Source organism: Paenibacillus sp. J22P90, assembly GCF_059692195.1.
This window is the reverse complement of sequence record NZ_JCAUAY010000009.1, coordinates 113663-170172: the sequence shown is the minus strand read 5'-3', so window position 1 is coordinate 170172 and position 56510 is coordinate 113663. Positions and strand designations below refer to the sequence as shown.

Genomic DNA, 56510 nt, shown 5'->3' with positions numbered 1-56510 from the left:
TGATGATTAATCGATGTCTGAACGAATTAAAGTCCGCGCGAAAAAAAAGAATAAGCTACGTTGGCAACTGGCTGCCTGAACCTACTGTACAATTTAACGATAACAGTCCCATGGAAAGCGTAGAGCGTCATGATACGATTTCATATGCCTTCCTGATTCTTATGGATAAACTTACACCCATAGAGCGAGCCGTCTTTATTTTAAAAGAAGTGTTTGCCTATGAACATAGTGAAATTGGTGAGATGGTTAACAAGTCCGAAGTGAATTGCCGAAAGATTTTCAGTCGTGTTAAGAAAAAGGTAGAGGAGTCTTCTGCAAACGATACGATGCAACCCACACATTTGCTTGAAGAAAAGGAGCTGGTCAATCGATTTATATCGGCCATTTCGAATGGAAATGTTCAATCACTAGTGAGCATGCTTACAGACGATGTAATATTTATCGCTGACGGTGGAGGCAAAGTGTCCGCGGCCATCCATCCCATTTATAGCAAAGAACGTGTGCTTAAGATTTTAAGTGCTCTATCGTCAAGTCGATTTCCCGAAACACAAGCACAGCTTATCGAGGTTAATCAACAACCAGGCATTTTACTAACCAAAGACGGCCTATCGACAGGGGTTATTTGTTTTGATTGGGATGAGCAATCAATGATGCTTCAACGTATTTACTTTATTGCTAATCCAGATAAATTACAAAATGTATAAGAAAAAAGGAGACCCAGTACAATTACGGGTCTCTTTATCATTTCGGGAAACAGTTACCATTAGGCAGGAGGTTCATAGTGCAGTATCATTTAGAACAGGGTGATATCAAATGTTCATTTCTCCTATGATGCTGTACAATGCCAAAAATAATAAGCCATTTTACAGTAAGAATCATATAGCTGAATTAAAAATGGATGGTATACGTTGTATTCTTTCCAACATGGATAAATTGCATGTATATACGAGACATAATGATTTAATTACACATAAGTTTCCTGAGTTATTTAATTGTCCTGTTGCCGAAGGCACGATACTAGATGGTGAATTGGTTGTACTGGATGATCAAGGAAAGCCTGACTTTGAAGCGATGTCCGCGAGGTTTTTATCTAAGAAAAATAAGAAACCTGTGGTTTTTTGTGCTTTTGACATTTTGCGATACAAAGGAATTGACGTTACGGGTCTAAGCTTGTTGAAGCGTAAAGAGCTGTTGGAACAGGCTTTTACTGAAAATGAGAGCTATAAAAAGATTGACATGTTTGAGGGGAACGCCATTGACTATTATGAACAGATCCGTGGGAGAGGACTAGAGGGCATTATTATTAAATCTATTAAAGAGAATTCCACATATCATAGTAATCAACGCTCCATCCAATGGCAAAAGGTTATTAATTGGACGTATGCAGATGTGTATATTTCTGGCTTTAGGAAAAATAATTTTGCTTTGCTGGCTTCGATTGATGCAGCCGATGGATCCAAGCTTCCTGTTGGCATTGTTGAATCAGGTGTATCTCCTATCCACCAAAAAGCGATAGAAAGCGTGCAGAAACGCCTTGTCTTCAAGGAAGACAAGAATTTTGCTTATATGGAGCCGCGCATCATGGCAAGGGTTAAGACGAGAAGCTGGACCCAAAGCGGGAGACTGCGTTCACCGGAATTTTTGGAATTCGTTATCTAACAAGAAAAAGGCTGAATCACCAGGGGAAGACTGGGTGACTTCGGTCTTTTTTTACATAATCTACACGGATCCCGCGCAGAATAGTCATACAATCGAAACGACAGGATTATGGTGAGTACGTCCATGTTTTCCATAAAAACTTTGTTTTTCAAATCGAAACCCACATTCAAGCAGCCAAACCCGAAGGAAACTTCCTCCTTTAATTTTGTAGCGGATTTGACCCAAATGAACACACAGTTCAAAGAGACATTTCGCATGTTTCCAGATTTCGTAAGTAAAGAATTGACCAATCAAGTGACGTATGGCGTATTTTATCTCAATAATTTGGTTGACTCAGAACTTGTCCTCCAAGAAATTCTCAATCGATTAATCGCAATAGAAGCGCAGCCTTCCCCTGAGAAGCTGGTTCATTTACTCCCCATAGGTCAGCTGCTACATGACGATCAGTGGTACCATATGCAGCAGTATATCCTGCAAGGCTGGACGTATATCCACATCCATGGGTATCCGTGTGGCATTCTGGCTAACACCACGAAACGCAGAGAACGAGCCTTAACGAAGCCGGAAAATGAGAGTCAGATTCTAGGTCCACAAATTGCTTTTACGGAAAATATGGCAACCAATGTTGCGCTTATTCAACAATATTTGCCGAACCCTGATTTATGCGAAATTGCCATGAATATGGGGGAGAATACCCAATCAAGCATTCGTATCATTTATTTGAAAAATCGTGCCGATTTAGAAATGGTTACTCATATTTATAACTCGATTGATGCGTTACATCTTGAAGCGATATTGGATGCCACGATTTTAGCGCAATGGCTGGAAGATAATCCAGGTTCTTTTTTTCCGCAAATGATTACCACAGAAAGAGTGGATCGGGCAATATTTCCCCTTTTAGAGGGGAAGGTTGTGATTACAGTTAGCGGCAGTCCACAGGTCATCGTATGCCCAACTACTTTTTTTGATTTTTTCAAATCGATTGAAGATTATTACTTTAGATGGGCTACGGGGTTGTTTTTCCGGAGTTTGCGAATTGTAGGAATTGCCATCTCCTTATTTGCTACGGCCATATATGTGGCTGCACTTACTTACCATTACGAAATTATTCCACAGGCATTTCTTGTCCCCCTTGCCCAATCGCGTGCTAGAGTACCTTTTCCTCCACTCGTAGAAGCGCTAATGTTGGAAATGATCATTCAGCTCTTAAGTGAAGCGGGTGCAAGACTGCCGTCCAAGGTAGGTCAAACGATGGGTATCGTTGGTGGTATTGTCATCGGGCAGGCCGCGGTACAAGCCGGTTTCACCAGCAATATTTTAATCATCATCGTGGCATTAAGCGCCTTATCCTCATTCACAACACCGGTATTTGCTATGGCGAATGCAATTCGAATTGTTCGGTTTCCAATCATCCTATCCGCGGGTATCATGGGCGGCTTTGGTATCGCGTTAAGCATCGCTTTATTAATTTTACATTTGCTGCGACAATCCAGTCTGGGACAACCTTATTTTTACCCTCCGTATGCCATTGAAAATAAAAACAAACGAGACGGCCTCATAAGAGTCCCTTACAAACTGGCCCCGAAACGATCCGTGTTCGCTAATACGGGGGAGATTAACCCGAAGGGAAACAAGGATATCGATGAGTAAAACACAACAAACGTATATGTATAGTTCTTTTTTACTCATGTTTATTATTCATGATGCTCAAGTGGGGGTAGGGCTTCCTGGCTACCAAAGGGTTGTGTTTGGTTTGGCTGGTCAAGATGCTTGGATTGCGGCGCTGATTGCGGGTTTACTAACACAGGTCGTGGTCTGGCTGATGATTAGAACGTTGGCGAAATTCGAAAATAAGGATCTTTATGATATACATTTGCTGGTCTATGGAAAATGGATAGGCAATGTCGCGAATATGATCTATATCTTGTATTTCTTAGCTGCCACCATTATTGTGTTGCGCAATTACGTTGAAATGATTCAGGTCTGGTTATTTCCCAACGCCCCACAATGGCAGCTTTCATTATTGATTGCCAGTGTCGTGTATTATGGTGTAAGTGGGGGCTTACGCACGATTGTAGGCGCTTGTGTTATGTTTGTGCTTCTAACGGTTTGGCTTGTTGTTCTTCTTTACTTCCCTTTAATTTATGCGGAATGGACGGGTGTACTACCCATACTAGAAACAGATCTAAAGCATCTGAGTAAAGGGGTGCTTTCCATGTCTTTAACGATGGCGGGGTTTGAAATTATCTATTTTATTTATGCCTATGCCAAAGATAAGTCGAAAGTCCAACGTTATACCCAGATAGGTATTATGAGTGTCACCTTTGTATACACAGCCGTCATGTTTGTTTCTATCGTGTTCTTTAGTGGAGGTGAGCTCCTGAAGACGGATTGGGCTACTTTTACCATGCTGAAGATTATTAAATTTCCGTTCTTAGAACGGTTTGAGTATATCGGTGTTAGTTTGTGGCTGTTAGTGATTATTCCAAATCTGCTCATGTATAGCTGGGCCGCGACGAAAGGACTCAAACGTACATTTTCCTGGAAGCAAAAATACTGGTTGTACATATTCATGTGCGTAGTCTGGATCATTTGCTCTTTCATAGATTCCCGGATTCAGATGGATCATATCAATGACTTTTTTGCAAAATGGGCGGTCTATATTGTTTATGTGTATCCTGTAATTTTGTTCGGCATGGTCCATTTTCATTTGTGGAGACAGAAGAACAGGAGACAACCAGAGGTGATGACATGAAAAAAATCAATCTCATTTTCTTTGTGTTAATCGTATTCGTAATGGCTACCAGCTTACGTTTAGAGAAGAATGTGTTGGAGAAATTGGGCATGGCGATTGCCGTCGGGTATGACCATGGGGAAGGGAATAAAATTAATTCTACCTATGTGATCCATCAGATCGATCCAAATTCCAAATCCACGATCATGACCATCACCGCTGAGGGGCTTACAAGTAAAGGAGCTCGAGTGGCTGCCAACCGCAAATCGAATAAGAAGGTCGTGTCCGGTCAACTGCGGGTGGCGATATATGATACAAAACTTGCTCAAGCAGGACTTCTGCCAATAGTAGATACCTTATTTCGAGATGCTTCCATAGCCAGTACGGTTTACATGGCTGTCAGTAAAGACAGTACAGAAGAATTATTAAAGCATAAATATCCGCAGTTCCCAGATGTAGGAACCTTTATTGTAGACAATATCCACCAGAATATTATGGATGAACAGATGGCGTCAGGCACCCTTCATGAATTCCTTTCATCCTTGTATTCTACGGCAGATCCTATGGTACCGCTTCTGCAAAGAAAAGGCGATGTCGTAGAGCTGAAAGATGTGGCTGTATTCAGTGGTGATAAAATGGTCGGTACCATCGACCCGAATGAGGCTTTTTTCCTCAAGACGATACGGGATCGCTACAAAGCGGGGAATATTGAATTGTCCTTGGACACGAATCAAATGGGAGACATCGCGAAGAATGTCAAAGATAAAACCGTGCGAGTAGTCGTTGAGAAAATAGCCAGTGACAGTAAGAAAAAGTTGATCAGCCAAGACCCGCTTAAATTTCAGGTGGATATTAAATTAAAGGGCATGCTGACAGAAACGTCTGCACAGTTTGATCTCGGACAAGCTGAAGTTATTCAAGCTCTGCAAAAGCAAATGAATAAACAATCTGAAGCGCAAATTCAAACTTTATTACAGAAATTAACGGCTCTAAACTCGGACCCGGTCGGATTTGGAGAAGTTTACCGGAGTCAGGTGTACCACTCGAATCTCTCAAGTGATGTATGGCATGAGATGTATAAAACGGCAACGTATGATGTCAATGTGGATATGCGAATTGTGAGATTGGGGCAGATTCAATGAATATAAATGGTTGCCAATCAAACTGTAACCTGATAGTATACATTTATTCGAATATGAACCTTCGGGGCAGGGTGCAATTCCCTACCGGCGGTGAGGATACCCGTGTGTATCTAAGCCCGCGACTCCCGACCAGCGATGGTTGGGACTGACTTGGTGAAACTCCAAGGCCGACGGTATAGTCCGGATGAGAGAAGGTGAAGAGCAGCTTGTTAAATTTCGACAATTTAGCAGGTCTGTTTGCTAATGCCCCCGCCCACTTGGAGCGGGGGCATTATTTCTTCATGAAGGTTCAATTCAAAACATTCTTAGGAGGTTTTTGAATTGGAAAATGTCGTTAAGTTTGGCCGTAAGGAGGCGACTTCCCAATCATCACGAACGGGAGGCATAAGCGGGATTTGGTATGTAGCGCTAGGGGCCACCTTGTGGGGATTAGACCCGCTATTTCGTATCTTGTTATTGAAAAGCTTTACCTCGGCGCAAATTGTATTCATCGAGCATGTGCTGCTGGCCATTTACGCATTACCTGTACTGTGGAAGTTTCGCCGCACGTTAGCAGGTAAACTAAGCGTTGCCGTTATTGGCGCGCTGCTCTTCATCTCGTGGGGAGGCTCGGCGATTGCGACCATCTTATTCACTGCGGCTTTCTCTCATGGCAGCGCCAATGCGATCCTGCTTCTGCAGAAATTACAACCATTATTCGCCATCATATTGGCTCGTATTTTGCTTAAAGAGACTTTGCCATCCCAATTTTCCACCTATATCGTCGTGGCACTGCTAGGCACTTATTTATTAACCTTTGGCTTTGGTTTGCCGGGCATGGGCTTGAAGGATCTCGGTACGATAAGCTGCTTGTTTTCTATATTGGCTGCTGTTTTATGGGGCGGTTCAACGGTCATGGGGAAGTTCCTGCTTTCCCAAAACTTGAATTTCCCCATCGTCACATCGCTGCGTTTCTTGCTGGCACTTCCCTTACTGACGGTGATTCTACTGGTAAGTGGCGACCATTGGCAGCTGAACGGTTCAAGCAGTGAGCTGGCGATCATCGCGGTAAACCTGCTGTTCCAAGCCTTTTTCCCAGGATTGCTCAGCATGCTGTTGTACTATAAAGGTTTATCTTCTACCAAAGCGTTCTTCGCAACGCTAGCGGAACTTGCTTTTCCAGCAGTAGGTGTTTGTGTGAATTGGCTTGTATTTGGTCAAAAGTTAACGCTAGGCCAGCTAGTTGGCTTTATACTTATTTGGTTGACGCTGTGGTTGATGAGTAAGCAAAATAAGGTTAAAAATTTGCACTAGTCAAATAATGTAAGATGCATTAAGCTTGACTCATTGATAGTGATGAGGAGGCCACTTTAGGATGGAAATCAAATTATTTAAAGCGTTGTGGGGCATGGAAGGTTCATTAGAATCTCAGTTTGAACGAATTGCTGGAGCGGGGTATGTGGGGATCGAGGCACCGATGCCGACACTCGCCGATGAAGATAAGTTCCGGAAGTTGTTAGAAGAATATCAACTGGAGTATATAGCCATGGTATTTACCGCTGGGCCTGATCATATTGCTTCCTTTCGTGAGCAAGTGGCACGTGCGGTTACCTTTCAACCGACCAGCATTACCTCACATAGCGGTAAGGATTCCATGCCATTTGAAGAGCAAGTGGCCTTCTATCGGGAATCTGCTGAAATTGAGAAGCATTATGGGATCGCGATTGGACATGAGACTCACCGCGGGCGCACGTTGTTTAACCCTTGGGAAACCGGCAGACTGCTTGATGCGGTACCTGAGATCAAATTAACAGCAGATTATAGCCATTGGTGTTGTGTGACGGAGACTACGCTGGAGTCTCAAGAGGAGAACCTTCGCAAATCGTTCTCGCGTGTGCAACATATTCACGGCCGCGTAGGTTACGCACAAGGCCCGCAAGTACCAGATCCAAGAGCGCCAGAATACGCGCATGAATTGCAGCGGCATTTGAGCTGGTGGGATAGTATCGTGCAAGCGCATCAGGAGCAAGGTCGCACGACGCTTACTTTTACCCCAGAGTTTGGTCCACCGGGCTATTTGCATACGTTGCCTTTCACCAACCAGCCTGTTGCAGATTTATGGCAAGTTTGCCTTTGGATGGGAAAACATTTCGAGGGACAATATAAGAGTAACTAATCATCTTACTACTCTCAGTTGAAGGTATACATTATGTTAAAAAGAATTCAGAAAATGCCGGCATCTAGACTTATCGTTAGCGCCTATATCATTGGAATACTTCTCATTGCGGTCTTACTTAAACTACCCGTCAGTTTAGAAAAGGGCGCCACAATCTCCTTTGTGGACGCCCTCTTTACGTCCGTTAGCGCTGTTAGCGTGACGGGTCTGACGACGGTAGGCATCAATGATACGCTAAGTGGCTTTGGCACGGGTGTACTCATCGTTGCTTTTCAATTCGGTGGCATTGGCGTTATGACGCTGGGAAGCTTCTATTGGCTGTTGTTCAGACAGGAGATCGGACTGCTGCAGCGCAAAATGATTATGATTGACCAGAATCGCAACAATCTATCGGGATTGGTCCAGTTAATGCAGCTAGTACTGGGCTTTACGCTGATCCTTGAGGCAAGCAGCACACTTGCTTTTGGTTTGTACTTCTATTTTTCCGGGGAATACGGGTCCATTTGGAGCGCTTTGTACTTTGGCATGTTCCATACGATTTCGGCTTTTACAAATGCTGGTTTCGATCTGTTTGGCAACTCGCTTCTCGACTATTCCGAGGACTATTTCGTGCAGATCCTTACCATGTTTTTAATTGTGCTGGGTGGAATTGGATTTCCAGTTTTGGCTGAACTACGAGAGTATTTAGCGGGTGGACGAAAAAAGAACTTCCGATTCTCCCTATTTACCAAGTTGACGCTCGTCACGACTTCGGTGCTGCTGCTGTTCGGCACGATCAGCTTCTATTTGACAGAGCGGACACATGCGCTCGCAGGTATGAGCTGGCACGGGAAAATTCTCAGTTCACTCATGATATCCGTCACCTCTCGCAGCGCGGGCCTGACAACCATTGATATGACCACCATTACAGAGGCGAGCTTGTTGATGGTATCGATTCTGATGTTTATTGGGGCAAGCCCATCCAGTATGGGTGGCGGTGTTCGAACAACAACTGTAGCCGTAATTGTAATGGCACTTATTGCTTATTCGCGCGGCGAGAAGGAGCCGAAGGTATTTGGCCGGATGATTAGCCAAGAGGATTCGCTCAAAAGCTTTGTGTTTTTCCTTACTGGCATTGCACTGCTCCTGGGGGGGATTTTCATGCTGCTGGTCGCAGAGCCGAACCGTTATGGCGTATCCGCCATTCTGTTTGAGGTTGCCTCGGCATTCGGTACGTGCGGGTTATCTACCGGCATCACGGCAGATCTAGGCAGCGTTAGTAAAATCACACTTATCGTGCTCATGTTCATCGGACGTATCGGGCTGTTCCTTTTCTACTCGTTATTTACCAATGGGAAAAAGAAACCACTGATCCGGTACCCGGAAGAAAAGCTCATTATCGGGTGAGCAGCAAGTACTGTAAAGACATAATGGAAATTTTATGCATACCAAATGTTGTAGAATGTTATAATAAAACGAAGACGCAGCCTAGGAGCTTTCTGTGGCTGTTTTTCTTTTGAAATCTGGGGGATTTTGACTGCTGCAGTCGAATTCACAAATAATTTACCCAGGAAAGTGAAACGTGATTGAATTTCATGCGTATCAGATAAGGGAGTTCACTAAAACAGGTAAGCGAAGGGAGGTGACCTCGTTGACAATCAGTTTAGTCAAAGGTCAAAAGATCGATTTAACAAAAGGTAACGCAGGTCTTTCTAAAGTTGTGGTTGGGTTGGGTTGGGATCCTGCAGTTGTTGAGAAAAAGGGGTTCTTCGGCTCAAAGAAATCGGCAGTCGAAATTGATTGTGACGCTTCCGTGATTTTATTGGATGAAAAGGGAAAAATAACGAATCCGAAGCATGTGGTTTATTTTGCTAATCTACAAAGTCCTGACGGATCGGTTGTTCACTCCGGTGATAATCGTACGGGGGATGGCGATGGCGATGATGAGACAGTTTCCGTTAATTTAGGACAAGTTCCCGCTGATGTAAGCAAAATTGTGTTTGTTGTAAATATTTATGACTGTGTGAATAGAAAGCAAGATTTTGGACTTATTCAATCGGCTTACATCCGTGTGTTGAATGGTTCTAATCAACAAGAGTTGGTGAAGTTTAATCTAACTGACAACTATTCCGGTTTGTCCTCCCTTATTGTTGGTGAAATTTATCGACATAGCGGTGAATGGAAATTTAGCGCAATTGGTGAAGGCAGTACGGATACTACCATTGGGCAATTGGTTAAAAGATATCAATAAGCTCATAATTGTAAAGCCAAATCTAATATAAAGAGAGGTATTTTCCATGTCAATTTCATTATCTAAAGGTCAGAAAGTTGATTTGACAAAAACAAACCCAGGCTTGACGAAAGTAATCGTTGGTCTAGGTTGGGATACGAACAAATATGATGGCGGGAAAGATTTCGATTTGGATGCTTCCATTTTTGCAGCGAATGCTGCTGGTAAAGTAGCAAATGAATCTGATTTTATTTTCTACAACAATCGTCAAAACTCAAACGGTTCCATCGTACATAAAGGTGACAACCGCACGGGTGCAGGCGATGGCGATGATGAAGTGATCAGCGTTGATCTAAGTGCTGTACCTGCTGAAACAGAGAAAATTGCTTTCTGTATTACAATTCATGATGCAGAAGCAAGAGCGCAAAACTTTGGACAAGTCTCCAACGCATACGTACGTGTGCTTAACGAGGGTTCAGGCGCAGAATTGATTCGTTTCGATCTTGGCGAGGACTTCTCCATTGAAACAGGCGTTGTTATCGGTGAGCTTTACCGTCATAGCGGTGAGTGGAAATTTAGCGCAATCGGCAGCGGATATAAAGACGGTCTAGCAGGTTTGGCACGCGATTACGGTTTGCAAACTTCCTAAGATTTTAAGTGGTATTCAAATAGGGTGGTGCTTCCTTAAGCATCACCTTCCCTACTCTTCTGTATCAATTCGGGCTCGAGAAATGGTGTTACTTGACCAGCTTTGTTGCGTTATGAATTGGAAATCAATGATCCGAGGAAACAATTCGTATTTTCGGAGAATGATATAGATGGGGAAAAATCATGATGAGTAACAAATAAACACAGGGGGTCCGCTTTTATGTCTGGTTTTTTCCAAAGCTTCGTAGACAATTTTCTAAATTTCTTTAGCTGGGAGGTACTTTCAGGTACGCTCACAGATCCCGTAAACTGGGGGATTATTGGAACGCTCGTTATTCTAGAGGGATTACTCTCAGCAGATAATGCACTCGTTCTAGCCGTGATGGTCAAGCACTTACCGAAGGAACAGCAGAAGAAAGCGTTGTTCTACGGTCTACTTGGTGCTTACATATTTAGATTTATCGCGATTGGTGTAGGTACGTTCTTAGTTCAGATCACCTGGATTAAAGTGCTTGGTGGTGCGTATCTTCTCTGGATCGCATACAGCAACTTGTTCATGAAGAAGCATGGAGACGGCGATGGCGAAGTTCAGAACAAAGGTCTTTCCTTTTGGCGCACCGTGCTTGCAGTAGAAATCATGGATATCGCATTTAGTGTGGATAGCGTACTTGCAGCATTCGGTGTGAGTGACAAGGTGTGGGTATTATTCCTTGGCGGTATTTTAGGCGTCCTCATGATGAGAGGCGTGGCGCAAGTGTTCTTGAAACTCATTGACAAGATACCGGAATTGGAGAAAACTGCGTTTATTTTAATTATTGTGATCGGTCTTAAAATGATTGCAGGTGCATTCGGTTTCCACGTTTCTCACGTTATTTTCTTCTCCGTCATCATTGCTTTGTTCGGAGGAACAATTATTCTTAGTATGCTTCGCAAAAAGGACAAGTCTGGTTCTGTAAAAGGCTCATAAGATAAGTTATTTGGACAATCCCTCCGTCATGGAGGGATTTGTTTTAAAAAGAGGGAGGAATCGGCATGCGATATTTCAATTATTTAACCGCGGATGAAGAGCAAGCTTTATTTTACCTATCGCCGAATTCCTTCCATAATCATTCGCACAAAGACATTTTAGCTCATTCCGTTGGCGCGGCTCTGTACATGCCAGCGACCCGTCGTACGTTCGCTGAAGATATTGCTTTTGGTAAAATTGAAGGCCTTGTATCCGTTGTTCTTGATTTAGAGGATGCCGTTGGGGATAACGAAGTGCATGCTGCGGAGGAATCACTGATCGGACAAATGAATCAGATTGCCCATTGGATGGATGTTGGGATTGTGAGCAAAGATAATTTGCCGCTGATATTCATTCGGGTGAGAAGTGTTAATCAGCTGAACTATGTGCTGGAGAGGCTGGAGGATAATGTCGCTCTGTTAACGGGCATCGTGTTCCCGAAATTTACAGTGGAAAATGGCGAGGCCTATTTTCAAATTTTAGAAAATTACAATGATGAGAAATCGGAAACCGCACCGACTTTGTACGGATTACCGATTCTGGAATCTGCCTCGATTATTTATAAAGAAAGCCGCACTTCTACGTTATTAGCGATTAATGAAATTATTACGAAGTTTAAAGATTTGGTTTTGAACATCCGGATTGGTGCTACAGACTTTTCAAGCTTATTTGGGCTGAGAAGAAGTCAAGATAGAACCATCTACGACATTGCGCCTATTCGGGATTGTGTGGCCGATATTATTAATATATTTGGGCGCATGGAGGCTGGCAACGTAATCTCGGGACCCGTGTGGGAGTATTTCGGGGTGAAAGGGCTCATTCATGAAGTGATGCTGGATAAGGAAAATGGCATGATCGGCAAAACCATCATTCATCCCACTCATATTAAGCCGGTTCAATCGCTCTATGCAGTCACGCATGAAGAATATACGGATGCCACAAGTATTCTGATGAATCATCATGGGGATCTCGGGGTGCTGAAGAGTGCCTACGGCAACAAAATGAATGAATTTAAACCCCATTTCAATTGGGCGAAACGTATTCTTTTGCGATCACAAATATACGGGGTGCTGCATGAACAACAATCCTTTGATACATTATTCATCCGACCTGACCGAGCGTACGTATAAAATCGCTGGAGATTTGGAGCTTCTCGTCACCGTGACCTCCAATCCCCATGAAATCCCGCTGGATGCGTTATTCGCGATGGCAGCGAGAATTAATAAGAAACGATCCTTTTTGTTCGTGAGCAAGGTGCTCGGCAAGCATATCCCGGTGAATCCGTACACGTCATTGTTGAGCGGGACGACTTTAGCTTTATTATTGCAGCAAGCTTTGCAAGGGACGAAGTCCGAAGAGAAAGTGCTGCGCGCGATTGAGGGGCTCATTTACCCTGAGAAAGCAGAATCCGCCTATAAGGCGATCATGTCAGAGCGCATAGATCTTGAGCAGCCCAGCGTGTTTATCGGGTTTGCGGAAACAGCGACGGCCATTGGCCATGCGGTGTATGAGGCTTTTGGACAGGGAAGTCATTATTTGCATACGACACGGGAAATCATCGAGGAATCCCCTGTCATCTTGCAGTTCGAAGAAGAGCATTCGCATGCTACGGCGCACTACGGATACTCCGACGACCCGGCTCTACTTGCCGAGCCGGACATTCTCGTTCTTGTCGATGATGAGATTACGACTGGTAAAACGTCACTCAATATTATTCGTGATCTGCAAGGAAAATATCCAAAGAAAGTTTACTACGTGTTAGCCTTGCTCGATTGGCGTAAAGAGGAAGACATTCTGCAGTTTACTCAGCTGGAGCAGGAGTTGAACATTACGATCCATGTGATTTCATTGGTTCAAGGGAAAACGAAGGTGTTCGGTTCTAGTGAAAGTTTGTCACTTCAAGCACCTAACCCTCAGCGAGAGGAACGTACAGGGCTTCTGCAAATCGCCTATGTGAATCAGTTGTTCGCACACGCGCCATTTGCTGGGAACCGTCCCTATTTGCAGCATAGTGGAAGATTCGGTCTTACCCCACCCAATAACCGACAATTGGATCATTCGATCATGCAAACAGCTGAACGGCTGAAACGCCTTCGTACGGGGATTAAGACGCTCTGCGTGGGCACAGGGGAGTTTATGTATATCCCGATGCGCATTGCGGCTGAGATGGGTTCAGGGGTGTCTTACCAGTCGACGACACGCAGTCCGATACATGTCATTGAACAAGACGACTATGCGGTGAAATATGGACATGCATTCCCTTCGCCAGAGGATGAACAAGTCATGCACTTTTTCTATAACATCCCGTACGGCATGTATCAGGAGATCTTTTTGTTTATGGAAAGAGAAGCCTCGCCAGCTGCGATGGAACCGATTTTGCGTATCCTCCAGACAAAGGGGCTGCACACTTTACATATCGTCTTCTTTTCACCTCAGACCGTCGAGTGGGAGGAGGCTGAGGTATGGAAGCTTGGCGAACCAGACCAATAGGCGAGCCTCAACCGATGGGCAGCTATTCGCCGGCTGATGTGACTTTTTTGCTTAAAGATATCAGCGAGGTTCAGCTGGAAGTTGCACTAGATGCAAGGGAGCGGGCGATTCAGTCCGGCACCCACTATTCGGAAATGCTTCCGCAAGAGCATCTGCCATCTTCTGATTATTTGAACCTGTACCAAGAAACGCTGAAGCTTTCAGCTGAAAAAGTAGCCGTATCGGCAGGTGCTGTTGCCGAAATGATCCGCAGGAAGAAGGGGCCGAACACGGTTCTCGTTTCCTTAGCTCGAGCAGGGACGCCTGTCGGCATTTTGATTAAACGATATCTCCAGGACAGTCATGGCTTAGATCTTCCCCATTATAGTATTTCGATCATTCGTGGTAAGGGCATCGATGAAAACGCTCTTTTGTATATACTGCAGAAGCATCCTGATGCAAGACTGCAATTCATTGATGGCTGGACAGGCAAGGGAGCAATTCGTAAAGTGCTTACTGGGGCTTGCGGCAAAATGGCCAGAGATTACGGGATCATCCTGGACGATGATCTTGCCGTTCTAGCTGATCCGGGACATTGCACGGATATGTTCGGAACCCGTGAGGACTTTCTCATTCCGAGCGCATGTCTGAACTCAACGGTATCAGGGTTAATGAGCCGGACGGTCTTGCGCGACGATCTGATCGGCCCGCATGATTTCCATGGATCAAAATATTACAGAGAATGGCTAGATCACGATCAGTCTAATCATTTTATCGATACGATCGTGCCTTATTTCAAGAAAGTGACGGAGGAAGCTCAAGCGATTGCGCAGGAGCATTTGACCCATCCACCGGACATTTCTTGGCATGGCTTGCGGGATATCGAAGCGATTCAGACAGCGTACAACATGGCAGATATCAATCTGATTAAGCCAGGAGTTGGAGAAACGACTCGTGTACTGCTTAGGAGAGTCCCATGGCGCATCTTAGTAGATCGCATGGATAATCCACATATCCGGCATATCCTGCTGCTTGCAGAGGCACGTGGAGTACCAGTTGAGGTGTATCCTGGCCTCACATATTCGTGTTGCGGACTCATACAATCCGTGAAAGGGGATGCGGAATGATTTATGCCAGTGATTTAGATCAGACCTTAATTTACTCCCAGCCAGCTGATCGAGCTGCGCATTGGGGAGAGCGCCTTATGATCGCCGAGTTGATCGAAGGAAAAGTAAGATCGTATATGTCCTCACGTACCTATCAACGCTTGCAAGAGCTGATGAATGAACTTATTTTCATACCTGTTACAACCCGAACTATTGCACAATATGAGCGAATCCATCTGATTAGTCAAGTGTTGAAGCCCCAGTATGCGGTGACGAGCAATGGGGGAAATATGCTGATCGATGGCAAAGTGGATATGGAGTGGCGCGATCTCGTTAGAACCCGCGTTAGAGAGACAAGCGCTCCAGTAGAGGATGTACTGCCGCTAATGAACGAGGTGCTGCAGCAGGATTGGCTGCTCAGCTCAAGCTTCTGTGATGAGCTGTTTTACTCTCATATCGTCGACCGCGACCGTTTGCCTCTGCAAGCTATCGCCGATCTCAGCGTACAGCTGCAGGGGATGGGCTGGCGTACCTCCGTACAAGGCAGGAAGGTATACATCGTCCCAGAAGCTGTGAGCAAAGGTGCTGCAGTCGCACACCTGCGTCAGGTTCTTGGTGGACGAAAAGTTATTGCCTCCGGCGATTCGCTTCTGGATCAGAGCTTGCTAGACGTCGCAGATTATGCCATCGCCCCAGGGCACGGCGAGTTATTCCGTCAAGAGCAGGCAGGTCCGTCCAGGAAATACAGATTTACGGAGGAATCAGGTATTTTTGCAGCGGATGATATCACGTCATTCGTACATGCCACACATAAAGAGCACAAATCGTTGCTCGCAAAGGAGCCCACATGAAAAAAGTATGGTTTAACCGCTGGTTTTCTGTTGCTTATCATTATATGAATCATATCCGCAATAATGAGGATGGCGTTCAGTTCAAGATGTACGCGACGCACCCGAACCGCAGCCACATGGCGCTGAGATCAGCAGATTTTGCCGATACAGAGCCTGTGCTCGGGGATGATGATTATGTGGAGTTTGCGCTGGGCTTCTGCAAGCAGCATGGCATTGATGTGTTTATCCCAAGGCTGCATATGTACGCCATTGCCAAGCATATTGACGAATTTGAAAAAATCGGTACGAAGGTAACCGTTTGCCGTGACTTAGAGCTTCTGGAAAGCATCATGGAAAAGCAAAAGTTTTACGAGCGCATTCGCCCGCAGAATATCGTAGAGATTCCTAATTACCATGTAGTAAACACAGCGGAACAGTTTCTTGGGGCTCATGAGTCGCTAACAGCAGCCGGCCACGGGGTCTGTATGAAGCCAACCAATGGCGAAGGCGGCAATGGATTTCGGATTATTAGCAATAAACGGAATGCGCTAAACGACATGTTTGGACCTGTAATGCCTTATCTTACAAAAGAGCAAGCGTATCAGAACTTTTCGACCGTGGAACGTTTTGATGACGTCCTGGTTATGGAATTATTGACAGGCTATGAATATAGCATTGACTGTTTGGCTTCTGCCTCCGGTGAGCTGCTTGCTGCTGTCCCACGTCGCAAAGCGGATGGACGCTTGAGGCTGTTAGAGGAAGTTCCAGAGCTGATCGAGCTGGCCAATAAGGTCGCTGCCACGTACCGCATTCCTTTTAATTATAATATCCAAATCAAATACAATCGCGGTATTCCGAAGTTGTTGGAGATTAACCCAAGAATGTCAGGCGGCTTATCCGTTAGCTGTTTGTCGGGTATCAACTTCCCTTATCTAGCCGTCAAATCGCTTCTTGGCGAAAAGGTGGAAGTTCAAAAACCAAACTTCGGTATTTTAGCGAGTCACCTCGAACAATACGTTATTATGAATGTTGGTGAATAATAAGTGCTGCGCATCATATCTTTGATAATAGATGATCATTCGTATCAATCAGTCAAAGAGGGTGCGCAGTATGACCGTAGGCGGGATTATCTTATTTGGGATTGTTGTAACGTTAATTGTCATAGCAAGTGCAGAGAAAGCAGAATATGTGTCCAATTTTATCGATAAATAGTCATCTTTGAAGCCTGAAAAGGTTTCTTTTTTTTGCTTCGATTTGGTAGAATAGTAGATAGGTAGTTTCACAAGTGAAGGAGATTTAGCATGCTGCAATTAAGCGATAGTCAACTTGCAACAATGTGGAGTCAAGGAGATGCGAAAGCGTTTAATCGACTTCTGGAGCTGTATAAGGATAAAATTTATCGATTAGCTTTTCGTATGCTTCGTAACAAATCGGATTCCGAAGACGTTGTTCAGGAGACCTTCTTGCGGGCACATTTGAATTCACATCGATTTGATGCTACCAAAAACTTCTCTAGCTGGATCTTTAGCATTGGCAAGAATGTCACGATTGATTTAATGAGGAAGAAGAAAAAAGAGCTCTCCATGGATACGATTTCGTTTCCATCTCAAGATGAGCGTCCATTGATTGAGAAGCTGGTGAGTCACGAGAAAACCCCGGAGCTTCAACTTATCGAGCAGGAAACCTACACCCAAGTCGAATTAATGATTCAAGATTTACCTGATAAATACAAAGACCTCATCGTATACAAATATTATTTGGATATGTCCTTGGAGGACATCAGCCTAGAAGTGAATTTACCTGTTTCTACGATTAAAACAAGGCTGTTCCGCGGCCGGAATTATATTAAAAGAAAATGGGGATCCTTATTTTTCATGCTGCACAGCTTATCCACGATGATCATTTTATAAAAGTAAGCCGTTAAGGCTTATTTTTTTGCCTCTAACCCAATAATAAAGGAGCTTCACATGAGTAATCCTAAACTAGATACACCTAAAATGCCAAAAGAATTGCCCATCATCACGTTGGATGACAGGAAATTTGAGCCTGAAGATAGCTTCCATACCGGTTTGATTAGTGATTGCGTCATCGATAATCAATCTGCGTATAAGGTCGCGTTTGATAAAGTCATTTTTCGCAATGTAACCTTCACACGGATTTCAATGAAGGAAATTGAGTTGACGGATGTTATTTTTGACCGATGTGACTTATCCAATGTTGACTTTACGGAAGCGACGATCCATCGAACCGAATTCCGGAATTGCAAAATTATCGGTATGGACCTTTCAGAAGCGACGCTGCGAAACATCCTTTTTCAAGATTGCTTAGGAGACTTTGCGACGTTCCGGATGGCGAATCTCAAACAGATCACCTTCCATTCCTGCTCCTTGACCAGCTCCGATTTCTACGAAGCAGCATTGCAAAAGGTGCAATTCGAGGTCTGCCAGTTAGACCAAGCACAATTTACAGGCGTCAAGCTGGATGGGATTGACCTGAGCACGTGTGATTTTACAAGCCTTGGCGTAAGTATCGAGGATTTGCGCGGCTGTATCATTTCTCGAGAGCAAGCCTCCGTATTTGTAAGTCTTTTTGGGATAAAATTAAAAGAATAGAGGCCAGACGACGGAGGGGTAGACGATGAAATTTGGATTTGATATTGATGATACCCTCATTAATCTGAGAGAGCATGCTTTCCATATTTACAACCAAAAGCTGGGGCAAAATATTGGACTCGAGGTGTTCCAAGCACTGCCTACAATGGAAATTCACAGTGCGTTTGGTTTAACCAAAGAGGAAGGCGGTAAGCTCTGGCACAGCCTGCGCGATGAAATTTATTATTCAGACTGTGCCATCTTTCCGCATGCGCGCGAAGTCTTGAACGAGCTGGTGGCGCAAGGCCATGAGGTATACTACATTACGGCGAGAAATAAAGAACACACAGAACGAACGCGACAATGGCTGCTGGACAACGGATTCCCAGTGGCAGAGGGGCATTTCTACTGCGGGATGAGTGATTCCGAGAAAGTGCATATCATTGAGGCGCTAGAGCTGGATTATTATTTTGATGATAAACCAAAGGTCCTGGAGACATTGACTCAATTACCCGTTCGCATATGTGTGAAAGACAGATCTTATAATCGGCATTTGGATTTGCCGCGGATAACGTCTTGGGACGAGCTTGATGAGCTGTTGAAGGGTTCATAAAGGAAGGGAGAGCAGAGATTGCTCTCTCTTTTTTGCTGTAATTCTGACATTATTTACAAAAAACACAAAACCAGATGACAATCAGTGAACAAAACTCCTTTATGCTCAGGACGGTAAGAAAACTTTTGAATAGCTAAAGGAGATGAAATGATGTCCCAAGTTCACAAGATGTCCAAGTTAATCATGGCTTCAACGGTAGCTGCATTACTTCTAACAGGTGGTGTCCTCACCCCTCAGCAAGCTTCCGCAGCGAACGGTACACCTAACTACGAGGTAAAGTTCAATTTAAATCCAAGCATCGTAGTAGATTCAAGCCATAACCTGATCAGCAGTGTACGTACGCAATTCGGCACAGGGTCCTCCTCCAAAAGCTATCGTGTTCAATACATGGATACAGCAACAGGTGCGATGGATGCACAAGGCTGGAGTGATCGTATTCGTAAGAAAAGCAGCGACAGCACGCATCAACTGCAATTCAAAAAACGCTATCCCGTCACAAATGGCGATATTACAGGGGCCTTAACAACAGCAGCGAACGATGGCTTGAGTAGCTCCGCTTCAGGATTTACCTTTCAAGTTGACTGGACGTTCAGTAAACAGACATTAAGCGTCCAATACGAAAAAGATGTAACTGTGTCAGGGTATAGCGGCAGTGGTCTCAATATACCGAACTTAGCTACCTCACAATCTGTTTCTGTCTCCAACGCTCCAAGCCAGTTTAAAAACTGGACGAGTTCAGGATGGGGAACAACTCAATTAAATAACTCCGTTATTTATGGGCCTATTGATTTTAAAAGGTACGAGGGGACCTTTGATGATTACGATCTAGATATCGAAGTTTGGACCATTCTAAATGCTGCTAAAACGGGGACGGAAGACATCGTTGAAGCATCCTTTAAGGCAGACACCCTGAGTGAAGCGACAAGCGCAAGAACCGAACTGATGAATTTACTTACAACCAAAGGTTGGTTAGTGCAATCCGATGTTCTAAAAACGAGCTTAATCATGGAGCGCTATGCTCCCGTTGCGCCAACACCAGACACACAAGCACCTTCCGTACCAACTGGACTGACAGCAACAGCAGTGTCTAACTCACAAGTACAACTGGGGTGGACAGCAGCAACAGACAACGTGGCTGTTACAGGCTATGACGTCTATCGCAATGGGGTGAAGGTTGGCACTTCATCAACACCTTCGTACAGTGATTCTGGTCTAACGGCATCAACTGCATACAATTACACAGTCATTGCTAAAGATGCTGCAGGCAACGCTTCTGTGGCAAGTATAGTTGCTTCCGTCACGACACTTGCAAGCGGTGGCACAGGATCACTTTACTATAATGTAAATGGCAGTGTTGTCTCCTATCTGGAAGCTGAAACATATACAGCTAAAACAGGAACATTTACACAAGGAACCTGCTCTGCTTGCTCCGGGTCGGCGAACATGCTAACAGCAAATGGCTCGGGAGATAGCGATACAAGCTACCTCAAATACGACCTGGAAGTCACAAACGGAGGCTCTTTCTACATCTACTTGCTTTCACAAGGTCCAGATGGCAGCTCAGACAGCTTTAACGTGGCTGTTGATTCAGGTAGTAACTACCAAGTAACAACGGGCAGTGCAGGCAGCTGGGCTTGGAAAAAGCCAAGCAGCTCCATTTCCCTCTCAACAGGGTCGCACACGTTGTATATCAAAGTAAGAGAAGATGGTGCGATGGTCGATAAAATCGCATTAACTAAAACAAGCAGTACCCCAAGCGGACTTGGCGGCACAGCGCTGACACCATCCACGCACTAATTTTATTCGTATCCAATTAGCTCTCACACCATCCTCGTAATGGCGTTGAGGGCTTTTTTATTATTCTAAGCCTTTTATCAGCTCCAAATGGAAACCTTCCCCCTCCCAAGCGTGCCCCCTATTCCAACATCTACTCACTATGGACACTATCCCCAAGGCTCAGGAAGAAGATTAAAGAAGAGGCTCGCCATTTCCGCCCTTAATTGAATCTACCTTAACAGTTAAGCCACATCCTGGGCGGATCTGTTGGCAGTAGGAGCATTCATATAAAGGTAAGCGCCGAGTAGTAATCGTATAGGCATGGCGATGCTTACAGCGTGGGCAGCGAAAGCCTTTTGGCCATTTCGTCTGATAAAGAAAGTCAATGCATATAGCTTCCGATGAAAAGTATGCTTGAAATTGTTCGTAGGACAAGCTTGAAAAATCCATGTATCAACGCCCCCTGAAAATGAGAAAAGGAAACATTTGTTCTTATCCTATATTACCAAACGTATGATCTATTTTCAATAAATTAGAGGCATGTAGCGCATAAAGTACTGAGGGGAACAACTGCTCGATCGTCTTTTTCATACCATGTCCGCATAAGGTAGTACTAATGGGTACAGGCAGAGAAAGGGGGAACAGCATGCTGCAGAGACGACGATGGAGAAGTAGACCAACTGTGAAAACTAGCCGTAAAAAGGTGCTGTGGATCGGTCTGCTCATCTTTGTCTTGTTTTGCATTCAATTTTTTATTTTTATAGAACGAAATCTTCGACCGCCTTTGATGAATTTGGCCAAGGTACGAGTTAAACAGATTGCCACACAAGCGATTAATAGCGCGATAGCCGAACATGTTGCAGGTGGAACGAATGCTGAGCAATTAATTGATTGGAAAATGGATAAAAACAATAAAATCACAGGCTTCATGCTAAATTATAACGAGCATATGCGGATTACCTCGGAAGCGATTAAAACTGTTCAGGGTGAGCTTAACAATTTGCAAAGCATTTCCGATCATGTTCCGATAGGGCAGGCTATGAATAGTGCGATTCTCGCTTCTTTTGGACCCGATGTCCCTATAAGATTGCTTCCTGTTGGAAATGTGAAGGTGGATTTGAATACCCGTACGCAAAATGTTGGCATTAATATGGTTATGTTCGAAGTATACGTACACATTATTGCGGAAGTCTCAGTCATTATTCCGTTTGATACGGAAACTGAAATCGTGGAAACAGAAATTCCAATTTCCTATTCTCTTGTTGTTGGCGATGTACCTACATACTATTATGATAACAAAGGTAATCCAGTCGGCAGCTCTAAGGAAGGCAGCCCGCCAAGTATTACATTACCAACGATAAACAAAAACCCACCTTGACCAGGTGGGTTTCATTTATTTCTTTTTATTCCGATCCTCACGCTCCCATCTTCGCAAGGAAGGATAAGGATCGTAACTCCATTCGGTTGTGCCATTATCGCGATACAGTCCAAAATGGAGATGAGGCGGAAATTTGCCCGATGTGCCGGGTTTCCCATAGCCTGAGCTGCCAACCCAACCAAGGGTTTGTCCAGGTTTAACGATGTCGTTGATTTTGATGTTCTTTTGAAAACCTGATAGGTGGGCGTAATAATGATAAATATTGTTTAAGTCGCGAATGCCAATTCGCCAGCCGCCGTAGGGATTCCAGCCTTTAATCTCAACGATGCCATAGCAGGTGCTTCTTACAGGAACGCCATAGTGAGCGAATAGATCGGTACCTTCGTGGGTTCTGTGCCCACCCCAGCCGCGACTATCTCCCCAAGTGCTGCGATAAGAGTAATCGGCTGAAATAGGAAGCGGAAAGGCATGTTCGTTCGCTTCTAATGTCCCCAAAGTCTCATAGATAGCTGCAAATTGCCGAATGCGATCGACGCTTCGAGCATTTTGGTAATATTGCCATAGATTGATTTGTAAATTGTCTAGTTTTGTTCCGTTTTTGCTTAAAATGGCAGCCATTGTTGCTAGGACATCCAAATCATTGGTGCGGTCTGCGACGCCATCTCCTGATCCGTCACGTCCTAAGCCGTGGAAAAAGGCGACACTTTTCAAATTCGTGTCTTCCGGATCTGGATTGAGCAAGCCAGCCCAGGCGAGTTCAGAGAAGTAAATATTCGTCATGCCTTGATGAACATTTTTTCTTTTCCTGACGGCATTCATCGTTTTCTCATATTGATCTACGGCAGCTAGATAAGTCCAAGGGATTCCCGAGAGTAAGCTTATTCTTTCAAACAGCTCCTTCCGTTCCGCTTGTGTATATTTCATGGGTTGGGAACTTGGTGTGGGAGTAATTTGGTTATTTACCATAGCATGTGCGAGGTCAAGATGTGAAGAAAGTGCTGGTGTGACAGTCGATAGGAGGAGGCTAAGGACGAGAACCTTTGACCAAAATGCGCTGCTTTGCATCTCTATCATCCTTCCTGAAATGTTAGTTCTTAGGATGTACGGATGTTAACTTGTTTATCCTTCAACCTTTCGTTGCCCCGGGATATTTGCTATGATGCCAATAAGAGGTGGTATGTGTGGCTTTTAACCATAGGGAAGAGCATGTTGACGATCATATGCTGTTAGTTCAGGCTAATTTGGATGATATGAATCCGGAGTGGATGACCTATATCATGGATAAGCTGTTTGATGCAGGGGCAAATGATGTATATGTTGTACCGATTATTATGAAACGCGGGCGTCCTGGTATGATGTTGAATGTGCTTGTGGACGAGGAAAGGCTTTCTCTTATTGAGGAAATTATTTTTAGTGAATCAACGACACTAGGTATTCGATATGTACATGCTTCTTGCCACCGACTAGCGAGAGAGTTTGAACGAGTTGAGACACCTTGGGGACCCTTAACCGTAAAAGTTGGTTACCATGCGGGAAAATTAGTGCAATATGCACCTGAATTTAAGGAATGTGAGCTCGTCGCAAGGGAGCATAAAGTTCCACTGAAGATGGTGTATGAGGAAGTTAGGTTGTTATTTTTGCAGCAGAAAAGAGAAAAAAACGCTCTTCCACAATAATGGAAGGGCGTTTGTCGTGTATGTGACTATTGAGGCGTGCCAGAAGTGGCAGCTCCATGATGCGAGTGAGTGTGAGAATGATCGTGATGATGGTCGTGATCATGGCTATGTGAGTGATCGTGATGATGATCATGATCATGGCTGTGTGAGTGATCGTAATGATGGTCATGATCATGGCTGTGTGAATGGTCATGATGATGGTGATGATCATCGTGCGTGTGGGAATGTTCATGCTTGTGCTCATGAGCCAGATGCTCGTGACTAATTTGCCATTTGCCGATAAAAGGGTCAACTTTGCCGACTACCACACGCAGTACATTGGGCTGTTTCGGTAAGTCTCTCGTTCCTGCACCATAACCAATGCTGTCAACGACCATCGGCGGGAAGCTTTTGGAGAATTCATCTACAATCCCGGAAATAATGCCTGCACCTGTCGGTGTGGTCATCTCCAAGCTATAGTCCGTTGAAGCAATAGGTACGCCTCGCATCATTTCTAGTGTAGCTGGAGCGGGAACTGGATAGATCCCATGATCGATATGTATGGTTCCTGAGCCTAACGGTACTGGGGAGGCGTAAATACGCTCAATTTGCAAAGAGTCGATAGCTAATGCGACACCAACGATGTCAACGATGGAATCGATGGCACCGACTTCATGGAAATGTACTTTTTCAATAGGCGTACCGTGAATCTTAGCCTCAGCGATAGCAATTTTTTCGAAAATAGCTAAGCTAAGCGCCGTAACTCGTTCATTGAACTCTGCTTTTTGAATGACTTTGACGATTTCGGAATAATGTCTATGATCCTTAGGCGGATGCTCAGGATCGAGTATGACATCCAGTTTTAGAGCGGAGATACCGCGTTTGATAACGCGTTTCCATTCTAAGGTGTAGGGCTCTAGTTTGATTTTGGACAGCTCATCCTCAATATAAGCTCGATCTGCTCCCGCATCCACCAGAGCGCCTAATGTCATATCGCCGCTTATGCCTGAGAAGCAGTCCAAATATAGAATACGCATGGTTGTAGTTCACGCTCTTTTCGACATATTTTTATTGATGAGACCCGCATAATAGCCTGCCCCAAAGCCGTTATCAATGTTGACGACGGAAATGCCGGGGGAGCAGCTATTCAGCATGGAGAGCAGCGGTGCGACACCTGCAAGGTGCGCACCGTAACCGATACTCGTCGGCACAGCGACGATCGGTTTGGAGACGAGCCCGCCGACTACGCTGGCGAGCGCCCCTTCCATGCCGGCCACAACCACAATCGCGTTCGCACCGCGAATGAGCTCTAGCCGGCGGAAAAGCCGGTGAATGCCGGCGACACCCACGTCGAACACGCGTTCAACGTGGCTGCCTAGGCATTCCGCTGTAAGGGCAGCCTCCTCCGCCACAGGGAGGTCGGAGGTGCCTGCGCACACGACGGCGATGTAGCCGTCGTGGACTTTGAGCAGCGGGCGCTTAAACCAGGTGAGCGCCCGTGCGGTTTCGTGGTAGGTGACACCTGCCACGTTGGCCACAACATAAGCGGCTTTGGCCGCGTCGACGCGCGTGGCGAGCACGCGGTCGGTGTGCTCCATCAGCCGCTTGAAAATCGCCTCGATCTGCTCGGGCGTCTTGCCTTCCCCGAAAATGACCTCGGGGAAGCCCGTACGCTTCTCGCGATCGATGTCGAGCTGCGCAAATCCAAGATCAAGGTTGGCGGGACCTGAGCCGCCTTCCTTGATGATTTGCTTTTTGGCTTCTTCTATATCCAGATCACCGGTCTGAACGAGTTTTAGGATTTTCTCTAAGTCCATCATAAGGAAGCTTCTTTCACCTTATCTTTCGTTTCCTGAGACAGCACTTCATTCATGCTGCCCGTGCGGTAGCCTTGCAGGTCTAACGTGACATACGTAAAGCCAAGCTTGCTGAATTTTTCATAAATCGCATCGCGATGTTCAACGACTTTATGAATTTCATCTGGCATGACTTCAATCCGAGCAATTTTCTCATGGTGGCGCACACGAACTTGATATAGACCAAGCTGGGACAAGAAGTATTCGCCTTCGTCCAATTGGTCAATTTTCCACTTTTCAATTTGTGTCCCATATGGGATACGGGAAGACAAGCAAGCAAAGGAAGGCTTGTTCCATGTGCTTAGACCGAGTTCTTTGGAAAGCGCTCGGATCTCGTCTTTGGTTAAACCAGCTTCCTGCAGCGTACTGCGGACGCCTTGCTCATTCTTCGCTTGAAGACCTGGTCTATAGTCGCCTAGATCGTCAACATTGGAACCATCCAAGATATACGGATATCCCAGTTCTTTCGCGATATCTTGTAAATGGGAATAAAGCCCCGTCTTGCAGTGGTAACAACGGTCAGGATTATTGGCAACGAAATTCGCGTTCTCCAATTCCTTTACCTCTGTTTTGTGCAAGCGAACGCCAAATTGTTCGGCTAGTTGTGCTGCGGCATCGAACTCCCTCGTGGGAAATGTTTCAGACGCTGCGGTTACGGCAAGCACTTGATCACCAAGCTCTTGCTGTGCACGTTTGAGGACGAATGTACTGTCAACGCCTCCAGAGAAGGCAACAATGACACGGCCCATATTTCTTAAAATTTCACCAAGCTTGCGATCTTTCTCGCGCGTGACTTGCGTTATTTCTTTTATGCTCATGTTTCTATCCTCCCATACAGCCTTTATGTAGTAAGCTGAGCTGTTTTGGTCCATCTAAACAAGTGTATCACAACTGACCCCCAAAGTGGATTGTTTTGTCAGTCATTCATGTTATAATAACATCATTGAGAAACCAAATAAAAAGGCGGGAATTATAGTGCCTAGAAAAGTATTAGAGAGAAAACCAGACTGGTTAAAAATTAATCTCAAAACCGATGAGAATTTTAAAGAAATCAAGTCTATGATGCGTTCCAAAACGCTGCATACCGTTTGTGAAGAAGCCAAGTGTCCGAACATTCATGAATGCTGGGCGAATCGGACAGCGACTTTTATGATATTAGGCGATATTTGTACGCGTGCATGTCGGTTCTGTGCAGTTAAAACTGGTCTCCCGACTGAGCTTGATTTGGAAGAACCAGAACGCGTGGCAGACGCAGCACTACAAATGGGTCTTCGTCACTGTGTAGTTACGTCCGTAGCACGGGATGATTTAACAGATGGCGGCGCGATGATTTTCGCGGAAACGATCAAGGCGATTCGGCGCAAACTGCCACTTTGCACAGTTGAGGTGCTTATTCCTGACTTTTTAGGTCGAGAAGAGTCACTAGCTACCGTGCTGGAGGCAAAGCCTGACATTCTCAATCACAATATGGAGACGGTTGAGCGGATGTCAGATCGTGTCCGTTCCAAAGCGAAATATCGTCGCTCACTCGAGCTGCTGCAGCGTTCTAAACAGCTAGCCCCATCAATTCCAACGAAATCCAGTGTAATGATTGGCGTAGGGGAAGAGTGGGACGAGCTGCTTCAAACGATGGAAGACCTGCGTGAAGTCGGTTGTGATATTATGACGATCGGTCAATACTTGCAGCCGTCTACGACACATTTATCTGTATCCAAATATTATACACCTGAACAGTTTGCTCAGTTGAAGGAAGAAGGCATGAAACGCGGCTTCAAGCATGTGGAGTCAGGGCCTTTGGTACGCAGCTCCTATCACGCGCACGCACAGGTACAAGCGGCATCCAGCGTTTAACATTCATTGAACGGATCATCGAAAGGAGAGCTTCCTACCACCATGATTCATATTGCTAATAAAACCTATGAGCTTGTCACCGACCACAAAAATGGTTGGAATTTCGAAGTGTTCAAAGAACGCTTCAGCGAAGTCTTAGAGCGGTACGATTATATCGTGGGCGATTGGGGCTACAGTCAATTACGACTGAGAGGGTTCTTCAAAGAAATCCACCCGAAGGCGACGAAAGAAACGTCGATCGCAGCGTTGCAAGATTACTTGAATGAGTACTGCAACTTCGGCTGTGCGTATTTTATTATCGAGAAGGTTAACGCGCCAAAGCAGCAAACACCTGCTGACGTTATAAGCTCAACGACAGTTTAATCCGTAATGGCCATATAAAAACGCCATCTGAACTCCAACAATCGTGGAGAGCAGATGGCGTTTTGTCATTCCGTTTATTTTACTTCACTTCGAGGCCGACGAATGCTTCACGAACACGATTCCAGAAAGGAAACGGACGGAACCGAGCGAATTTCACTTTCACATTGGAAGCCACACGGCAGCGAATGGAGACAACATCCTCACGCTGCATATACAAATGGTCTAAGGACAGCAGCATATTTTGTTGGGCTTTCGGATAAATGTCACAGTGATGATGCTTCGGTAAAATCATGGATGAACCAAGCGTACGGTACACGCGATTGTTTATCGACGCGATCTCCGCAATTTGAATAGCTTCCAGCGATGGATGTACCATAGCGCCGCCCAAGCTCTTGTTGTAAGCTGTACTGCCTGCTGGGGAAGAAATACAAATGCCGTCACCGCGGAACATTTCGAACATTTCATCATTCACATCGAGTCTTGCAACCAGCGAAACTTCGATGCCTCTGATCGTAAATTCGTTCAGTGAGAGATGCGTTTCAACGCCTTTATCTGTCGTAATTTCGATCTCGACAACGGGGTAACGTACAACATGCAGCTCTTCAGGTGTTGCCACGCTGAACATAAGTGATGCAAGATGATCCAGCTCATCAGGCTTCCAATCCGCAAAAAAGCCAAGGTGTCCGGTATGGATACCCACGAATGCAATGTGATCTAACTTGTCGACATATTTATGAAAAGCTTGGAGCATCGTACCGTCTCCGCCAATAGACAGGACGATATCGGGATGTTCTTCATCCCTTGGCATGCCTTGCTTAGCGGCGAGAGAGTGGAACCGTTCGGTCAGCCCCTTGGAGATGTCATCGCCTCGTTCAATGACGTTATATTTCAATCTTTTTCCTCCTAAGAGTTTTCATATAAATTAGATGTATCCTGCATCAAAAAGATGAGCAGTAGGAATCGATTTCTTGGAGAATGGATTCAGGGGTATGCCGAAATTCCGCTGCCACCCGATAGCTATCGTTGCTGAAATGCGTAACCCTAATAATTTCACCATAGACAGTGATCGGCCCAGTGAAGCTCGGAAGAATAAAGCTAAACTCCAAAATCAATGGAAAGAAAAGCCGGTTGGATGTGACAAAGGATAAACCACCTGCACTGATATCTAGGAGTTGTCCGGTAAAAGCGACACCTTTCTGAACAGATAAGCTTCTTATACCAGCGATACGTAAGGTAAGCGGTGTACGCTGAGTCAGCTTTGCACGAGGGTATCGTCTATTTTGATGCAATAAAACTTCTTCTGGCAGTGATAGGGTCAGGTAACAGATCGTCTTCTTAAGTTCAAGCTGAAGCAAATCAACATAAGCGTAATATAAAAGTGCGCCATCTTTGAAAGAAAATTCAACGAAAGAAACATGATCGAGCTTGTCAAAGGGGTATAAACCCAATTGCTCCAGACACACCGTTATCGAATTTTCACTTATTTTGTCGATAGTAAAGTTATCTTCAAAGCAGAAAGGCTGTCCATCTTTTGATTCACCAACAATGATAATATGACAATCCTGATTTGGCGAAAAAGTAGCCAATTCTAGTACCTTATTCCAATCCATAGCATCACCAAGTCGTTAGATTTACATTCACATCTGCCTGTACATCTTATAAATTCTCTTCTCATCATAAGTTATCTAAGTCAATAAGAAAAGCCCCAAACGGGGCTTTATCGATGGTTATGCGATTTTATTGTTAAGACAAGGTGCTCGTAACGAGAGAGAGTTCAAACGAATGTGCGAAGTTGGACGAGATGGGGCGCACACGAATCGAAAAGTGAGGCCCATGGATAAGATGGGCTGGAATGGTCGCTTGGAAGCTTTGAGATTGCTCAATGAGCTCTCCAACGGGAGCCATCAGAACGATTTTTTGCTCCCATGTTTCGCCATTTTCCGCGTAATAAATGACTTCTACTGCCGTATCTTGCGGCCAGATGGGGCCAAAGTGAATTTGTGCGGATATCTCTTTCGTAGACGGTGGAATTTCAGCCAACGGAACCTCGGATGTAGATTTATTCGAATGATCATCAATGTGCATAATTCTGACCTGATGCCAGTTGTTGCGGATAAATTGTTTGTAATCCGCCACCTTCGTAGCCACATCGTATTGATTCGCGACAAAAAGTTGAGCGCGCTTGGCTGTTGGCAAATACGTAAGCTTCGTATAGTCCTGCACCATGCGGTGTGTGTTGTAGACAGGGCTGAGCGATTGAACGGATCGCTTCATACGTGCAATCCATTGATGAGGAATCTCGCCTTGATTGTAGTAAAGCGGAATAATCTCATTCTCCAACAGGTGATAAATCGCTTTCGTATTTTCTTTTTCCTGGGCGGCCCAGTCCGCGGTTCCAGCAGATCCGATCGCCCAACCATTCAAGCCGTTGTAGCCTTCTTCCCACCAGCCGTCCAGCACGCTGAAATTAAGGACACCGTTCAAGGCAGCCTTCTGGCCGCTGGTACCGCTAGCCTCAAGGGGTCTGCGAGGGTTATTTAACCAGACGTCGACACCTTGCACGAGGTACCTAGCCATGTTGATATCATAATTCTCGAGAATCACGATTTTACCGAGAAATTCTTTCAACTGGGAGATGCGGTAAATCTCTCGAATGAGATCTTGACCTGGGTAGTCAGCAGGGTGGGCCTTGCCGGCAAAAATAAACTGCACGGGCCTATTGGGATCATTGATTAATTGCTTCAGTCGATACAAATCATTGAAAATAAGATTAGCCCTTTTGTACGTGGCGAAGCGTCTAGCGAAGCCAATTGTAAGGGCTTTAGGATTTAAATAGTGTCGAACCTCTTCGATCCGTTCTTCGGATTCCCCATTGCGTCTGCGCTGCTCCATGAGACTGTTGCGAGCAAAACGCACCAAGTCCTCCTTCAGATGTTGATGTACTTTCCAAATGGATTCATCGGGAATGACCTCAATCTGTGCCCATTGATGCACATTAGACTGCTCCGTCCGCCATGTGCCAGGGAGGAAGCGATCGAGCAGCTCTTTCCACGCCGCTGCTGTCCATGTATCCAAGTGAACACCATTCGTGATGGAGCTAATGGGTACCTCGGTCGCATCGATATGGCCGTGAAATTCTTTGAACATTTCGCGGGAAACTTGACCATGCAATTTGCTAACACCATTACGCAGCCCAGCCGTATTCATCGCCAAATGTGTCATATTGAATTGTCCGGACTTATGATCTAGCCCTAACGAGATAATGTTTTGCTTTTGCTTAGGCAGCTCGCTAAACAGGTGGCCGAGATAATGTTCGACCATCCCGACGGAGAACGTATCATGACCCGCGGGAACAGGAGTATGGGTCGTGAATACGGTAGCCGAGCGAACAGTCTCTACTGCAACATGAAAAGGAAGGCCCAAATGAATCAGTTCCTTCAAACGCTCTAGCGTTAGGAAAGCCGCGTGACCTTCATTGATATGGTACACATTTGGATAAATACCCAGCGCTCTTAGTGCTTTAACGCCACCGATGCCCAATACCATTTCCTGGGCTATACGCATGTCTTGATCGCCGCCATAGAGCTGTGCGGTCAGCGCTTTATCCGCGTCCTGATTCGCTTCATGGTCGGTATCGAGTAAAAAGACCAAACTACGTCCTACCTTAGCTGCCCAAACGAGCAGGGTGATCGTGCGACCGGCAATGTTCAAAGTTACCGTGAGTTGTTGGTCATTTTGAATTACAGGTCGAATCGGCAATTGCTTAAAGTCAAAAGGATATAATTCACTTTGTTGACTGCCGCTAGCATCAATCTTTTGAGTGAAATAGCCTTTCTTGTAGAGGAGACCAACGCCCGCAAGAGGCAGCCCCAGATCACTGGATGATTTGATATGATCGCCCGCTAGAATGCCAAGCCCGCCAGAATAAATCGGGAGCGATTCATGAAAACCAAATTCAGCGGAGAAATAAGCAATTTGCACATAGCTTTTGTCAGTATAATTGTTTTGGAACCAAGCTGGTTCATTCATATACGTATCGAATCTCGCCATCACTTGAAGATAACGCTCCACAAATCCACGCTCCTGACTTAGTGCAGTGAGCTGTGCAGCATCGAGTTCTTGGAGCAATCGAACAGGATTATGACCGAGGGCTTTCCAACGAGCAGGGTCCATGCTTTCAAAAAGCTGCAGCGCATCATGGTTCCAACTGAACCATAAATTAAAAGCAAGCTCATTTAATCGCACAATCGCCTGCGGTAAACCATTCGCCTCTTGGGGGACGGCAGCTATCATATCTGAAAATTCTCTCCCTTTATAAACATGTTCGTAGTTACCCATATTATCTTGTTCCACCAACCTTTTCATACACCAGTTTAAGTAAGGAATATGCGAGGAAGAGACCCATGATGACAGCAAAAGCACCAACAAAGACCATCGCACTTATCGGAAAAATAAGCTTTACATAGCTCATAATGGGGGCGCTTGCCTCATAGTGTGGCGAGAATACGGCTTGTGGGCTGCGCAATCGCTGCATAGGCTCCCAAATCAGGAGAACAATAGCAGCAGAGAGAAATCCATGAAGAAGGCGGGCAAAAAGAAAAGGGAGGTATCGCATATTCGTATGGCTTAATAAGCTCACAATTTGAGCATGGACGGACATGCCGGCCCAAGAGAGGATGAAGGCGCCAATGGCGACTTTACTTGAAAGGGCAAGCTCGGCAGGTGCACCTCCGGCAGCTTTGGCACCAAGCGTGACTTCAAATAATCCATTCATGACAGCTTGTGAAAGCTCGTGTGGTAATCCAGTAATGGTTAAGAGGGAGGTAATCAACATATAGAACACATTCATGACCTGAGCCGATGTGAGAACATCAAGCACGACGGAGAAGAAGACAACAAGTCCACCTACAACGAACATTAAGCGGAGAGATTGCATAATAGATTGGCTTAATAATACACCGAGAGGTCTTCCATCCTGTAATCTTGCATGATGCATCGTCTCAAAAGCCTGCTTCCATATCTTCGCGGTGCTCTTCGGTGGTTGCGGCGTAGGCACACTCTTCTTGCCGTGAAACCGCATGATGAGGCCAATGAGGAACGAGCCTCCATAATGGGCAACGGCTAGTATCATGGCTAACGAAGCGTCATGAAAGAATCCGATCGAGACGGCTCCGATTAGAAATATCGGATCCGAGCTCGTCGTGAAGGCAACTAGACGTTCGCCTTCTTCCCTATTGACCAGCTTCTGTTCCCAGAGCTGCGCCGTTAGCTTTGCGCCGACAGGATAACCAGCCGCGAAGCCCATGGCCATGACGAACCCGCCGATACCGGGGATGCGGAAGACGGGACGCATCATGGGATCGAGCAGCGTTCCGAAGAAGTGAACGATCCCGAAGCCGAGCATAATTTCGGAGATGACGAAGAAAGGGAACAGTGCTGGGAAGAGCACATCCCACCAAATGGAAACGCCGCGGAGAGCGGATTGAAACCCTACATGCGGGAATAGAACTAGGCAGACAATAATGGCAATAATGACGAAGGACATGAGTAATGCAGGGGTGAAGTCTTGTTTAGGCATAAACGGTCGATACCTCCTCTTACTCAACTATATGAAAAAGCTTGGACATACATGCCGTCCCGAATTTCTATGTCCACGGTACTGTTCAGTCCTTGTTTTTATGGTAAAATAGAACTAGGTTAACTTAAATCCTATACAACGGGAGTGATTCAAATGACAGGTGTCATTGCCGGAATAGTTGTATGTTCGTTTGTGTTTGTCATTCGAGAAACGCTTATGCATGCAGGGGATGAGGATTTAGAGAACTATTGATTATGAATTGCGAGGTTTACTAGCATGTCAGAGAGCAAGAACAGAACCATTTTTGAGTTAATGGGGGGGGCGGAGACGGTAGGTCGTTTGGTAGAAGCTTTCTATCCGAGAGTACAGCAGCATCCGTTACTTTCGCCGCTCTTTCCCGCTAATATAGGACCCGTTATTGAGAAACAGAAGTTATTTTTGACCCAATTCTTCGGTGGCCCGACCTTGTACTCAGATGCCCATGGTCATCCGATGATGCGAGCACGGCATATGCCATTTCCGATCACAAGAGAGCATGCGGATGCATGGTTAGCTTGTATGACAGAAGCGATGGCTGATATCGGCATGCCTGAAGATCTTAAGGCTTTTCTCATTGAACGACTTAGAGGTTCTGCCTATCATTTCGTAAATACACCTGAGGAAGACTAGTCTGGTCTTCTCACTACATAACTTTGGGAAAAGGCGGGATTTTCAGTGGTCGAACCCTTATATGAAATTTCAGTGACTTGTACCTTCTGTACGAATTCCTTTAAAACGATGAAGGTTCGGCCAAGCTTCAAAAAAGCCAGCAAGTCAGACGCTGACTTCTGCCTTCACTACAAGGACATTAATCCTGATTACTATGTCGTACGGATTTGCCCTTTTTGCGGGTATGCCCATTCCGAAAATTTTTCGGATAAGTGGAGCCAAGCACAGCGGGAAACTTTTTATGAGAAGGTCTCGCAGAACTGGTCGATGCGCGATTTTTGCCGAGAACGAACATGGGATGATGCGCTGCTAAGCTACAAGCTGGCACTGCTAAGCGCACAGATCAAGAATGAGAAGTCACGCGTCGTTGCGGGACTGCTGCATCACTTGGCATGGCTTTACCGGTTCAAAGGGGACTGGGAACAGGAAGAGAGATTCCTCTCCTTTGCGTTGGATGCGTATGTCAATGTATTTGAGACCGAAGGCATGGATTTAAACAACGCGCGGCTGATGTATTTAATGGGCGAGCTGAACCGGAGGCTGAAACGGTTTCCAGAGGCGATTAAATGGTTCTCGCGTATCATTAATGACCGCAAGATTATGGACGCGGGGATGATTAGAGCGAGTCGCGAGCAATGGATTACTACCCGTGAAGATATGCTGGCGATGCGACTAGAATTGCCGGAAGAGATGAAACAAGCTACCTAAATAAAATGAACGCTTAGCCATGTTGTGGTATACACCAAATGGTTAAGCGTTCATTTTTTGTTCTTGTACGAGTGAATGCGCATACAGTGTGGGGCGGTTTTTGCCGGTATGCTTGGACTGATAAAGCGCGTCATCCGCTTCTGAAATAAGTGTTCTCAAATCGGTGTGTGAGGATGCCGCAGTCGAGATTCCGATCGAGATGGAGATGGGATATACTTCCAGTCCATTCTTTTTATATAGAAATAATTCCGCAATAGATGTACACAAGGTTTGGCCGTAGTGTAGGAGTCGGACAGGGTCTGTCTCTGAACTAAGCAGGATAAACTCTTCTCCTCCGTACCTGGCAAGGTAATCTTGCTCGTTAATGAGTTGGCGCAGAACGGAGCTTACTTCTTGGAGAAGTTGGTCTCCCTCCAAATGTCCAAAGCGATCATTGTAAAGCTTGAAATTATCGAGGTCAATCATCATGATGGAAACTTTCCGTTTATGTAGGGCACTGGTGGCGATTGGCATGAAGCTTCTTAAATTCGGCAGCTTGGTTAAACTATCTTGATTCGCTTGCAATTCAAGTTTGCGTTGTAACCGCCAATTGTTGTTCTCGTCATTCACCATTACGATGATCATGAAGAGCGTCGCGGAAGTGATAGCGAACATAAACAATTGATCTAGGGTGTAGGACCAAGAAAAGCTGTGGTTCATGAATCTATATGTGACTAACCGAAGCAAAAATACGAAACTACATATTTGGAGAGCGAGTCGAATAGGAATGTCCATAAAGCCATTACGAAATTCTTTGTTATGGAAAAAGGAGCTAATGAAGGCTGGGGCAACGAGGTCTTGTGCGATATTGAACCAAGCTTGACTTTCTTGTGCAAAGAGACTGGAGCCCGCAGGCAGTATGGTCGAGAAGAGGGCAACTGGCAAGCCATATCGCAATCCGGCCATGAAGATAGGTAAAGAGCGAAGATCGATGATGCCAAAGGTTTCCGGCAATGGAACCAGCATCATGATGATGCTGGCTAAGCCTGTTAACAAAGATGCAAATAGATGCTCGTGCGAATCGATCAACATCTTGCTATGCACTTTCAATGCCAAATAATTTAAGGTTACTAAGGTACATGCGCTTGTCAAAGGAATGAGGTACTCATTCATAAAGGTTCGTTTGCTCCTTGCAATGAACTACGAATTATGTTTGTTTCGTACCGCGGTGTCCGCTAGTAAATAATCCCGGTCTGTATCCACAAGCGTCAGCTTATTATGACAACAAGGGAAGACGAGCAGTTTCTTTTTGCCTTCATGTATGGAAGTGAGTTCATGAATTTTGAGCGGCAGTAAGACATTCGTTGTTAGACAGAAGGGACATTGAGCCACATAAATGTCCTTCATGATGATGTCATATGGCCAAGTATTAACAAAAGGGATCAAGGTTTACTTCGATTCCGATTCACTTTTGTCTGAAGAAGTATTCTTCGCAAGCTCTGCTAATTTCTGTAACAGAATATGTTGTGGCATATGCATGAGATGTTCTAAAGGTACTTTAAGCTGCTCAGCTAACTTGACAGCCGTTTCAGGAGATATTTGTAACGGTTTCATTATTGAGAAATCACCCATCCTGTTCCAATTTAGTCCGAAGGAACTATACATAATTGAATCATACTTTGTGAAGAGAAGCAATGAGCAAGATGCGGATAGTTGGCGATTGGCCAGCGGATATGATTTAATTAAAAGTGGAAAGGAAAGGTGATCGCATTGTTAACATTACCTCTTAATCAAACATGGAATCTTGAAACATTTTTCCCTGGAGGAAGTGATTCTCCTGCATTCGCTGCACACCTGAAGAAGCTTCAGGAATCCATTGCCTCTTTTCAAGAGCAAGTGCGTCATACGGCTTCCCCGCAAAGCGTGGAGGATACCGCAGCTCTGGCACAATTGATTGAATTGCTTCAGCACAACGTGATGCATATTCATGAGGCTGATTCCTTCGTGGGTTGTTTGCAAGCGGATAATCAGAAGGACAAAAAAGCGCCTGTACTCAGTGGACAAGTCAAAAGCTTATATGCAGAGCATTTATCCTCGCTCACTCATTTTGATCAGATTCTAACCGGGATTCCAGATCAAGTTTGGGCAGCTGTGCTGCAGCAAGAGCCTTTTCAGGCCATCGCCTTTTCATTGAATGAACGTCGTTCGCTTGCGAATGAAAAGCTGCCGCCGGCGCAAGAGGCACTAATTAATGATTTGGCCGTAGACGGCTATCATGGGTGGAGCGATTTGTATAATTCGACCGTAGGTCAATTCAGCATGGCTGTTGAAGTCGATGGCAAGCAGGTTGAACTATCCGCAGGCCAAGCTTTTAATAAGCTGCATACGGAAAATCGTGAGGAACGTTTAGACCTGTTCGAGAAATGGGAACAAGCTTGGACAGATAAAGAAGAGTATTGTGCAGAAGCATTAAATCATTTGGCTGGCTTCCGTCTTCAGGTGTATAAGGCTAGAGGCTGGAAAAGCATACATAAAGAACCGCTTGCCATCAATCGGATGGAAGAAAAAACATTGAACGTGATGTGGGACGTGATTGACCGTAATAAAGGTCTGTTCGTCGAGTATCTCAATCGAAAAGCAAAGCTGCTTGGCGTTGACAAGCTTGCATGGGTAGATGTCGATGCTCCGCTTGGCGATTCGTCCAAAAAGATTTCCTACGACGACGGGGCAAGTCTGATCGTTGAGCAATTCAAGCGCTTTAGTCCGAAGCTTGCGGCCTTCTCTGAAGACGCGTTCGAGAAGCGCTGGATCGAAGCCGAGGATCGCCCTGGGAAGCGTCCTGGCGGCTTCTGTACCTCTTTCCCGCTTGCGGGTGAGACGCGTATCTTCATGACGTATGGCGGGACGCTGAATAACGTCTCTACGCTCGCTCATGAGCTTGGTCATGGTTACCACCAGCATGTGATGACGGATATGCCGGCTCTTGCACAAGAGTATGCGATGAATGTGGCGGAAACAGCCTCTACGTTTGCTGAAATGATCGTCGCAGACGCTGTCGTGAAGAGTGCTTCGACAGATGAGGAGCGTATTGTTCTGCTCGAGGATAAAATTCAGCGGGCGATCGCGTTCTTCATGAACATTCATGCACGGTTTATTTTTGAAACGAACTTCTATGCAGAGCGCAGCCAAGGCTTGGTCAGTGTAGAGCGTCTTAATGAGCTTATGGTTGACGCACAAAAGCTTGCTTATAAGGATGCGTTAAGCAGCTATCATCCGCATTTCTGGGCGGCAAAGCTGCACTTCTATGCGACGGATGTTCCGTTTTACAACTTCCCGTATACTTTTGGCTACATGTTCAGTGCGGGCATTTATGCAAGAGCTGTGCAGGAAGGAGCTTCCTTCGAAGATAAGTACATCTCCTTGCTTAGAGATACGGGCAGCATGAACGTTGAAGAGCTAGCGCAGAAGCATCTCGGTGTAGATTTAACACAGCCGGATTTCTGGCAAAGCGCTGTCGATATGGCAGCACAAGACGTGAAGCAGTTCATGGAGTTGACGGAATCAAAGGTTCGCGCGTAGATTTGGTTCCCAACCAAAGTTCTCAAGGCAGTTAGCATAGTCAAAATTGCAAAAGTGCACTATTGAAGGGGTTTTCACTTGTTACATTGGAAATTGATGCGAAAAGGCATCAATTTAGAGGAATTTGAGTGGAGATTGTTGAAAATCGCTAAAAAGGATGCCTTTTTGCACGCATTTTACAGTTTTGAGGAAGAATGAGTGGAAAAGGTTGCCGATTTGCATTTTTCAAAGAGAAAGCATCTGTCAACTTTGACTTATTCCGAGCTAGCAACTCTCAATAAATGAACAGCCCCCTGAGGTACGACCTCAGAGGGGCTGTTTTTCGTTTAAAGCTTGAATATTTGAATCGTTTGCTGCAATTGGGTTACAACACGAGTCATTTCTTCCGCTTGCGTTACGATGCCTTGTACCGTTGAAATTTGCTCATTCATGGAAGCGGACACTTCTTGCGTGCCAGCCGCGGACTCTTCGGTAATCGCTGAAATATTTTCCATAGCGGCAGCAATCTGATTGGAGCTTTGCAGCATGCTCTCGCTTTCTTTCGCGAAGCGAGTAATCTCCTCAGAAATGAAGCCTACGCTGCCGACAATCTCAGCAAATACGATTTCGGTTTGATCGATGAGGACAGTTTGCTTCTTAACGACTTCCTCATTGACTTGAATGCTACGGATGGCATCTTGTATGCCTTGCTCAATGCTCTTGACGAAGCCGAATACTTCACGGGTAAGTGATGTGGATTCTTCAGCTAGCTTACGTACTTCTTGCGCAACGATGGCAAAGCCTCGACCGTGCTCACCAGCTCTTGCAGCCTCGATGGAAGCGTTAAGGGACAAAAGATTCGTTTGCTCAGCAATCTCGGAAATGGAGCGAGTTACGTTCGAAATGCCAGCTGCCTGACGTGCCAGCATGTCGATCGTATCCGACACTTGTTTAGTAACCTCTACATTTCGCTTCATACCAACGCCTTGGCTTTCAACCGATGTGCGGCCTTTCTCAACAAGGGTCATCATTTGATCGGAACGATTTTTCATTTCTTGAGCGGATCCCGCATAGTTCACGATTTTCACTTCAATATCTTTGGAGGTGATTGATACGCCAGAAACTTCTTCAGAGATTTGTCCCGCGCCTGCTGCTAGCTCATGAGCCGAAATGCTCACTTGCTCAAGCACGTTGCGGAAGCTTTCGTTTTTCACATAGATATCACGGCTTGTCTGAAAAACTTGCTTGGAAATAGAGCCTGTATCACGCAAAATTTCGCGAAGCTTATCAATCATTTTGTTAAAGGATTGGCCGAGTTGACCAAGAGAATCGTCGGATGTAATCGCGACTTTTTGAGAGAAGTCACCTTTGGAAATGTTAAGCGCAATTCGGGAAATACCATCGATGGGTTCTGTCAGCTGACCTTCAAACCAGCGGATAAAAGGATAACTGCCAGCTAGAATAATAACTAGGAATATAATACCAAGTAAGCGGTTCCAGTCTGTGGCAAAAGTTACAATCATCATGAAAAGTGAATTTAAGCCAATTAGTGCAAAACAACCAAGTTGTAGTTTCTTTCTAAACGATAAGGATGAAATTTGATCCAATCCAACCGACTCCTCTGCAAAATTTGTATACTTCTGGAGAAAAATACATGATGTATTTGAAGATTATATCATTGAACATGGAAACATTCTACAGTTTTTCGACAGCAATCGTTCGGCATTTACATGGGAAATGGAATTTATATCAAGATTAGATAAAGAATAAAGCGAATTATTCAAATATTGGAAATAAACTGTTGAATATTGTAAATTGACTAAGTATAATAGGTCTAGAGTCACAAATTTAACATAATTAGTAAATAAGTATAATTTTAAGGAGGAGTAATACGAAATTGGAACAGATGACACTCGGAAGACAGATTGAGGTAGTATTTCGCAAGCTTAAGGAAGAGCTTTCTAACGTAAACTCTGGTACAGTTTTTGTTCACATTCGCAACAATGAGATTGGTAAGTTTGGAATTAAGCATTTGCCCTTTGAAAGCTCGGAGGGAATACTGCCTGCAGCGTCGAACGGAGGGTTAACTGAACTGCAATTTCAATCCTTTCGCCAGATGGCGATTGACTCTCTTAAACGCAAGAAGAGCTGGACGCATGGGGAAATTTTGTTCGATTTTACCGTAAGGAAGAATGTTATTTCCATTAGTGTTAGTTTTGAGAGTAATTATAATATGGCTACATACGCAAGAACGATTTAGCACTCATACCCTTCTATAGTATAAAGAAGAACCCCGATCACCATTGTGATTGGGGTTCTTTTGTGAGCAAAATGCGACCCTTGCCGTAAGGGATGCACATCGGAGTTCCAAAGATCGGATCTGTCGTTACCTGACAATCCATTTCAAACACATCCCGCAGCAATTGTGCGTTTACGATGTCCTCAGGCTTTCCTTCTGCGTATACGGAGCCCTTCTTGATGCTGACAATGTGGTGAGCGTAACGGCAAGCTAGATTAATGTCATGCAGCACCATGACGATTGTGCGCTGTTCTCTCTCGTTCAACTCAAACAATAAGTCCAGCACCTCAATCTGATGGGTAAGATCGAGATAGGTAGTCGGTTCATCTAGGAGTAAAGTAGCCGTGTCTTGTGCTAAGGTCATGGCAATCCAAGCGCGCTGGCGTTGTCCTCCAGAGAGGGAGTCGACAGTGCGATCGGCAAATTCAAGCATATTGGTCAGCTCAAGTGCCTTCATCACTTTGTTTTCATCTTCCGCGGACCATTGCTGCAGCCAGCTTTGGTAAGGATAGCGTCCTTGTTTGACGAGCTGCCTGACGGTAAGTCCTTCTGGCGCGGTAGGTCCTTGCGGCAAGATCGCCATTCGTCTGGCGACTTCTTTGGTCGAGAGCTTAGCAATCTCGTGGCTGTCCAAAAGAATGCTGCCTGAGGTTGGTTTCATCAATCGGGCAAGGGAACGCAGCAATGTGGATTTGCCACAGCCGTTACTGCCGATAAATACGGTTATTTTTCCTTTAGGAATTTGCAGATTTAAGCTTTGGAAAATCGTTGTGTCGCCATATGTCAATTGAAGCGATTGGGCTTCGAGTGCTTGGTCTAAGGTTGTCATGAGCTCGTTCTCCTTTTCGTAGACATGGGTATGTTATCCGCGATTTCTACTGCGATATAGGACGTAGATGAAAATTGGCGCGCCGATGGCTGCTGTGAAGACACCAGCCGGAATATCAAGCGGCTTGAATAGGAAACGACCCGCTAAGTCTGCAAGCAGCAGCAGTAAGGAGCCTGTGAGTGCTGAGACAGGAATTAAAGCACCGAAGCTAGGACCGACAAGCTTGCGTGAAATGTGCGGGGCCATGAGCCCGATGAAGCCGATGGCTCCGCCAAATGCGACAGCTGCACCTGACAGGGCGACACTCAGCATAATCAACAGAAAACGCTGCCGTTGCACACGGCTTCCGACGCTCATCGCGATATCTTCACCTAAGGATTGGATGGTAATGTGCCGCGCATAGAAGAAAATGACTGGTATCAACACAGTGACCCATGGGAGCAATGGATACACGGCTTTCTTCCAAGAAACACCGTAAATGCTGCCCGTCATGAATGTAAGTGATTGCTGTGCAAGCACAATGGGGCCAGTAAGCATTAAGAGATAGGAGATGGCACTCATCGCAGCGGTAAGCCCCGTTCCGATAAGGACGAGTCGCAGCGGCGTGATGCCATTTTTCCATGAAAAAATGTAGACCAGCAAAGTTGCAACGAATGCACCTAGAATGGCGGCGACAGGCAGCCAATGGATGCTGAGCTTATCCGAGAAAAAGAAGAAAAACGAAACAGCGCCAAGCGATGCCCCGCCTGTTGTGCCAATTGTGTCCGGTGATGTCAGTGGATTGCGTACGATCCCTTGGAGAATTGCACCGGCAACGCCTAAAGATGCACCGATAAGGACCGCCATGATGACACGTGGAAGGCGTAAAGTTCGCACAATCATCGTACTCGAATCAGTTCCGTAGCCGAATACGGCTTTTACGACGTTCAGAGGTTTAATCGAAATACTGCCGACACCTGTGCTTATAATCATCATCAGGATGACACCAATGAGTAGAGATAGTGTAATGATGATGGCTTTTTTACTGATTAAAAAAGAGTAACTTTTGCCTCGGATCGAAACATCTCGGTTAGAAGTACTCATTTCAAGAGTCCCCCTTTGCGAGCAATATAAATAAAGAACGGAACACCTAGAATGGCTGTCATAACGCCGACATGTACTTCCTTCGGCATAATAATGAAGCGAGCCCCGATATCGGCACTAACCAAGAGGATACCGCCAAGGACGGCGCAATAAGGGATGACCCATCGGTAATCGATGCCTACAAGGAAACGAACGATATGAGGAATCATGAGCCCGACGAAAACGATGGGACCTGCAACAGCGACAGAACCGCCAGCAAGTACGACGATAATAATGGCCGTGATGACTTTTATGTAAATTGTTTGTTGTCCAAGCCCTTTGGCAATGTCGTCACCCATCGATAGTACATTAATATGAGGTGATAAAATGATAGCGCCGATCCAAGCAAGCAGCATATATGGATAGACGGACTGAAGCATGGCCATTGTACGTCCTTCTACCGAACCAACAAGCCAGTACAAAACTTGCTCAAACGCTTTGCCATTACCGAGAAGAATACCTTGCGTAAGTGAAGCGAAGAATGCTGTCATCGCTGCACCAGCGAGCGTAATTTTCATTGGTGTTAAGCCGTCGCGTCCTAGCGAGCCAAGCCCATAGACCAAAGTTGCACTTATAGCAGCGCCAAAAAAAGCAATCCACGTAAATTGCGACAGGCTGGATACGTTGAAAAAACTAACAGTTAATACAATCGCAAACGCAGCCCCAGAGTTAATTCCGAAAATACTTGGCGAAGCGAGTGGATTGCGAGTCATCGCTTGCATAAGGGCACCGGCAACGGCCAAACTGCCGCCAACGAGTGCAGCAATCAAAGCTCTAGGTATGCGTACAGTTTGAATGATAATCGATTCGTTCGTTGGTTTGTCAGAAGGATCAAAAGAAGTGATGATCTGATCCCAAGAATACGTTTTGAGGCCAAATCGAACACTGCTGAGCATTAAAGCAATGAGAACACATATGGCAGCTAGTAATCCGATACTTTTGTAAATATGAGAGAGTCGTTCTGTTGAGGATGTATTCATGATGGTTGTCTGCTTCCTTCCTACCTTCTCGCTTCGTTTATTTTAAAGTTTACCGTAGTTGAAGTCAACGATTTTGAGAATCATTATCAATATTGTTGACAAATCTGGTAGAACTCTAGTATTATGTGCAAGGTAGTGAGAATCGTTATCATATCTATAGCTAACTAAGGGGGAACACGAAACATCATGGTAAGTAAACAACGTCGCACAATAGGAAGAGCTTGGGCTCTTATTGCATGTTTATTCGTATTCAGTATGGTTGTAGCAGCTTGTGGAGCGAAATCAGAGTCGACTACGACGGCTTCCGCAGCGCCGCAACAAACAGCGAAATCGGATGCTCCTCGTACAATTAAGCACGCTATGGGAGAATCAGCCGTACCTGCGAATCCTAAACGTGTTGTTATTTTGACAAATGAAGGAACAGAAGCGTTACTTGCACTTGGCGTTAAACCAGTTGGTGCTGTTGAATCTTTCTATGGCAATCCTTGGTTTGACCATTTCAAAGCGGACATGCAAGGTGTTACAACAGTGGGTGTTGAAGGACAACCGAACTTGGAAGTCATCGCGTCCCTGAAGCCAGATGTAATTATTGGTAACAAGCTTCGTCAAGAGAAAGTCTATGAGCAATTAAAAGCGATCGCGCCGACCGTATTTGCAGAAACATTGCGCGGTGAGTGGAAAAATAACTTCAGTCTGTATGCAGACGCTCTGAACAAGAAAGCTGAAGGCGACAAAGTAATCGCGGACTTTGATAAACGAATTGCAGATTTCAAAACCAAAGCTGGCGATAAATTGAAGGAAAAAGTGGCTGTCGTTCGATTTATGGGTGGTAAAACCAGATACTACTACGGCGACATGTTCTCAGGTGTTATTTTCAAACAACTTGGTTTCGCTCGTTCGGATGCCAAAAGTGATGAGAAATCATTCGAAGATATTACGAAGGAACGTTTAACAGAGCTGGATGCTGCAGATCGCGTCTTCTACTTCACGTATGAGATCGGCGATGGCAAAGGAAATAAACAAGAGCAAGAGTGGATGAATGATCCGCTTTGGAAAAACTTAAAAGTTGTGAAAGAAAACAAATTAGTTAAAGTAAATGATGCAACTTGGAATACCGGCGGCGGGGTTAGATCAGCTAATATTATGTTGGATGATTTGTACAAAATCTACGACATTAAATAAGATGAAAAAAGGGCTTTCTCCGAGTATCTACCCGGAAGAAAGCCCTTTTGTTGCTTAAGTATTTTGGATCGACATTATCTGCTGAATTTATTGCTTGTACCAGCAAGTTGTTGCTCAGCAATTTGAACGAGACGACGAGTGATGCTGCCTCCGATAGATCCTGTGTCATAAGACGTCATATAACCATAGTAGCCATCTTGAGGAATTTGGATGCCCAATTCTTGAGCAACTTCATACTTCAATTGGTCTAGGGCCGATGAAGCTTGAGGAACTACTAAGGAGTTACTGCTGCGAGATTGTCCTGTAGCCATCTGATATCACCTCCAGTAATGGTAGTATGATCTATTTTGTAAATATTACTCATTTTTTTATTGGAAATTTTAACCTTTTTTGAAAAGGTTAAAAGCAGGAACGTTTCGACTTTGTTATAATGGGAAAATGGAAGTCGGAAAGTGGGGGGAAAGCATGTTTGAACTAGCGATTAAAGGCTGGTCTCTGGATAAAGATTTACAAATCATTCAAGCGGATGTCCATATGTCAGTGGGAGATAGTCTAATCATTGAAGAACCTTTATGCATTGATGTTGGCTTGCCAGCCTTATTGTATAGCACACTGCATGATACTGCACCGAACCGTTTCGCCCCTGCCGATCAGTGGGAGCAGATGCCGTTCTTCGTATGCGGCTGTGGTGATCCAGAGTGCAGAGGCTTCTCTTTCGTTGTGCGTCACTTGGCGGAGGAACAGCTTGAACTCTCATCCGTCGAAGAGCGGACAAACGGCACATACCGCGAACTTGAGACGCATGTCATTCCCAATCGAGCGTATCGGGAACAAATTGCAGATATTGGAGAAACTTATTTGCAATTTATCGCAGATTTGGATTACCGCCCATATTTTCAAGATACGGTGAAGGTCGTCGAAGAGCTGGTAGGGCAATTACAACTTAAATTACGGAGTGAATAATATGGCTGCATCGAAATTTTACGTGGTTTGGGTAGGACATAAGCCAGGTGTTTACCGCACATGGGCAGAATGCCAAGCGCAGACTAACGGGTATCCGCAAGCGAAATTCAAATCGTATGAATCCGAGGGTGAGGCGCGTCAAGCGCTGGAGAAAGGCTGGCAGAAATCGCTGAATTTCACTGGCAAAGGCACGTCCGCGTCAACAGCTGGCAAAAAATCAGCGACTCCAGAGTCAGCCCCAGAGGTGGATTATGATAGTATTTCTGTGGATGTAGGCTGCTCAGGAAATCCAGGTATCGTGGAGTACAAGGGCGTGGATACACGGACAGGTGAAATTATTTTCTATCAGGGACCGATCTCTAAGGGCACGAATAATTTAGGTGAGTTTTTAGCCATTGTGCATGGACTTGCTTACCTCAAGAAAAAAGGCAGTAAACAAACTATTTATACCGATTCAGTTACCGCATTAAGCTGGATTCGCAAGAAGGAAGTAGCGACGAATTTAGTGCGAGACGCGTCTACGGAAGAAATTTGGACCTTGGTGGATCGGGCTTTGAAATGGCTGCATACGAATACATACACGAACAAAATCGTCAAATGGGATACAAAAAAATGGGGCGAAATTAAGGCGGATTTTGGTAGGAAGTAACGTCATCTACTGTCATGGATGGCCCTGCTTATGAGCAGGTAATTATTTACGTTGATGCGTTATCACACTAAAGGGAGAAAAATTGCGAGAAGTGTGGTATGATAGTTTCATTGTTTTCATAACAGATATGAATTCTAGGAGGAATAAAGAATGGCACATCCAAAACAGCGCAGTGACATGATTAAAAAAGGTTTCGACCGCGCTCCTCACCGCAGCTTGCTGCGTGCAGCCGGCGTTAAAGAGGAAGATTTCGGCAAGCCGTTTATTGCGGTTTGTAACTCTTATATAGACATTATTCCTGGACATGTTCATTTGCAAGAATTCGGTAAGCTCGTGAAAGAAGCTATTCGTGAAGCAGGCGGGGTTCCGTTCGAGTTCAACACAATCGGGGTTGACGATGGTATTGCGATGGGTCATATCGGTATGCGTTATTCCTTGCCAAGCCGTGAGATTATTGCGGATTCCTTGGAAACAGTCGTAAATGCGCACTGGTTTGACGGTATGGTTTGTATTCCTAACTGTGACAAAATTACACCTGGTATGATCATGGGTGCTCTTCGCGTTAACATCCCTACGATGTTAGTGAGCGGTGGACCGATGAAAGCTGGTAAAGATAAAAACGGTAAATCCATTTCCCTTTCTTCCGTATTTGAAGGCGTTGGTGCTTTCCAAGCGGGTAAATTGGATGAAGCAGGTCTGGAAGAGCTTGAACAATACGGTTGTCCAACTTGTGGATCATGCTCTGGTATGTTCACAGCGAACTCCATGAACTGTTTGGCAGAAGGTCTTGGACTTGCAATGCCAGGTAACGGTACAATTCTAGCGGTTGCAGAAGAACGTAAGCAATTCGTTAAAGATTGTGCGAAACAATTGATGGTTCTTATCGAAAAAGACATTAAGCCGCGTGATATCGTAACGATTGATGCGATTGATAACGCGTTTGCTTTAGATATGGCAATGGGTGGTTCCACGAACACAGTTCTTCACACATTGGCTATCGCGGCAGAAGCGGGTATTGAGTATCCAATCGCTCGTATTAACGAAGTAGCTGAGCGCGTTCCTCACCTTGCGAAAATTGCTCCAGCTTCCGACTACCACATTGAAGATGTACATTTGGCAGGCGGTGTGAGTGCAGTTATTAATGAGTTACTTAAAAAGCCAGGTGCATTCAACGGGGATTGTATCTCCGTTACAGCACAAACGCTTCGCGAGAACGTAGCTGGTCGTGAAATTCAAAATACGGACGTTATCCGTCCATTAACGAACCCGCATAGCGAGCGCGGCGGACTTGCTGTACTATTCGGTAACCTTGCGCCTGAAGGCAGTATCGTTAAGGTTGGTGCTGTTGATAAGTCCGTTGGCGGACGTCACGTAGGCCCAGCGATCTGTTTCGATTCTCAGGACGAAGCGTTGTACGGTATCGCGAACGGTAAAGTAAAAGAAGGACACGTTGTGGTTATTCGTTATGAAGGACCAAAAGGTGGACCAGGTATGCCAGAAATGTTGGCACCAACTTCCCAAATCGTAGGTATGGGTCTAGGCGCGAAAGTAGCCTTGATCACAGACGGACGTTTCTCCGGCGCATCCCGCGGGATCTCGCTTGGACATATGTCACCTGAAGCAGCAGAGGGTGGACCTCTTGCTTTCGTACACGACGGCGACATCATCGATGTTGATATGGACGGTCGTAAAATCGAATTGCAAATTAGCGATGAAGAGTTTGCGAAACGCCGTGAGTCGTGGACAGGTTTCCAACAGAAGATTACTTCTGGCTACTTGGCGCGTTACACGAAAATGGTAACGAACGCAAGCGCTGGTGCAATTTTGAAAATCTAATTTAGCATGTGTAAAGCCCCACCCTTTCAACGGAGTCGTTGATCGGGGTGGGGCTTTTTGCTTAGGATAGAAAGAAGTGCATAAACAACAGCGAGCCTGTCAGAACGGTGATGCCGACGACGATCGATAGTGTCAGAACGAACCGCGCTTTGAAGATAGAAAGCATCATCAGCGTGCTTTTTACATCGATCATGGGACCGAATACGAGGAAGGCGAGCAGGGAGCCTGGTGAGAAGGATTTGGCGAAAGAAGCGGCAACGAAGGCATCTGTCGTTGAGCATAACGAGAGTAGGTAGGCGAAGCCCATCATGAACACATGCGAGATGAAAGCGCCTTGTCCGATGACGCTCAAGCTGTCCTGTGCGACGAAGGTTTGAATGAGTGCCGTCAGCAGGGCGCCGAGCATTAAGTATTTGCTCATTTCGAACAGCTCGGAGGAGCCGTGGCTAACCATCGTGAGCAGGCGACTATTCCCATGAGCGTGGTTGTGCCCGTGGTGATCATGACTATGACTGTGTCCATGCCCATGCCCATGATCGTGATCGTGATGGTCGTGGCTGTGATGAGCATGCTGAACGGTGTGATGCGTATGATCGTGTTGGTGATCATGCACATGCTTATGTGTCAGGCTAGCCGCAGGCTCAATCGGATGCCGCAAAGGATTGCTTTTGAGAAAGCGTGTGAGCACGAAGCCGATCACGAGTGCAACGCCGAAGGTGAGCCCCATGCGCGAATAGGCCATCGCAGGATCGCCGCGGAAAGCCATCCATGTCGAGGCAAACACGATGGGGTTTAGGATCGGCCCGACAAGAATGAAAATGACGGCGATGTAGACAGGCATTCCTTTGCGCATCAGGCGGCGCACGAAAGGGATCATGCCACACTCACAGAGGGGAAACATAATGCCAAGCACACAGGCAAATAAAATCCCGCCTAGGGGGTGCTTGGGTGTCATTCGCTGGATGACACCTTCGGGAATGAAGTTTTCGACGATGGTCGAGAGCAGGACGCCGAGAATCATGAAAGGCAGGGCATCTAAGAAGATGTCCATAAAAGCCATGAACACATGCCTGGTGGGTTCCATAATCTGCCCTAGTGGGGACAGATCTCTTGTCGTCACAATAAGAATCAGGAGAAACGCGCAAATCACCGTGGAGACTGGTAGGCTCCAGCGGTATAGAGTTGAGGACAATGCTTTGACACCCCTTTGCCGAAAGGATTGGTATGTATCTATCCTATGTACATGCTAAGCCATCTAGGACAACGTCCTCGATTGACATTGATGCTTAAGGGTGTATAATAATAGAAAATCAATTGCGATGATAGGAACAAGTACGTTTGTCTCCCGTTTCTCAGAGAGCCGGTGGTTGGTGCGAACCGGTGAAACAAGCAAACCGAATGGATCCTTGAGCTTGAAGCTGAACACTGTGTAGAATCACCGGAACCTAGGCCGGACTAAAACCACAGTTAATTATGCCAAACGGTAGCTCTCCGTTATCAGAGCCTGAAGGTTTACATGCGCTTAACTTTGGTTAGGCAGGTAGACAAATTAGGGTGGTACCACGGTCTCTCGTCCCTTGCGGAGGGAGGCTTTTTTGTTGTCTTTTTTACCTATACGAGGAGGTTTTTCGAATGAAACGAGTACTATCCGGCATGCAATCCAGCGGACAGCTGACGATTGGTAATTACATTGGCGCGTTGCGTAACTTTGTGAAGCTGCAGGAGCTGCATCGCTGCTATTTCATGGTTGTTGATATGCATGCCATTACGGTTCCGCAAGATCCTGCAGCATTGAGAGAACAAACGGAGTCCATCGCATCCCTCTACATCGCGTCAGGTCTAGATCCGAATAAAGCTTCGGTCTTCCTGCAATCCCATGTTCACGCACATGCGGAGCTGGGCTGGATTATGACGACGCTGACGCATATGGGCGAGCTGGAGCGCATGACACAATTCAAAGATAAGTCCGAAGGCAAAGAATCGGTTGGCGCAGGACTGTTCGCGTATCCGTCGCTGATGGCTGCTGATATTTTGCTATACAACGCAGATCTTATTCCGGTGGGCGACGATCAGAAGCAGCATTTGGAGCTGACGCGTGATTTGGCGAACCGTTTTAATAACCGTTTCGGTGATATGTTTGCGATGCCGCAGCCTTATATGCCTGAGGTAGGCGCGAGAATTATGTCGCTGGACGATGCCTCTAAGAAGATGAGCAAAAGCAGTCCAAATGCCGGCAGTTACATTGCGATGCTCGATGAGCCGGATGTGATTCGTAAAAAGCTTAGCCGTGCCGTGACGGATTCAGGACGTGAAGTGAAATATGATCCTCAGAACAAACCTGAGGTTAGTAATTTGATGTCCATTTACTCCCACTTTGCCGAAATGAGTCTAGCGGAGATTGAGGCGAGATACGAGGGTCAGGGGTATGGTCCTTTTAAAAAGGAGCTGGCTGAACATATTGTTGCGGTTCTGGAGCCTATTCAGCAGCGCTACCGGGAGATTCGCAGTTCGGGCGAAATCTTTGATATCTTGAAAAAAGGCGCTGACGAGGCTGCCGAAGTAGCTAACCAAACGCTGATCGAAGTGAAGAAACGGATGGGCTTTATCGTCCGCTAAGCGAAGCATAAGATAAAAGAAAAGCTCAAATCCCAGTATTGGGATTTGAGCTTTTTGTGTCATTTGGAAGGCTTGTTCTTCCGACGCATCTTGGCTTTCACGGCGAAGCCATATCCGATGAACCCTAAAGCAACAATGGTGCAAACGAGCACCATCCATGGCTCTCGAAGGGCGATGAATAATGAAATACAAGCAAGCAGCAGCGTTCCGACAACTGCGAATAGGAGAGCAAGTGGTTTACTCATACTGGTGACGACCTACTTTCTAGAAGAATGTACAAGATGTTATCCTAGCATCTTCTTATTTTAAACTTTTTTGAGCGCTGTGCATATAAATTCATTTCCTCCACATACTATCTTTGCAAGCTTGCAAATACATCAAAGATTATAGCTGACTGAAAGGAGTACGATCCTGATGGCACAATCTCGTAGCAGCAACACACTAGTCGTTCCGCAAGCCAATCAAGCTTTAGACCAATTGAAATATGAGGTAGCTCAAGAACTGGGCATCCAAATTCCTCAAGACGGTTACTATGGTAACATGGCAACTCGTGACACTGGATCTATTGGTGGAGCGATTACTCGCCGGTTGGTACAAATCGCCGAGCAAACACTCGCGGGACAATCTGGCTCTAACTACCGTTAACTAGATCATTGTCTCCGTACTAGCATTCCCGAACGATGTAATATTAAAGCCCAGGAGCCTAAATAGCTTCTGGGCTTTTGTTGTGTGTACACCGCATAGGAAAAAGAGAAGGCCCATGCAAGTGTGCATGAGCCTAATGACTTCCTTTAATACAAATCAACTTTCAGCTTCTTCCCGAGCTTCGTATCATTCACCCAGCCGACGTAAGAATCGAGGGTTTTGAAATCATGATCCATCAGGATAACGCCGACGAATGGAAATTGCTTGCGATGGCGATAGCGCACATCTGCCCACCGCACTTCATAACCCCAGCGATGCTCTTTGACCTCGGCACAAGTGAAGGAGGAGAAATAGAGCAACGATTGAATATCCTCATGGTGCTTCGAGACCTCGATGGCTGGGTGGTCAGAGCAGGTGATGGTGTCCAGCCACTTGAGCTTGCCATTCTTGAGCTCGCCTAACTGATACGTTCCATCGGTTCGCTCTTTCACAACATTCCAGACGTAGAGGTTGAATGTTACAATAAGGGTATATTTATCGCCAGGAGAATAAGTGGCGTCTTTGCGATATAACCCTTTTTCAATAATGGCATGGTCCAGTGTTCGCCAAATGTAATATAGCGCGATTAAGCCGTATAAGGTGGGGAAAATCAACTGTGGCTTCGCTAGATCGAAGGACCACATGAAGATCGCGGCAATGTGACTCGTAAATATAAAGGGATCGAAGATATGAATAATGTTCCACGATACCCACTTTTCTGAAAAAGGTCGAATGGCTTGCGTGCCGTACGTATTGAAGCAGTCCGTGAACACATGTACACAAACGGCGATGCCGATCCACATGGCAAGATGCGTATAAGAGATACCATGGAAAAAAGGCGCAAGTGCCCCGGTAATCAACAGCGTCCACAGAGGCAAGGCCGGCAAGGAATGTGAGCGTCCGCGATGATTGCGAATATATAAGGCATTTCCTTTGAATCGGAGGAGTCCATCGATATCAGGAATTTGCGAACCAACGACAGTTCCTATAAAAACAGCAGTCGTTGCTGCCGTATCCGTGGAGATGCTGGGATCGATTTGTGAAAGCCCTGCTAATCCTAAGCCAATGACGAGATGAGTGCCTGTATCCAACGGGTTTTCCTCCTATGTGCGTCTGTTGGTGATCATGCTCTTAGTTTACCATTTTAGAGTAAAAAATAAATCAGAAGGAGATCTAAAAATGTCTAAAATTTTTGTGGAGTATGCCATAAAATCTGAATTTCGAGCTTCTTTTCTCATCTATATGCAAGGACTTCTGCAGCGGGAAGGGCGTTTGGAGCTATTGGAGGGAACGGATCAGGAGGGACTTTATGTAGAAATTTGGCATGACGTCACGTATGAGGATTATCTCAAGATGAAGCAGGACCGTTTGAGCGAGGAGCTGGCTAGCGGTGGCGGCGACTGGGAGCAATGGATAAAAGGCGGCATTCAGAAGCTGCATATGTGGCATTTCTCAGCAGTTGGGCTAACATAAGAAAAAACCGCTGCTCTATGAAGAGCAACGGTTTCACATGGTTATTATCTTGAAACTCCTCCGCGGAACGGATAGGCGTAATTGAGTTCTTCATCAAAGGTAATGTAATCCAAGTTCACCATAAGTAATAGGAAACGCATGCCAGTCACGGGATCGCTGATAATGATATGATCACGACCTGCTGCTTCTAATTTTCCTTTGAAAATTTTGGCGTTCCACTGGGAGTTGTTTTCATATGTCATGTAGAGGGTTGCCATTTTGCCTAGATTCAAACGAAGGATATTCTCGATATAAGATTCCTCAAATGCCGGTAGACCTGGAACGTTCACACCTGTTTGCAAGCCGCTTCCAGGTGGCGTTAGTACAGATCCGGCTGGCGTTTGGGGAACAACTTTATTTGTAATGTTCGTTGGGACTGGGTACGCAGGATACGGAGTGCCATATTGCATTTGCGGCATTGCTTGATTACCTATTTTGTAAGGGTTATTCAACATGATGATAATTTCCTCCTTGAGCTTTCATTTCGAAAGCTTTCTTCATAAATGTGGTTGTAAAACAATGAATTTGGCGGCGCGCAATGTTCCTTGTTAAAAGGTGCTGAAAGCGCCAGGGCAATCCTTCACCGTAGGAGCGAAGAAGCAGTGCTTTTTGTAGCGCCCTGTTCCTTTTTGGTTGTACCATGTGCTGGGGCATGCGCCTGCTGGTCTGAAGTACCAAAGCGAGTTCGATGCAGGATGAATCCGTTCTCCATCAATGACTCTTTTGGCCAAACGAACTTCAGAATCCCGGGCTTTTTGATAAAAATAGCCTTTCTGAGTAGCTTCAAAGCCGCCAGGGCTTTGATAAACCATGTCGTTAATGCTGCGGATTTTTTTAAAATCGAGACAGTTTGCTTTGACGCGATTTACACCTACATTTCCCACCATGAGCATACCCTGTTCCCCTTCGCCTTCAGCTTCAGCTCGGAGTAATCGTGCTAATAATTGTCGTTCATTTGCATTAGATTTTATAACGGCCATTTAAAAGGTCACTCCTTTCCGGTGACTGAGTTCGTAAAGGTCATTTTCCATAATCATCATATTGTGCAGATGCCTATTTGGTGACGAATTTCACGGTATTTTCAAAACAAAAAAGCTCCCGAAAGGGAGCTTTACACAAGTAGAAATTTATAACCGACACCCCACACCGTCTTGATGTGCTTAGGCTCTTTGGGATCATCTTCAATTTTCTTGCGCAGGTTTGCGATATGTACGTCGATGGCACGCTCGGTCACCTGGGAATCAAAGCCGCGAACACGATTTAACAGCTCTTCTCGACTGTAAACTCTGCCTTGATTTTGCCAGAAAAGCTTCATGATTTCATACTCAGAGAAGGTGGTTTCTATAATTTTGCCGCCTACATATAGACAGCGTTTCTCCAAATCCAAGTGAATGCCCGTTTGACTCGACACATCGGCTGGTGATGGGGCCAGTGGAGGGAAGGCATTGGAACGCCGAAACAATGCTTGTATACGTGCCGAAAGCTCTCTCATCGAAAAGGGTTTACACAAATAGTCATCTGCGCCCGTCTGAAGGCCCTTCACTCGATCCGAAACTTCACTCTTGGCGGATACCATTAAGATCGGAATTGTCGAGGTGTTACGGATTGTAGTGCATAGCTGCATCCCATCCATATCTGGCAGCATGAGATCAAGGATGATCATATCAGGCTGGAATTCTCGAAACAATACTTCGCCTTGCTGTCCATTCTCCGCGCGTTTCACTTCATAACCATCTTCGTATAAGTAAATGGACATCATTTCACCGATACTTATATCGTCTTCGATAATTAATATTTTTGACATACAGTTTCCCCTCCTTTTTACTTTAAAAGGCTAGGTGCTCGATATGCCGTACGCAATAATCGATCCTATCTATATGACATGTTATCCTATCCATTTTGTGACGTCCAGTTTTAACTTTAATTTACTAGTCAAAAAAAAGAAACTGTACCGAACTTAAACCCGCATGCTTCAGGTTAAGTTGGTCAGTTTCTTTGGGGTAAGGTGTGAAGTAAGATCCACACTCATACAGTTAAATGCTTTCGCACGAGATCTTCGCTGAGATGCTCGGCTTTCCCTTCCGCAGCCATGGTGCCGCGGTCGAGGACATAGTAGTAATCGGCAATGCTGGTGGCAAATTCTAAGCTTTGCTCGACCAAAAGCACGGCAATTTCGCGATTGCGTTTAATCTTTTCGATAATTGCCTCGATTTCCATCACGATCGAAGGTTGTATCCCTTCCATGGGTTCATCCAGCAGCAAGAGCTGGGGTCCGGAAGCTAATGCCCGCGCGATGGCTAGCTGCTGCTGCTGACCGCCGCTGAGGTCCCCGCCTTTACGATGAAGCATCTGGCGAAGGACGGGGAACGTCTCGAAGAGTGAGTCTGGCAATTTCTTGCGGCGATCTGCCGCGGCCTCGAGGCCTAACAATAGATTTTCCTCAACCGTGAGCTGGGGAAATATTTCCCTGCCTTGCGGTACGTAGCCGATGCCTGACTTGGCGCGACGATCAGGTGTAGATGAAGTGATGTCTGCGTCCATATAGTGGATACTGCCGGATTTAGGCTTAATGAGCCCCATAATACTTTTCATCAGTGTCGATTTTCCAACCCCGTTGCGGCCCATAAGACATACGATCTGACCTGGTCTTACTTCAAGGTTAACGTTGCGAATGACCATGCTTTCCCCATAGCCAGCTTCTATTTGTTGTAGTTTAAGCACCGCGTTCTACTCTCCTTCCGAGGTATACTTCTGCTACTTTGTCATCATTCTGAATGTCCTGCATCGTGCCTTCTCGCAGGACCGTGCCTTCGTGAAGAACGGTTACGGTTCTGGCGAACTGGCGTACGAAGGCCATGTCGTGCTCAACGACGATAATCGTTTGATTCGCGGCAATTTCATGCAGCAATTCACCGGTTTTCTCTGTTTCACTGTCGGTCATGCCAGCGGCGGGCTCATCAAGCAATAGGAGATCAGGCTCCTGCATAAGCAGCATGCCAATCTCGAGCCACTGCTTCTCCCCGTGAGACAGGGAGCCAGCGCGCTCTTTGGCTTTACTTTGCAGGCCGATCATGGCAAGCCTGTGGTAGAGTCGATCTCTTTGCTCACTTGTCGTTTTGGCCCACAGCGCGCTGAGAAGACCGCGCTGCTGCTTCATCGAAAGCGCCAGGTTTTCAAATACCGTTAAGGTAGAGAAAACCGCAGGCGCTTGGAATTTACGCCCGATGCCGAGCTGGGCGATTTGGTGCTCTTGGTGCTTGGCGAGA

Annotated in this window: 59 protein-coding genes, 1 pseudogene, 1 riboswitch and 1 other annotated feature (2 of these 62 running past the window's edge); of the genes and pseudogenes, 35 read left to right on the top strand and 25 right to left on the bottom strand. The window is 45.6% G+C overall.

The window, feature by feature from the left end:
• From AC58UX_RS26235 to AC58UX_RS26140, 20 genes are all read left to right on the top strand, one after another.
• Positions 1 to 704 carry the 3' portion of an RNA polymerase sigma-70 factor gene (locus AC58UX_RS26235; RefSeq protein WP_497258231.1) on the top strand. 199 nt of this gene lie to the left of the window's left edge, so only the last 704 of its 903 coding nucleotides appear in the window; the start codon falls outside the window, past its left edge; its stop codon occupies positions 702 to 704.
• A gap of 109 nt (positions 705 to 813) precedes the next feature.
• On the top strand, positions 814 to 1659 hold the full coding sequence (locus AC58UX_RS26230) for an ATP-dependent DNA ligase (RefSeq protein ID WP_497258229.1): 846 nt from the start codon (positions 814 to 816) through the stop codon (positions 1657 to 1659).
• A 225-nt stretch (positions 1660 to 1884) separates the two neighbouring features.
• Complete coding sequence (locus AC58UX_RS26225) at positions 1885 to 3309, top strand: spore germination protein (RefSeq protein WP_497258334.1); 1425 nt, start codon at positions 1885 to 1887, stop codon at positions 3307 to 3309.
• Positions 3302 to 4414, top strand: coding sequence for a GerAB/ArcD/ProY family transporter (locus tag AC58UX_RS26220; RefSeq protein ID WP_497258227.1), 1113 nt, complete (start codon positions 3302 to 3304; stop codon positions 4412 to 4414). Before AC58UX_RS26225 ends, AC58UX_RS26220 begins: the two co-directional genes overlap by 8 nt.
• Positions 4411 to 5535, top strand: a complete 1125-nt coding sequence (locus tag AC58UX_RS26215) for a Ger(x)C family spore germination protein (protein WP_497258225.1) — start codon at positions 4411 to 4413, stop codon at positions 5533 to 5535. The genes AC58UX_RS26220 and AC58UX_RS26215 overlap by 4 nt, the downstream gene beginning before the upstream one ends.
• Before the next feature lie 53 nt (positions 5536 to 5588).
• A riboswitch (FMN riboswitch) is annotated at positions 5589 to 5735 on the top strand.
• Between the two features lie 184 nt (positions 5736 to 5919).
• The gene (locus AC58UX_RS26210; RefSeq protein ID WP_497258332.1) at positions 5920 to 6828 is read left to right on the top strand and encodes a DMT family transporter; all 909 of its coding nucleotides are present in this window, start codon (positions 5920 to 5922) and stop codon (positions 6826 to 6828) included.
• Between the two features lie 61 nt (positions 6829 to 6889).
• A complete protein-coding gene (locus AC58UX_RS26205) occupies positions 6890 to 7690 on the top strand; it encodes a sugar phosphate isomerase/epimerase family protein (protein WP_497258223.1) in 801 nt (266 codons plus the stop codon).
• 33 nt (positions 7691 to 7723) lie between these two features.
• The gene (locus tag AC58UX_RS26200) at positions 7724 to 9076 is read left to right on the top strand and encodes a TrkH family potassium uptake protein (RefSeq protein ID WP_497258221.1); all 1353 of its coding nucleotides are present in this window, start codon (positions 7724 to 7726) and stop codon (positions 9074 to 9076) included.
• Positions 9077 to 9320: 244 nt separating this feature from the next.
• On the top strand, positions 9321 to 9920 hold the full coding sequence (locus AC58UX_RS26195; protein WP_497258219.1) for a TerD family protein: 600 nt from the start codon (positions 9321 to 9323) through the stop codon (positions 9918 to 9920).
• 46 nt (positions 9921 to 9966) lie between these two features.
• Positions 9967 to 10548, top strand: a complete 582-nt coding sequence (locus AC58UX_RS26190; protein ID WP_497258217.1) for a TerD family protein — start codon at positions 9967 to 9969, stop codon at positions 10546 to 10548.
• 219 nt (positions 10549 to 10767) lie between these two features.
• Positions 10768 to 11514, top strand: coding sequence for a TerC family protein (locus tag AC58UX_RS26185; protein ID WP_497258215.1), 747 nt, complete (start codon positions 10768 to 10770; stop codon positions 11512 to 11514).
• A gap of 65 nt (positions 11515 to 11579) precedes the next feature.
• Positions 11580 to 12683: an HpcH/HpaI aldolase/citrate lyase family protein gene (locus tag AC58UX_RS26180; protein ID WP_497258213.1), complete on the top strand. Its 1104-nt coding sequence runs from the start codon at positions 11580 to 11582 to the stop codon at positions 12681 to 12683.
• Positions 12628 to 14043: a phosphoribosyltransferase family protein gene (locus tag AC58UX_RS26175; RefSeq protein ID WP_497258211.1), complete on the top strand. Its 1416-nt coding sequence runs from the start codon at positions 12628 to 12630 to the stop codon at positions 14041 to 14043. The genes AC58UX_RS26180 and AC58UX_RS26175 overlap by 56 nt, the downstream gene beginning before the upstream one ends.
• Complete coding sequence (locus AC58UX_RS26170) at positions 14016 to 15149, top strand: cysteine protease StiP family protein (RefSeq protein ID WP_497258209.1); 1134 nt, start codon at positions 14016 to 14018, stop codon at positions 15147 to 15149. Before AC58UX_RS26175 ends, AC58UX_RS26170 begins: the two co-directional genes overlap by 28 nt.
• A complete protein-coding gene (locus tag AC58UX_RS26165; RefSeq protein ID WP_497258207.1) occupies positions 15146 to 15979 on the top strand; it encodes an HAD family hydrolase in 834 nt (277 codons plus the stop codon). Before AC58UX_RS26170 ends, AC58UX_RS26165 begins: the two co-directional genes overlap by 4 nt.
• The gene (locus AC58UX_RS26160; RefSeq protein ID WP_497258205.1) at positions 15976 to 16998 is read left to right on the top strand and encodes an ATP-grasp domain-containing protein; all 1023 of its coding nucleotides are present in this window, start codon (positions 15976 to 15978) and stop codon (positions 16996 to 16998) included. The genes AC58UX_RS26165 and AC58UX_RS26160 overlap by 4 nt, the downstream gene beginning before the upstream one ends.
• A 261-nt stretch (positions 16999 to 17259) precedes the next feature.
• Positions 17260 to 17868 (top strand): sigma-70 family RNA polymerase sigma factor, encoded by a 609-nt coding sequence (locus tag AC58UX_RS26155; RefSeq protein ID WP_497258203.1) that lies wholly within the window; start codon positions 17260 to 17262, stop codon positions 17866 to 17868.
• A 57-nt stretch (positions 17869 to 17925) separates the two neighbouring features.
• On the top strand, positions 17926 to 18570 hold the full coding sequence (locus AC58UX_RS26150) for a pentapeptide repeat-containing protein (protein ID WP_497258201.1): 645 nt from the start codon (positions 17926 to 17928) through the stop codon (positions 18568 to 18570).
• A gap of 25 nt (positions 18571 to 18595) precedes the next feature.
• Positions 18596 to 19162 carry a 5' nucleotidase, NT5C type gene (locus AC58UX_RS26145; protein WP_497258199.1) on the top strand — a complete coding sequence of 189 codons (567 nt, stop codon included), beginning with the start codon at positions 18596 to 18598 and terminating at the stop codon, positions 19160 to 19162.
• A 150-nt stretch (positions 19163 to 19312) separates the two neighbouring features.
• Entirely contained in the window at positions 19313 to 20959 is a 1647-nt protein-coding gene (locus AC58UX_RS26140) for a fibronectin type III domain-containing protein (RefSeq protein ID WP_497258197.1), read from the top strand.
• 246 nt (positions 20960 to 21205) lie between these two features.
• Here the strand turns inward: AC58UX_RS26140 and AC58UX_RS26135 are convergent.
• Positions 21206 to 21388, bottom strand: a pseudogene (locus AC58UX_RS26135) (transposase family protein); the annotation flags it as partial.
• Between the two features lie 196 nt (positions 21389 to 21584).
• Between AC58UX_RS26135 and yunB the strand changes: the two are divergent.
• A complete protein-coding gene (gene yunB, locus AC58UX_RS26130; RefSeq protein ID WP_497258195.1) occupies positions 21585 to 22316 on the top strand; it encodes a sporulation protein YunB in 732 nt (243 codons plus the stop codon).
• A gap of 15 nt (positions 22317 to 22331) precedes the next feature.
• Here yunB and AC58UX_RS26125 read toward each other — a convergent pair whose 3' ends face one another.
• Positions 22332 to 23390, bottom strand: coding sequence for a M23 family metallopeptidase (locus tag AC58UX_RS26125; protein WP_497258193.1), 1059 nt, complete (start codon positions 23388 to 23390; stop codon positions 22332 to 22334).
• A 107-nt stretch (positions 23391 to 23497) separates the two neighbouring features.
• On the opposite strand from AC58UX_RS26125, the gene larC2 reads away from it, so the two are divergent.
• Positions 23498 to 23992 (top strand): nickel pincer cofactor biosynthesis protein LarC2, encoded by a 495-nt coding sequence (gene larC2, locus AC58UX_RS26120; RefSeq protein WP_497258191.1) that lies wholly within the window; start codon positions 23498 to 23500, stop codon positions 23990 to 23992.
• A 26-nt stretch (positions 23993 to 24018) separates the two neighbouring features.
• Here larC2 and larC read toward each other — a convergent pair whose 3' ends face one another.
• From larC to larE, 3 genes are read right to left on the bottom strand one after another with little or no spacing between them, the layout of a single operon-like run.
• Positions 24019 to 25008: a nickel pincer cofactor biosynthesis protein LarC gene (gene larC / locus AC58UX_RS26115; protein WP_497258189.1), complete on the bottom strand. Its 990-nt coding sequence runs from the start codon at positions 25006 to 25008 to the stop codon at positions 24019 to 24021.
• A 9-nt stretch (positions 25009 to 25017) separates the two neighbouring features.
• Positions 25018 to 25791, bottom strand: a complete 774-nt coding sequence (gene larB, locus AC58UX_RS26110; protein ID WP_497258187.1) for a nickel pincer cofactor biosynthesis protein LarB — start codon at positions 25789 to 25791, stop codon at positions 25018 to 25020.
• Positions 25788 to 26645, bottom strand: a complete 858-nt coding sequence (larE, locus tag AC58UX_RS26105; protein WP_497258185.1) for an ATP-dependent sacrificial sulfur transferase LarE — start codon at positions 26643 to 26645, stop codon at positions 25788 to 25790. Before larE ends, larB begins: the two co-directional genes overlap by 4 nt.
• Positions 26646 to 26730: 85 nt before the next feature.
• Here larE and lipA point away from each other — a divergent pair, with 85 nt between their 5' ends.
• Positions 26731 to 27678 carry a lipoyl synthase gene (gene lipA / locus AC58UX_RS26100; protein WP_497258183.1) on the top strand — a complete coding sequence of 316 codons (948 nt, stop codon included), beginning with the start codon at positions 26731 to 26733 and terminating at the stop codon, positions 27676 to 27678.
• Positions 27679 to 27720: 42 nt separating this feature from the next.
• Positions 27721 to 28041 carry a YutD family protein gene (locus tag AC58UX_RS26095; RefSeq protein WP_497258181.1) on the top strand — a complete coding sequence of 107 codons (321 nt, stop codon included), beginning with the start codon at positions 27721 to 27723 and terminating at the stop codon, positions 28039 to 28041.
• Positions 28042 to 28120: 79 nt separating this feature from the next.
• Here AC58UX_RS26095 and AC58UX_RS26090 read toward each other — a convergent pair whose 3' ends face one another.
• The 4 genes from AC58UX_RS26090 to ylbJ form a co-directional block, all read right to left on the bottom strand.
• A complete protein-coding gene (locus AC58UX_RS26090; protein WP_497258179.1) occupies positions 28121 to 28933 on the bottom strand; it encodes an NAD kinase in 813 nt (270 codons plus the stop codon).
• A gap of 46 nt (positions 28934 to 28979) precedes the next feature.
• Complete coding sequence (locus tag AC58UX_RS26085) at positions 28980 to 29651, bottom strand: flagellar brake protein (RefSeq protein WP_497258177.1); 672 nt, start codon at positions 29649 to 29651, stop codon at positions 28980 to 28982.
• Positions 29652 to 29784: 133 nt separating this feature from the next.
• A complete protein-coding gene (glgP, locus tag AC58UX_RS26080) occupies positions 29785 to 32334 on the bottom strand; it encodes an alpha-glucan family phosphorylase (RefSeq protein WP_497258175.1) in 2550 nt (849 codons plus the stop codon).
• Between the two features lie 46 nt (positions 32335 to 32380).
• Positions 32381 to 33619, bottom strand: coding sequence for a sporulation integral membrane protein YlbJ (gene ylbJ / locus AC58UX_RS26075; protein WP_497258173.1), 1239 nt, complete (start codon positions 33617 to 33619; stop codon positions 32381 to 32383).
• 276 nt (positions 33620 to 33895) lie between these two features.
• Here ylbJ and AC58UX_RS26070 point away from each other — a divergent pair, with 276 nt between their 5' ends.
• Both AC58UX_RS26070 and AC58UX_RS26065 read left to right on the top strand, forming a co-directional pair.
• Positions 33896 to 34288, top strand: a complete 393-nt coding sequence (locus AC58UX_RS26070; RefSeq protein ID WP_497258171.1) for a globin domain-containing protein — start codon at positions 33896 to 33898, stop codon at positions 34286 to 34288.
• A 45-nt stretch (positions 34289 to 34333) separates the two neighbouring features.
• A complete protein-coding gene (locus AC58UX_RS26065) occupies positions 34334 to 35035 on the top strand; it encodes a DUF2225 domain-containing protein (protein WP_497258169.1) in 702 nt (233 codons plus the stop codon).
• Positions 35036 to 35077: 42 nt separating this feature from the next.
• Here the strand turns inward: AC58UX_RS26065 and AC58UX_RS26060 are convergent, their stop codons facing one another.
• The 3 genes from AC58UX_RS26060 to AC58UX_RS26050 are packed head-to-tail and all read right to left on the bottom strand — an operon-like array spanning position 35078 to position 36628.
• Positions 35078 to 36187 (bottom strand): GGDEF domain-containing protein, encoded by a 1110-nt coding sequence (locus AC58UX_RS26060; protein ID WP_497258167.1) that lies wholly within the window; start codon positions 36185 to 36187, stop codon positions 35078 to 35080.
• A 27-nt stretch (positions 36188 to 36214) separates the two neighbouring features.
• Positions 36215 to 36460 carry a hypothetical protein gene (locus tag AC58UX_RS26055; RefSeq protein ID WP_497258165.1) on the bottom strand — a complete coding sequence of 82 codons (246 nt, stop codon included), beginning with the start codon at positions 36458 to 36460 and terminating at the stop codon, positions 36215 to 36217.
• Between the two features lie 3 nt (positions 36461 to 36463).
• Entirely contained in the window at positions 36464 to 36628 is a 165-nt protein-coding gene (locus tag AC58UX_RS26050) for a YycC family protein (protein WP_497258163.1), read from the bottom strand.
• Positions 36629 to 36784: 156 nt separating this feature from the next.
• On the opposite strand from AC58UX_RS26050, the gene AC58UX_RS26045 reads away from it, so the two are divergent.
• The gene (locus tag AC58UX_RS26045) at positions 36785 to 38593 is read left to right on the top strand and encodes a M3 family oligoendopeptidase (protein WP_497258161.1); all 1809 of its coding nucleotides are present in this window, start codon (positions 36785 to 36787) and stop codon (positions 38591 to 38593) included.
• Positions 38594 to 38919: 326 nt separating this feature from the next.
• Here AC58UX_RS26045 and AC58UX_RS26040 read toward each other — a convergent pair whose 3' ends face one another.
• Positions 38920 to 40098, bottom strand: coding sequence for a methyl-accepting chemotaxis protein (locus AC58UX_RS26040; protein WP_497258159.1), 1179 nt, complete (start codon positions 40096 to 40098; stop codon positions 38920 to 38922).
• Between the two features lie 380 nt (positions 40099 to 40478).
• Between AC58UX_RS26040 and AC58UX_RS26035 the strand changes: the two genes are divergently transcribed.
• Positions 40479 to 40832: an O-methyltransferase gene (locus AC58UX_RS26035; RefSeq protein WP_497258330.1), complete on the top strand. Its 354-nt coding sequence runs from the start codon at positions 40479 to 40481 to the stop codon at positions 40830 to 40832.
• A 37-nt stretch (positions 40833 to 40869) separates the two neighbouring features.
• Here AC58UX_RS26035 and AC58UX_RS26030 read toward each other — a convergent pair whose 3' ends face one another.
• Genes AC58UX_RS26030 through AC58UX_RS26020 form a run of 3 tightly spaced genes read right to left on the bottom strand, consistent with a single transcriptional unit; the run spans position 40870 to position 43802 of the window.
• Positions 40870 to 41700: an ABC transporter ATP-binding protein gene (locus AC58UX_RS26030; RefSeq protein WP_497258157.1), complete on the bottom strand. Its 831-nt coding sequence runs from the start codon at positions 41698 to 41700 to the stop codon at positions 40870 to 40872.
• 33 nt (positions 41701 to 41733) lie between these two features.
• Positions 41734 to 42783: a FecCD family ABC transporter permease gene (locus tag AC58UX_RS26025; protein WP_497258155.1), complete on the bottom strand. Its 1050-nt coding sequence runs from the start codon at positions 42781 to 42783 to the stop codon at positions 41734 to 41736.
• A complete protein-coding gene (locus tag AC58UX_RS26020; protein ID WP_497258153.1) occupies positions 42780 to 43802 on the bottom strand; it encodes a FecCD family ABC transporter permease in 1023 nt (340 codons plus the stop codon). Before AC58UX_RS26020 ends, AC58UX_RS26025 begins: the two co-directional genes overlap by 4 nt.
• A gap of 186 nt (positions 43803 to 43988) precedes the next feature.
• On the opposite strand from AC58UX_RS26020, the gene AC58UX_RS26015 reads away from it, so the two are divergent.
• Positions 43989 to 44984 carry an ABC transporter substrate-binding protein gene (locus AC58UX_RS26015; RefSeq protein ID WP_497258151.1) on the top strand — a complete coding sequence of 332 codons (996 nt, stop codon included), beginning with the start codon at positions 43989 to 43991 and terminating at the stop codon, positions 44982 to 44984.
• 74 nt (positions 44985 to 45058) lie between these two features.
• Here AC58UX_RS26015 and AC58UX_RS26010 read toward each other — a convergent pair whose 3' ends face one another.
• Positions 45059 to 45295, bottom strand: coding sequence for an alpha/beta-type small acid-soluble spore protein (locus AC58UX_RS26010; RefSeq protein WP_056613391.1), 237 nt, complete (start codon positions 45293 to 45295; stop codon positions 45059 to 45061).
• Positions 45296 to 45422: 127 nt separating this feature from the next.
• Between AC58UX_RS26010 and AC58UX_RS26005 the strand changes: the two genes are divergently transcribed.
• The 3 genes from AC58UX_RS26005 to ilvD all read left to right on the top strand — a co-directional run bounded on the left by AC58UX_RS26005 (position 45423) and on the right by ilvD (position 48432).
• Positions 45423 to 45947 carry a hypothetical protein gene (locus tag AC58UX_RS26005; protein WP_497258149.1) on the top strand — a complete coding sequence of 175 codons (525 nt, stop codon included), beginning with the start codon at positions 45423 to 45425 and terminating at the stop codon, positions 45945 to 45947.
• A 1-nt stretch (position 45948) separates the two neighbouring features.
• A complete protein-coding gene (rnhA, locus tag AC58UX_RS26000) occupies positions 45949 to 46596 on the top strand; it encodes a ribonuclease H (protein WP_497258147.1) in 648 nt (215 codons plus the stop codon).
• Between the two features lie 150 nt (positions 46597 to 46746).
• A complete protein-coding gene (gene ilvD / locus AC58UX_RS25995) occupies positions 46747 to 48432 on the top strand; it encodes a dihydroxy-acid dehydratase (protein WP_497258145.1) in 1686 nt (561 codons plus the stop codon).
• Between the two features lie 61 nt (positions 48433 to 48493).
• Here ilvD and AC58UX_RS25990 read toward each other — a convergent pair whose 3' ends face one another.
• Positions 48494 to 49516, bottom strand: coding sequence for a permease (locus AC58UX_RS25990; RefSeq protein WP_497258143.1), 1023 nt, complete (start codon positions 49514 to 49516; stop codon positions 48494 to 48496).
• A 226-nt stretch (positions 49517 to 49742) separates the two neighbouring features.
• Positions 49743 to 50013: a binding site (T-box leader), on the top strand.
• A gap of 51 nt (positions 50014 to 50064) precedes the next feature.
• Here AC58UX_RS25990 and trpS point away from each other — a divergent pair.
• Positions 50065 to 51048 carry a tryptophan--tRNA ligase gene (gene trpS / locus AC58UX_RS25985; protein WP_497258141.1) on the top strand — a complete coding sequence of 328 codons (984 nt, stop codon included), beginning with the start codon at positions 50065 to 50067 and terminating at the stop codon, positions 51046 to 51048.
• 59 nt (positions 51049 to 51107) lie between these two features.
• Here the strand turns inward: trpS and AC58UX_RS25980 are convergent, their stop codons facing one another.
• Positions 51108 to 51293, bottom strand: coding sequence for a DUF5325 family protein (locus AC58UX_RS25980; protein ID WP_497258139.1), 186 nt, complete (start codon positions 51291 to 51293; stop codon positions 51108 to 51110).
• A gap of 169 nt (positions 51294 to 51462) precedes the next feature.
• Between AC58UX_RS25980 and AC58UX_RS25975 the strand changes: the two genes are divergently transcribed.
• Positions 51463 to 51693: an alpha/beta-type small acid-soluble spore protein gene (locus tag AC58UX_RS25975; protein WP_497258137.1), complete on the top strand. Its 231-nt coding sequence runs from the start codon at positions 51463 to 51465 to the stop codon at positions 51691 to 51693.
• 146 nt (positions 51694 to 51839) lie between these two features.
• Here the strand turns inward: AC58UX_RS25975 and AC58UX_RS25970 are convergent, their stop codons facing one another.
• Positions 51840 to 52823: a metal-dependent hydrolase gene (locus AC58UX_RS25970; RefSeq protein ID WP_497258135.1), complete on the bottom strand. Its 984-nt coding sequence runs from the start codon at positions 52821 to 52823 to the stop codon at positions 51840 to 51842.
• An 88-nt stretch (positions 52824 to 52911) separates the two neighbouring features.
• On the opposite strand from AC58UX_RS25970, the gene AC58UX_RS25965 reads away from it, so the two are divergent.
• On the top strand, positions 52912 to 53205 hold the full coding sequence (locus AC58UX_RS25965; RefSeq protein WP_497258133.1) for a hypothetical protein: 294 nt from the start codon (positions 52912 to 52914) through the stop codon (positions 53203 to 53205).
• A 44-nt stretch (positions 53206 to 53249) separates the two neighbouring features.
• Here the strand turns inward: AC58UX_RS25965 and gerQ are convergent, their stop codons facing one another.
• The 5 genes from gerQ to urtD form a co-directional block, all read right to left on the bottom strand.
• Positions 53250 to 53699 carry a spore coat protein GerQ gene (gerQ, locus tag AC58UX_RS25960; protein ID WP_497258131.1) on the bottom strand — a complete coding sequence of 150 codons (450 nt, stop codon included), beginning with the start codon at positions 53697 to 53699 and terminating at the stop codon, positions 53250 to 53252.
• A gap of 93 nt (positions 53700 to 53792) precedes the next feature.
• Positions 53793 to 54224: a cell wall hydrolase gene (locus AC58UX_RS25955; protein WP_497258129.1), complete on the bottom strand. Its 432-nt coding sequence runs from the start codon at positions 54222 to 54224 to the stop codon at positions 53793 to 53795.
• Positions 54225 to 54355: 131 nt separating this feature from the next.
• Positions 54356 to 55048 carry a response regulator transcription factor gene (locus tag AC58UX_RS25950; RefSeq protein WP_497258127.1) on the bottom strand — a complete coding sequence of 231 codons (693 nt, stop codon included), beginning with the start codon at positions 55046 to 55048 and terminating at the stop codon, positions 54356 to 54358.
• A gap of 221 nt (positions 55049 to 55269) precedes the next feature.
• Positions 55270 to 55923, bottom strand: coding sequence for an urea ABC transporter ATP-binding subunit UrtE (urtE, locus tag AC58UX_RS25945; RefSeq protein WP_497258328.1), 654 nt, complete (start codon positions 55921 to 55923; stop codon positions 55270 to 55272).
• Positions 55924 to 55957: 34 nt separating this feature from the next.
• Positions 55958 to 56510 carry the 3' portion of an urea ABC transporter ATP-binding protein UrtD gene (urtD, locus tag AC58UX_RS25940; protein ID WP_497258326.1) on the bottom strand. Its footprint extends 239 nt past the window's final position, so the window shows 553 of its 792 coding nt (coding positions 240-792); the start codon falls outside the window, past its right edge; it ends in the stop codon at positions 55958 to 55960.

What these genes read in the sequence shown, in the direction of transcription:
- AC58UX_RS25975 (WP_497258137.1), top strand. Translation starts at nt 51,463, where the DNA reads ATGGCACAATCTCGTAGCAGCAACACACTAGTCGTTCCGCAAGCCAAT.
- larB (WP_497258187.1), bottom strand. Translation starts at nt 25,791, where the DNA reads ATGATGGACTTAGAGAAAATCCTAAAACTCGTTCAGACCGGTGATCTG.
- AC58UX_RS26190 (WP_497258217.1), top strand. Translation starts at nt 9,967, where the DNA reads ATGTCAATTTCATTATCTAAAGGTCAGAAAGTTGATTTGACAAAAACA.
- urtE (WP_497258328.1), bottom strand. Translation starts at nt 55,923, where the DNA reads ATGGTCATTCGCAACGTTAACCTTGAAGTAAGACCAGGTCAGATCGTA.
- trpS (WP_497258141.1), top strand. Translation starts at nt 50,065, where the DNA reads ATGAAACGAGTACTATCCGGCATGCAATCCAGCGGACAGCTGACGATT.
- AC58UX_RS26185 (WP_497258215.1), top strand. Translation starts at nt 10,768, where the DNA reads ATGTCTGGTTTTTTCCAAAGCTTCGTAGACAATTTTCTAAATTTCTTT.
- yunB (WP_497258195.1), top strand. Translation starts at nt 21,585, where the DNA reads ATGCTGCAGAGACGACGATGGAGAAGTAGACCAACTGTGAAAACTAGC.
- AC58UX_RS26030 (WP_497258157.1), bottom strand. Translation starts at nt 41,700, where the DNA reads ATGACAACCTTAGACCAAGCACTCGAAGCCCAATCGCTTCAATTGACA.
- AC58UX_RS26040 (WP_497258159.1), bottom strand. Translation starts at nt 40,098, where the DNA reads ATGATGATTGTAACTTTTGCCACAGACTGGAACCGCTTACTTGGTATT.
- AC58UX_RS26155 (WP_497258203.1), top strand. Translation starts at nt 17,260, where the DNA reads ATGCTGCAATTAAGCGATAGTCAACTTGCAACAATGTGGAGTCAAGGA.
- AC58UX_RS26015 (WP_497258151.1), top strand. Translation starts at nt 43,989, where the DNA reads ATGGTAAGTAAACAACGTCGCACAATAGGAAGAGCTTGGGCTCTTATT.
- AC58UX_RS26140 (WP_497258197.1), top strand. Translation starts at nt 19,313, where the DNA reads ATGTCCCAAGTTCACAAGATGTCCAAGTTAATCATGGCTTCAACGGTA.
- AC58UX_RS26010 (WP_056613391.1), bottom strand. Translation starts at nt 45,295, where the DNA reads ATGGCTACAGGACAATCTCGCAGCAGTAACTCCTTAGTAGTTCCTCAA.
- AC58UX_RS26050 (WP_497258163.1), bottom strand. Translation starts at nt 36,628, where the DNA reads ATGAAACCGTTACAAATATCTCCTGAAACGGCTGTCAAGTTAGCTGAG.
- AC58UX_RS26220 (WP_497258227.1), top strand. Translation starts at nt 3,302, where the DNA reads ATGAGTAAAACACAACAAACGTATATGTATAGTTCTTTTTTACTCATG.
- AC58UX_RS25965 (WP_497258133.1), top strand. Translation starts at nt 52,912, where the DNA reads ATGTCTAAAATTTTTGTGGAGTATGCCATAAAATCTGAATTTCGAGCT.
- AC58UX_RS26170 (WP_497258209.1), top strand. Translation starts at nt 14,016, where the DNA reads ATGGAAGCTTGGCGAACCAGACCAATAGGCGAGCCTCAACCGATGGGC.
- glgP (WP_497258175.1), bottom strand. Translation starts at nt 32,334, where the DNA reads ATGATAGCTGCCGTCCCCCAAGAGGCGAATGGTTTACCGCAGGCGATT.
- rnhA (WP_497258147.1), top strand. Translation starts at nt 45,949, where the DNA reads ATGGCTGCATCGAAATTTTACGTGGTTTGGGTAGGACATAAGCCAGGT.
- AC58UX_RS26175 (WP_497258211.1), top strand. Translation starts at nt 12,628, where the DNA reads ATGAACAACAATCCTTTGATACATTATTCATCCGACCTGACCGAGCGT.
- AC58UX_RS26005 (WP_497258149.1), top strand. Translation starts at nt 45,423, where the DNA reads ATGGAAGTCGGAAAGTGGGGGGAAAGCATGTTTGAACTAGCGATTAAA.
- AC58UX_RS26085 (WP_497258177.1), bottom strand. Translation starts at nt 29,651, where the DNA reads ATGGATTGGAATAAGGTACTAGAATTGGCTACTTTTTCGCCAAATCAG.
- AC58UX_RS26205 (WP_497258223.1), top strand. Translation starts at nt 6,890, where the DNA reads ATGGAAATCAAATTATTTAAAGCGTTGTGGGGCATGGAAGGTTCATTA.
- AC58UX_RS26160 (WP_497258205.1), top strand. Translation starts at nt 15,976, where the DNA reads ATGAAAAAAGTATGGTTTAACCGCTGGTTTTCTGTTGCTTATCATTAT.
- AC58UX_RS26070 (WP_497258171.1), top strand. Translation starts at nt 33,896, where the DNA reads ATGTCAGAGAGCAAGAACAGAACCATTTTTGAGTTAATGGGGGGGGCG.
- AC58UX_RS26225 (WP_497258334.1), top strand. Translation starts at nt 1,885, where the DNA reads ATGAACACACAGTTCAAAGAGACATTTCGCATGTTTCCAGATTTCGTA.
- AC58UX_RS25955 (WP_497258129.1), bottom strand. Translation starts at nt 54,224, where the DNA reads ATGGCCGTTATAAAATCTAATGCAAATGAACGACAATTATTAGCACGA.
- larC (WP_497258189.1), bottom strand. Translation starts at nt 25,008, where the DNA reads ATGCGTATTCTATATTTGGACTGCTTCTCAGGCATAAGCGGCGATATG.
- gerQ (WP_497258131.1), bottom strand. Translation starts at nt 53,699, where the DNA reads ATGTTGAATAACCCTTACAAAATAGGTAATCAAGCAATGCCGCAAATG.
- AC58UX_RS26200 (WP_497258221.1), top strand. Translation starts at nt 7,724, where the DNA reads ATGTTAAAAAGAATTCAGAAAATGCCGGCATCTAGACTTATCGTTAGC.
- AC58UX_RS25980 (WP_497258139.1), bottom strand. Translation starts at nt 51,293, where the DNA reads ATGAGTAAACCACTTGCTCTCCTATTCGCAGTTGTCGGAACGCTGCTG.
- AC58UX_RS26035 (WP_497258330.1), top strand. Translation starts at nt 40,479, where the DNA reads ATGACACTCGGAAGACAGATTGAGGTAGTATTTCGCAAGCTTAAGGAA.
- AC58UX_RS26060 (WP_497258167.1), bottom strand. Translation starts at nt 36,187, where the DNA reads ATGAATGAGTACCTCATTCCTTTGACAAGCGCATGTACCTTAGTAACC.
- ylbJ (WP_497258173.1), bottom strand. Translation starts at nt 33,619, where the DNA reads ATGCCTAAACAAGACTTCACCCCTGCATTACTCATGTCCTTCGTCATT.
- AC58UX_RS25950 (WP_497258127.1), bottom strand. Translation starts at nt 55,048, where the DNA reads ATGTCAAAAATATTAATTATCGAAGACGATATAAGTATCGGTGAAATG.
- AC58UX_RS26165 (WP_497258207.1), top strand. Translation starts at nt 15,146, where the DNA reads ATGATTTATGCCAGTGATTTAGATCAGACCTTAATTTACTCCCAGCCA.
- AC58UX_RS26215 (WP_497258225.1), top strand. Translation starts at nt 4,411, where the DNA reads ATGAAAAAAATCAATCTCATTTTCTTTGTGTTAATCGTATTCGTAATG.
- AC58UX_RS26025 (WP_497258155.1), bottom strand. Translation starts at nt 42,783, where the DNA reads ATGAGTACTTCTAACCGAGATGTTTCGATCCGAGGCAAAAGTTACTCT.
- AC58UX_RS26020 (WP_497258153.1), bottom strand. Translation starts at nt 43,802, where the DNA reads ATGAATACATCCTCAACAGAACGACTCTCTCATATTTACAAAAGTATC.
- ilvD (WP_497258145.1), top strand. Translation starts at nt 46,747, where the DNA reads ATGGCACATCCAAAACAGCGCAGTGACATGATTAAAAAAGGTTTCGAC.
- AC58UX_RS26230 (WP_497258229.1), top strand. Translation starts at nt 814, where the DNA reads ATGTTCATTTCTCCTATGATGCTGTACAATGCCAAAAATAATAAGCCA.
- AC58UX_RS26125 (WP_497258193.1), bottom strand. Translation starts at nt 23,390, where the DNA reads ATGATAGAGATGCAAAGCAGCGCATTTTGGTCAAAGGTTCTCGTCCTT.
- AC58UX_RS26095 (WP_497258181.1), top strand. Translation starts at nt 27,721, where the DNA reads ATGATTCATATTGCTAATAAAACCTATGAGCTTGTCACCGACCACAAA.
- AC58UX_RS25990 (WP_497258143.1), bottom strand. Translation starts at nt 49,516, where the DNA reads ATGGAACCCACCAGGCATGTGTTCATGGCTTTTATGGACATCTTCTTA.
- AC58UX_RS26150 (WP_497258201.1), top strand. Translation starts at nt 17,926, where the DNA reads ATGAGTAATCCTAAACTAGATACACCTAAAATGCCAAAAGAATTGCCC.
- AC58UX_RS26145 (WP_497258199.1), top strand. Translation starts at nt 18,596, where the DNA reads ATGAAATTTGGATTTGATATTGATGATACCCTCATTAATCTGAGAGAG.
- larE (WP_497258185.1), bottom strand. Translation starts at nt 26,645, where the DNA reads ATGAGCATAAAAGAAATAACGCAAGTCACGCGCGAGAAAGATCGCAAG.
- AC58UX_RS26180 (WP_497258213.1), top strand. Translation starts at nt 11,580, where the DNA reads ATGCGATATTTCAATTATTTAACCGCGGATGAAGAGCAAGCTTTATTT.